Genomic DNA, 57,671 nt, shown 5'->3' with positions numbered 1-57,671 from the left:
TCTTAATATGGTTTGTATTGCTTCGGCAACTACAGCCCAGTTATTTTCTAGATCAGCGTGGATTGCTTCTTCATTCAATAGCAGCTTGTTCAGTCCTCTTAGTGTGGAAGCAATCGCAATTACGGTATGTGCCATAGGTACGCCAACGTTTCTAAGGACTGTAGAATCTGTTAAATCTCTTTGCAGACGAGAAATAGGAAGTTTAGCAGCAAAAAATTCAAACATGGCATTTGCTATTCCCGCATTACCCTCAGCATTTTCAAAATCAATTGGGTTTACTTTATGAGGCATCGCAGATGACCCTACTTCGCCTTCCTTGATTTTCTGCTTAAAGTAATTTTTAGAGATGTACGCCCAGATATCTCTGTCCAGATCTATGACGATATTGTTGATTCTTTTTAGTGCATCACATTGAGCAGCGAATTGATCATAGTGCTCGATTTGAGTAGTATATTGTGCACGGCTTAAGCCCAGTATTTCATTAACAAAGTTGTTAGAAAAATCTACCCAGTTGGTTTCAGGATAAGCAATATGATGTGCGTTAAAATTACCCGTTGCACCTCCAAATTTGGCGCTGTTAGGGATGTTTTTTAAATTGTTCAGTTGAATTTCCAGACGTTCCGCAAATACCATAAATTCTTTGCCCAATTTTGTGGGAGAGGCTGGCTGTCCGTGGGTATGGGCCAGTAGAGGTACTGTTGCCCATTCTGCGGCCAGCTCCTTTATTTTGGCCACCAATTCCGTAAGTCTAGGGTAATAAACTTCATTTAACGCCAATTTAAAAGTATATGGAATTGCTGTATTATTGATGTCTTGTGAGGTTAGTCCAAAATGAATAAATTCTTTATAGGCTTCCAGACCCAATAGATCAAATTGTTTCTTGATAAAATATTCTACCGCTTTTACATCATGATTTGTAACCTTTTCAGTATCTTTTATTTCTTGGGCATGGGTGTCATTAAACTGCTGATGGATTAAACGAAGCTTATCGTAATTTGCTTTGTCAAAATTCTCCAGACCGCGAAGGCCGTTTTCGCATAGCGCTATGAAATATTCTACCTCAACGTAAACGCGGTATTTGATCAATGCAGACTCCGAAAAATATTTAGAAAGGCTTTCAGTAGTATTTCTATAACGGCCATCTACAGGAGATATGGCTTGAAGAGGAGATAAATTCATGTATTAACTGTTTTTACAAAATGCGAAGTTAACATTTTTCAGTCAATGATTAACAATGGACTTAATATTGATGCCACTCAATTGCTAAAACAGGGATTTAAACAACTTGAATAGAATGGAATTTTTAACGATCTGATTTTAAAGTAAAACAAAAAAGGCTTCCTGATACAGGAAGCCTTTTTTATAAGTTCAACTTAGCTTAGTGAGCTGGAGCAGGAGCTGGAGTCTCAGTAGTTGTAGTTTTAACTGCAGTATCTTTTACAGTTGAATCAGTAACTGTAGTATCAACTTCAGTAACGATAGTAGATGAATCAGTTACAGTTGTATCTGCAGATTCGCCAGTTTTTTCAGCGTTGTTACAAGCTGCTACTGATAAAGAGATTGCTAAAGCTAAAAAGCCAAATTTAAATGCGTTTTTCATTTCTAATTCTGTTTTAAATAATTAATTAATTTTACACTTAATACGGTAAAGTTGAAAAGGTAACCCAAGTATTTTAAAAAAAATAAAAATAATTAATTTACTCCTTTTTACCGGCCGCAAATGTACTGTTTAACAGTAAATAATCAAGAGAAATAAAAAAAAATAAATAGGGTTACCCTATACAAATAAGCGGTATTAACCAAAGTGTAGTTAAAAACATTATTTTTTTTAGTTAACATTGGGTTACCATTCACGTATAAATGTATTAATTGGTGAGTAATAAGTTAAGCAGTTCAGTTCCAACAGATAGAGAGGTAGTTTTAGGGATCTTAAATAACTCAGAAGATGCGCTAAATAAATTGTATTCCGGATATTTTCCGATGGTCTTACAATTTATTTTGAATAATAACGGTGATGAAGATGATGCGAAAGATGTGTATCAGGAAGGGATCATCGTATTATACAACAAGATTAAGAGCGGAAAATTTGAGTTGAGTAGTAAGCTAAAAACCTATATATACTCAGTTTGCAGACGAATCTGGTTAAAGAAGCTTTCCCAGCAAAGCAGGAAGACCAGTAACATCGCAGATTTTGAAGATATCATAGCAGTGGAAGAGGAAGTAGAGCAGCATGAGGAAAAGGACAGGCAATTTGAAAAAATGCAATCCGCACTTGTTCATCTGGGAGAACCTTGCAAAACTATTATTCAGGATTTTTATATTAACAATTTGTCCATGCAGGACATCTGTGAGAAGTTTGGCTATACAAATACAGATAACGCCAAGACTCAAAAATATAAGTGCCTGCAAAGACTAAAGAAATTATTTTTTCAATCATAATTGAAATGAGAAACGAGATAGAGTTAGATGGTATAATTGAAGATTACTTAAATGGTAAGCTTACTGAAGCAGAAGCTCAGGCTTTTGAACAATTGCGCTTAAATGATGCTTCAGTGGACCATAAAGTTGTTAGCCATAAAGTTTTCATGGAGGCAATGGCAGATTATGCAGAGGTGATGAATTTGAAGGAGAAGATGGATGCTGCCCATGCACAAATTGATGTAGATGTCTTGAGCAGGCAGCTTGGTCCGCACCCTTCGTTTATAGTAAACATCTGGCGTAAAAATAAAGCCGCCATTGCTGTTGCTGCTTCATTCATATTCTTGTCAATGATTATGCTATATTCTATTCAACAGAATACCGAGCAAATCGGAAAGGTTGAGTTGATGAACAGAGACCTGGCGAAGATCAAAACATCTACAAATAACCTGATTCGCAAAATAAACTCAGGTAATGCAGGTGCTACTAAAAATTTAAAACCAGCTAATTATGGTGGAACGGGCTTTGCCCTGACATCTAATGGTTACATTTTGACCAATTTGCACGTGGTTAAAGATGCTGATTCTGTGTATGTGCAGGATAGTAAAGGAAACGAATATAAAGTAAGGGTTATTCCTATAGAGTCTCAGAAAGATCTGGCTATTCTTAAAATAGAAAGTGATTCTTTTACCCCACTTCCCAATCTACCTTATCGTTTGAAACAAAATGGTGTAGGGATGGGCGATGAGGTATACACCATTGGTTTTCCTAAAGATGGCGCTGTATATGGAAGAGGATATGTAAGTTCTAAAACCGGTTATAATGCTGATGATTCTACCCAATATCAGGTGGGTATTGATGTAAATCCAGGAAATAGCGGCGGCCCGCTTCTTGACCAGTACGGTAATGTAATTGGTGTGATTAGCGCAAAATTAAGTCAGGTAGACGGAGCTACATTTGCAATAAAAGCAAAATACATCCAGGAAGCACTAAATTCTATTTCCAAAGATTCTTTGGGTAAAAGCGCAACATTCAACAAAAGGAATTCATTGCAGCGCTTAAGTAGAAATCAACAATTTGAGAAGCTGAAAGATTATGTATTTATGGTAAAAGTATTTAAATAGCCTTTAGAGAAACAATAATCCTATCATTACTAAATAAGATTTTTTAAACCCCGAAACTTTAACTAAGTTTCGGGGTTCTTTATTTGGGGTGTATTATGAACAAAAGGGAAAAAACAGGGGAAATTATTATGGCAAGTTTCACGTATTCTCAACTCAAGCAACACAGATGACCAAAGAAATGGTATGTGTCATACACTGTAACCCTTCCTAAATATCGGATTGTATAAAGGCAAAAAATTGTAACTTTAAAACAGTAAAATGAAAAGTCGAAGGATATAAATCACAATAGATGTTATAAAATTTATAATTACATTCGGATAAATTAAACTCTTATGACGTTGATTATGAAGTCAGAAATTACATATACCTTAAAGGTTTGTCTTACAGCTTTGATCGCATCTCTACCTGCTACCTTGGTAATCGGATGGGCATATATCGGTATTGTTATGCTTGTCAAACCTGAAAATTATTATTTCAATTTTAATTTATCATTGTCCGACCTCTGCATCTTTATTTCGATTACAGCGGTGTTGGTATTTGCAAGTTTGTACTCTATAACCAGATCTGGTCACAGGAAATTTGTAAATGATAGACCAATTGTATATTCCATAGTGATCTTTGTAGTTTATTTATTATTGTCAAAAACACTTGCATCAATGAGTATAGGCGGACTCCTATTTAGCTATTGTCCGATGTTTTTCATAACCTACTTGTGTCATAAAATATTTTCAAAATACAAGAACAAGGCTGAGTTGGGTTTTTTTGAACATTGAACATGCCAATAACACACGGTGCAAATGCCATATTTATAAAATTTAAAGATTGGTATTTACTTAATCTTTCCAGAATCTATTCGTGATAATAATTAAATTTTAGAATCATTATAAGGGTCTGTCTTCTTTTTTAATTTCTTTGCTTTCGGGTGTTTCTTTAATTTTAATTTTTTCTATATAATTTTCCACTGAGTTGGAATCCTCTGGTTTAATTTTTTCTTTGAAAATTGTCTCCCAGAAGAGCGTCTTTTTTTTCTCTTTAACTACTTCGCCTTGTATTTCTTTTCTGATCATCATATCAAAATTAATAAATTAATACGCATATATAAGTTTATGAATTTTAACTGGTTAATTCTATAAATGTAATTATTAATTGGTTCTTTCTGGTTTTGTCCCTAGTTCTGTTGTATCAACAAATTACCTATGCAAAGTAAAATTTTCAGTGTATTTGATAATGAAATTACTACTTCACTTCAAAAACTAAACAGTGAGTATTGTGAAAAATTCATTGATAAAAATACTATCAACTATTGTAAAGCTTATTGAGGAAGATTTATCCGATTTTGTTTCAGTTAAACCGCTACGAGTACCAACATTATCAGTTTAAAATCAAAATTGAATACAAAGACGACTGGTATATTGTAAAAGATGTTGAAATTAAACCATCATAATCACGGTAAAACTTTAAGTAGCATATATAATTATAACATACAATAAAAACCTATTGCATAAAAAAAACCACCCTAAATAATTAGGGTGGTCTCTTATGCTCATTATTGATTAATTAATTATTTTGTTGTTTTTGTATGCTTTCAATATATGCCCTTTGCCATTTGCTGTAATCTGCGGAGGTATTAAATACATTCACATCTTTAGAAAATTTAAATAAATCGGCAGATGTAAGGCCATTAATTATAGAAACTAAACTTAATGATGATGCGTTTTTTTGACCATATGATTGCACAATAACATCTTTGATACCAGTTTCGTATGGCATTTTACAGAACGTTCCTTCTGGAATTTTTGTTACATAAGAATAACTTACCTCATTGGTGGTCTTGTTTGTAATTTTTACATTCTGACACCTAAATTTACCAATGATTTTATATTCATCTTTATATTCAAGAACGTAATTAGAAGTAGAATCTGAAACATATTCAGGTTTCAAATCCTTCTGTTTTACTGCAACTTTTCCATTCTCATGTTCCCACATCGCCCAGACTTCCCCTGTAGTCCTATTTATTAAGGTCGTAGTCGGGTATCTTGTAAAACTCATTTTTGGGAAAGTTTGCTTCGTATCTGATGTTTCTAGTAATGAATCTTGCTTTAGTATTGTGTTATTCTGCCCACTCTCGGAGGGAACAGAAGTCATATTTAAGAGTGCAAAATCTTTGCTAATAACACACTTTAAAACAAATCTAGCTTTAAGGTCAGGAGTAACAACAGAATAATTAAAAGTTGTTGTCTTTATTTTCTCCTGAGACTTACTATAGAATGAATTTACAAATAGAATACAGCATAAAATACCTTTCACAAAACTGCTCATGTTTATCTAAGGGGTGTTAACGTAATATTGAAAGTTGTTGTTCTACCACCAACTACAACTTGATAGCTATCTATCATCATCATTCCAACACCAGTAACATATGAGGAATAGTATCCTGTTGCACTACATGCTAGTGAGTTATCAGTTGATAAAGAAGCTACCCAAGTTTCATTTTGAGTAAACGAGCAGGAAACAGTTGACCCGAAAATACTAAAGCTACGAGAAATGTAGGCTTTTGTTTTTTTGTTGTATTCAACAGTCAACTTCAAATATACTCCTGGTTCTAATGGTTTTGACGCAGAAAATACCAATTTAATGGCAGTTGATTCATTAGGAGCTTCTTCACCTTCACCATCTCCAATATCAGAACGGGTATTAGGTGCAGCACCAATTTTATTGTCTAATTTACGTGACAGAGAACCATACATTTCAGTGATATTATATCCTGCTTTGCGAATACCGTCTTGATTTGCCTTTACTTTTGCTAGAAATGTTCTCGCTTCTGATTCAGTTTTGAAAGTCATCGGGGTAATACCAGATGGTGCATCGACTGCTAAACTTCGATGCCATACTCTTTTACTAATTTTTGGATGTCGAATTTCTCTTGTCGCTCTTTTTTGCATCCAGTAATTGTTAATAGTAGTACAGAGAGCATTAAGAGATTGTTTTCTTTTTTTAGACATTCTTTTAAATGAGCATGTTGCGAAAATATATAAAAGAAATTATAAAATATAGAATCGTAAAAAAATATAAAGTAATGATAATTTATAGGTGTCTTGTATTTCTAAGGCTTTACAAATTCCATAATAATTTTTATCTCAGCAAAGAATAAAAACGCTAGATTTATACTCCCAGAACAGAAGAGAAATAGGGCAAATTAGGGGAAAAATAATTTTACTAATTTTTTTAACCTCGTTTAAATAGGTTTAAAAACTGTTTTAGTTTTCGAAAACACTAAATTTAACCATTTTAAACTTTAACTAAGTTTCGGGGTTTTTAATGATATAACTTTTGATATGGATTTTGGAAAAGTACCCGCAGATAGTGTTAAAGATGTAGATTTTACATTACCTGAAGATGGCAAGCAGACTTTAAAAACTTTGGCACATTTGAAACCCGTAAAAAAGCCTGATTTTTATATTGGCTGTGCTAAATGGGGTAGAAAAGAATGGCTGAATATGATCTATCCAAAAAAGACTAAGGAGGCTGATTTTTTAGATCAATACGTAAAACATTTTAACTCCATTGAACTGAATGCCGTTTTTTACAGCATCCCAAAAGCCGAACTAATTAGGAAATGGAGGATAAAAGCAGAAGAAAATACAGCAAATGATTTTTTATTCTGTCCAAAATTCTCCAGAACAATCAGTCACATTAAGCGATTGAAGAATGCGGAAGAAGCAACGGATCAGTATTTAGCAAGTATTTCTGAATTTGGTAAATTCCTGGGTCCATGTTTTCTTCAGTTGGGAGATAATTTTGGCCCTAATAACTTTGAAGTCTTGGAAACCTATCTTGAAAAACTTCCTCAGGACCTGGAAGTATTTGTCGAATTAAGACATGAAGAATGGTTTGCTGATAAAGAGGTACGCAATAGGTTATTTGAAATGCTGTCGAAGCTAAAAAAGGGAGCTGCAATTACTGATGCCAGTGGAAGAAGGGACTGCGTTCATATGGAGCTCACCATTCCGGAGATCTTCATTCGTTTCGTCGGTAATGGAAAAGAATTTCAGGATTCGGATTTTGCCCGAATTGATGAATGGACGGTTAGAATCAAATTCTGGTTGGCTCAAGGTCTTAAAAAGGTGTATTTCTTCCTGCATCAGCACGACGAAAAGGATACGCCAATTTTAGCTAATTATACTATCGAACAGTTTAATAAACATCTTGGTTCTGATGTGCCTGAAATTAAGTTTATTGATCTCGGAGACGTTGAACCTCAGCATACCCTGTTTTAATACTTTATTACAAAACGAGGATAATTCTTTAATTTAGTATACTTAATTTGTAGACATTATTATTTACGCTTGTTAGCGTTATTATTTAGACAACTAAAAATATAAAATTATGAGTTTAAGGATAGGGGACACAGCTCCCAATTTTAAAGCACAGACATCCATTGGTGATATTGATTTTTATGAATTCCTTGGCGATAGCTGGGGAGTACTCTTTTCCCACCCGGCAGATTATACACCGGTATGTACAACAGAACTTGGACGTACCTCTGCTTTAAAAGGTGAATTTGAGAAAAGAAATGTTAAAGTTCTGGCTTTAAGTGTAGATTCTGCGGAATCTCATAAAGGCTGGATTAAAGACATCAATGAAACTCAAAATACAGAAGTAGACTTCCCTATCATTGCTGATGAGGATAAAAAGATTGCGGACTTATATGATATGATCCACCCCAATGCCTCAGAGACATTAACAGTGCGCTCATTATTCATCATTTCCCCAGATAAAAAAGTAAAGCTGATGTTAACTTATCCGGCATCAACCGGACGTAATTTTAATGAAGTTTTAAGGGTAATTGATTCTTTACAGCTTACCGCAAATTACAGCGTGGCAACTCCTGCTGATTGGAAAGATGGGGATGATGTAGTCGTAATGAATAGCATTAAAACCGAAGATATACCAGCTAAATTTCCTAAGGGACATAAAGTGATTAAACCTTATCTGAGAACAACACCTCAGCCAAATAAATAGGCTGAGTGCTTTATAAATAAACGAAGCCATCCTTTGAGGGATGGCTTTTCGTTTTGGTTACTATTTGTGTGAGCGTGTTAACTGATAAACTTACTTTCAAGTCGTTTATATTGTTCTCTGATTTGCTGATTGAGGGACGTTTGCCTCTTTTCAGCTGTGAGTTTTTCTAGTTCATTTAGAATAGACAAACTCAACTGTATTTCTCTTCCATGATGAAGATATTGTGCGGGATCTAAGGAAATGATATAGTTCATTTCCTGATCTATATAGTTGATTGTACTTGCTGTTAAAGTATTCGCATTTTTAATGTCATCTAACCGATATAAGTTCTGAATGGTGCGGAACCTGTTCACTGTATCATCAATCGAATAATTCGTCATTGGAATATCCTTCATGCTCTTAACGAGTAAACTGGTCGCTTTTGCATTTTTACCCTCGGTAATGAGATTATCAGTCAATGAGTTGGTTATTTCCCATGTTCCCCTTACTACACGCCTGCTTTCAGGATCCAGATATTTTGCGGTTTTAAATCCCCTGAGGTCAAATTTCTGCATCAAATTATTATACATCACATCAGAATTGGTTTTCTCCATCTTGTCGCGTTTATCATTTGGCGCTGTATTGAAGGGTAATAATCTAAATGCATATCCTTCAAGATACAAATACTTGTCAAGCCCGATATAGGTATCTTCCGATACATTGGTTTCAAAATATACAGGTCTTTCCCAATTGTTGTTGGCCAGAATATCGAGCAAGGCAAGGTCGGATTTAACTACCCCATTTTTATCATAGGTCCATTCCATTTGATCAGTAATTTTAGCCTTGTCTTTGACCGAAACAGTATTTGTTCTAACTACCTGATCGGCATCAACTGTCAGCTTGAATTTCCTGGTTGGCAGAAAGTTTTCAAAACTTCCATCATTAAGCTGTAATTTATCTTCTTTATTATCTGATGTAATTACTGCCATCAAATCTTTTAATTCCACACTGTCTGTAAATCCATAATCAAAATAATGGATAAAATCCCTGGTTCCATTTACATATTTTTGCTCTGGCATGGTAATGGGTAATGGTGCAGATTGATGAAGTGCCTTTTTCATTTGATTGATGTAGGCATCATCTGACAGATACTGAATGTTCACAACCCTGATGTCTGTGCGGAACCCTTCTACTTCTTGCGCATACCACAATGGGAAAGTATCATTGTCAGCAGTGACAAAAAGGATCGCATTTTTTGCACACGAATTAAGATAGTTTTTTGCCCAATCCAGCGCAGTTGTTTTCCCCGAACGGTCATGGTCCCTCCAGCCCTGAACTCCCATAATAGCAGGACCAGCCAATAAGCCTATCAAAGCAGCTGTAATGAGGCTTAATTTAGACGCATTAAGCCTGGATAGCCACTCTTTTATTGCAAATACACTGAAACCTATAAAAATGGCAAAGGCATAGAATGAACCTACGTAGGCATAATCTCTTTCCCTCACTTGTCTGGGGTCCTGATTTAAATATACTATAATAGCAAGCCCTGTAAACAAGAACAGCGTCGTGATAACCAGAGTGTCATTCCTGTTTCTTCTGTACAGAAATATAAGCCCGGCAATTCCTAATATCAATGGGAGACCATAGAATCTATTATAGCCTTCATTGTCAATAATACTTGCCGGAAGCTTGTCCTGATTTCCGAGTCTAACAGCATCCAGTGACTTAATCCCGGTTATCCAGTTTCCTTCAGTATGGCTTCCCTGTCCCTGATTGTCATTTTGCCTGCCTGAAAAGTTCCATAAAAAATAGCGCCAGTACATGAATCCCATCTGATAGGAACTGAAAAATTCCAGATTCTTAGCAAAAGTCGGACTTTCATTGTCGCCAAGATTTAACCATTGCTTATAAAAACTGATATGATCAGGTCTTGTGCTGTATGTACGTGGAAATAATATATTTTTATCATATTCAACTTTAAAAGCTTTGCCTGCTGTTTCGTATTTTTCTTTTCCCTTTCTATACCTCGTATAAGTATCTTTTGCATCGATCTGCTTAGCATCAAACGTCTGGCCATATAATAAAGGTGTTTCGCCATAGTTGGTGCGTCCCAGGTAAGCGTACAAGCCAAATGGATTATCTGGATTAGATAGGTTTAGACTTGTTTTTGCATCTGCTCTGATGATGATCAGAAAATAAGAACTAAATCCAAACAACACAAAAGCGAGACAGATCATACTTAGGTTGAGATGGTATTTTCTATGCTTAGCAGAGTAGTAAATGGCATAACTAATGGTGGCGACCAATAGCATAATAAATAAAAGAGCGCCATATCCGAATCCAAATCCAAGTGTATTGACGAAGAAGAGATCAAATTTAGCGGCAAACAAAACGGTATATTGAATAATCACAAATTGTACGGTAACCCAGATTAAACCAGCTATTCCTATCGCTTTTAAAATGCCAATTGGCGTTACTTTCGCCGTTTTTCTAAAATAATAGACCATTACAATGGCAGGTATAGCAAGGAGACTTAACAAATGCACACCTATAGACAAACCGACAATAAATGCAATAAATACCAGCCACCGGTCATCCATTTTATGTTCCCATTTAAAGACCGCCCAAAACACGATTGCCGTGAACAATATAGATAAAGAATAGACCTCTGATTCTACTGCAGAAAACCAGAATGTGTCTGAAAATGTAAACGCCAGTGCTCCAACAACACCTGTTGCAATCACAGTAAGCATATCAATTGTCGTTTTTTCTTGCTTGTAAAGTTTTGAAGCAATAAGAGTGATCGTCCAATAGAGGAACATAACAGTTGCCGCACTGAAAACCACCGAGCTGAAATTAATCCAATAAGCGACTTTGGCAGTATTTCCCATAGCAAGCAAAGAAAATAGCTTGCCAATCATCAGGAATAAAGGAGCTCCCGGCTGATGACCTACTTGTAATTTATCTGCTGCGGTTATAAATTCTCCGCAATCCCAAAAACTTACAGTGGGCTCCATCGTGAGCCAATAGGTAAATCCGGCGATCAGAAAAAGTATAAATCCAGTGAGGTTGTTGATCTTTTGATATCGGTTCATGGTTTTGATTTGGTAAATAGGTTAACCAAAATTAACTAAAACCTTGAATTTTAGATTTTTGTAAATGTTAAAGTAAGTTAAATAATGTTAAAATTAGTAATGCTGTACTATTTCAACATCCAATACAATTAAACCCTCTGCCTTACTTTGGGTAAAAATCAGGAATCTTGTATCATCGGGTTTGATTTTATATTTTTTTACCAGATTTTCTGGCTTATCAGGGTAATTTCTTACGATTACATTACCGGTCAGTTGTTTCTGTTTTTTCAGTTCACGGGTAGATATCATGCCGTGAATTTTGAAGATCCGTCCGGGAAACATTTCATTCTTTCTATCACTAACAAATAGCTGCGTCTGGGTATCCAGCTTTTGCAACCCGTAGGTTTTGCCAATCAGATTAAAAGCTCCGCTCTTCAGTAATGCCACATCAGGCTCATAAAGATAGCCCTCCGGATTGTGTTCAAGTATGTTTTCATCCGCGTTTTTTTCGTCGCCCATATCAAAAATAAAGCTTCTGTAATCCTCATTTAAGGTGACTGCGGAGATTTTTACCACACCAATATGCTCTTTATCTATCACCCAGATCAATTCCTTGCATTCATTTTTGACGCTGACGATGTGGATCTCGGATACATGCTGTAATTCCTTCAATCCTGCGGTAATGTCCAGTAGAGGTGCAGTCTTAATGATCAAACGCTTGCCTTTATTTAGCAACATTGGAAGGGCAGAAACAACATCAGGTGTACAATCTTTGAGCATGAATACTTTTTTACTATCACTGCGTCTGGCAGGATCAATGTATATGGTATCAAAGGTTTCTATTGTGTTCTCCAAGAATTCAATACCGTCCGTTGCCAGGAACCTGATGTTAGGTTGCTGTAATATCCCGGCATTGTAGGCGGCTATCGCAGAAAGCTCAGTATTGATTTCGCAATGAGTTACATGTTTGGCTGCCCTGGCAAAATAAAAGCTGTCTACTCCAAATCCACCTGTGACGTCAATCAGGCTTTCACCCTTGCACAGCTTAGATTTATAAATAGCCGTTCTTTCAGAGGAAGTCTGTTCAATTGATAGCACCGGTGGATAATAAATCTGTTCGGTATTGAACCAGGTGGGTAATTTTTTCGCGGATTTCTTTTTCGCACCAATCTGTTCGGCCAGTTCCCTTGAAGAAACGTCCTTAAACTGACTCTTACCCATAGCAATTTTGTGTACATCATCAGTCAAATGAGCATTGATGTATTGCTGAACTTTGGTATCTAAGATCTCCCGGTTCAAGGCCTAGTTAGCTGTTTTATCTCTCATCACGATTTGGCATGTATTTCTGCTCTTCACCTCCAATAGTATGTTTTTATTTACTGTTACCCTTTCTATTGTTTGTTGGTTATAATACCTGATGGTCACCAACTCCAGTCCGGTATTGTATTTTACCTTATAATGAATCGAAAGATCAGCGATTAACGCGTCCAGTTTTTTTGCATCGTGGTCAAAACTCACGGAGAAACTGATAGCAGAATTCAGCATCGTATTGATTTTAACTTTGTGCTTGTGAAACAGGCTGAATATATCACTTAGATTCTCTTCTATAATGAATGAGAAGTCTTTGGGAAATATAGAGATCAGAGCCTGATTTACTTTGAAGATAAACGAAGGAACCGGAAGATGGTTATTGGCACCAGTTATATCCGTACCCTCAGCATCCGGTTGCAGGAAAGACCTTACAAACAATGGAATATTCTTGTTTTGGATTGGCTTTATAGTTTTCGGATGTATGATTGTAGCGCCGTAATAAGCGAGTTCTATGGCATCATGGTAGGAGAGTTGAGGAATTCTTTCTGTCTCATCAAACCATTTTGGATCGGCATTTAATACCCCAGGCACGTCTTTCCAAATGGTAACAGAACTGGCATTTAGACAAGAAGCAAATATAGCTGCAGAATAATCTGAACCATCTCTGCCCAATGTAGTGGTGAAATTCTCGCTCGTACTGCCAATGAAACCTTGTGTTACCGCTATACAGTTTTCAAGCACTGGTACAAGGTTTTTTTGGATTTCCAGTTCTGTCTTCTCCCAGTTCACCTGGGCCTCACGATAAGTGTTGTCTGTATGAATGAAATTTCTTGCATCAACCCATTTTATGTTACATCCGGATTCCGCTAAAAATGCAGCTGCTATTTTTGTAGAAACGAGCTCTCCAATAGATACAATCTGATCATATATATAGTCAGCGGCATCATCTGGTTCTTCTTCCAACAGCCAGTCTATTTCTACAAATGAGTTTACAATGTCGTTATAAACAGGGTGCTGATTGTCGGGAAACAGATCATGGAGAATGTCAAAGTGAAAGGATTTAACTTCTTCAAAGATTTGCTGAACATCATCCTGGCCATTCAAATAGGCATTAGTCAGTTCTTCAAGCTTATTGGTCATTTTGCCCATTGCAGAGATGACGATCAACAAGTTGTTCTGTTTGCTATTGAGAATGATTTTTGCCAGATTTCTTACTCCACCCGCATCCTTAACTGATGCGCCTCCGAATTTATATACTTCCATTAATTATTTACTGATTAAAGAATTAGGTTTTGCAATCGCTTTTAGTTCACTGAAAGGAATTAATAACTCTGTTGTTCCATATACATAGGCCTTAATTTCGTAAGGATTATAAAGGAATTTGAGCCCTTCGTCTGTTATGGTAAAATTATTATTGAGTTTAAATTTATCATTTTCAAAGAAATAGCCGTCTTTCAGGCTCGCAGTTGCAGATAGTTTTTCATTTTTTCTGAAAATCTGCTCTGCAATGGATGTAAGCTTATCCATACTACCAGGTAATATCAGGGAATCCAGTAAGATTTCTTTAGCGGTCTTTGTATCGTAATTCAGGTAGGTGTATACACTATTTGGATGTGCACCTCCTGAATAATTTACATAAGTGATCTGCAAACCCAAATAATCCGCCGATTGCCTGATCACTTTTGTATTTATATCCAGAAACCAGGTTTGAGGGTAATCTTTTTCGCTTTTCCTGAAATCATCAAAACCCTTAATAAAGTCATCAGCATATGCTTTGTAAGAGCTATATTTTTTGCCCTCATCAGCAGTCCCTATTATTTTTTGCAACACGAAATTATTTACAGATTCATTCTCGAATACCGGATAAGAAATCACTGCTTTAGAGGTGTCCGTTACTTTTTTATCTGGAGATACCGGCGGAGCACTATAAACTTTAACAGAATCATATTTAAAAGCCCCTGAATTCGGGGGGGCAACCATTGATGAATCAGTTAAACCCGTATTTACAGTGTTTTTTTTCTCACTCTGACATGCAGTCTGAATGGAAATAAGCCCTAAGGCGATTGCAAATAATTGTAGTTGTTTCATAGTTTTAAGATCTGTTCTTTCGAAAAAGAAGCATTTAACCAATCTGCTTCATAAGTAGCAGCATATTTATCATAAAAGTTGATGGCCGGCTGGTTCCAATCCAGTACCTGCCAGTTCATACCGTTATAGTTCTTGTCTTTTGCTTCCTGTACTATGATGTCAAACAGCAATTTGCCTATTCCTTTACCTCTGTGGCTTTCAGTTACAATGAAATCCTCAAGGTATAGCCGACATCCTTTCCAGGTGGAATACCTCACATAATAAAGTGCAAAGCCAACTATTTTGTTTTCGTCTTCGGCAACAAAAGCTTTCCATACCGGGTTTTCACCAAAACCAGCATCCTCGAATTCTTCAAGCTTAACTGTTACTTCCTGCGGCGCTTTTTCATATAGTGCCAGTTCCTGAACCAACTCAAGTAAGCGGCCGCAATCTTTTCTTTCTGCAACTCTCAGGGTAATGCTCATTCTGCTTTGTAATGCTTGATTTTTCTTTTTCCAAAAATACTGCTGCCTATCCTTACCATCGTACTACCGGCTTCAATGGCTAGTCTATAATCTCCTGACATGCCCATAGAGACTTCTTTAAAAGAGGCTTCTTTGCGGAAGAAGCTCAATTTAATTCCATCAAAAAGCACCTTTAGTTCAGTGAATTCATCTGTAGTCTGCTTCTCTGTCGCATTGTTACTAGCTATGCCCATCAGGCCTACGATGCGTATATTTTTAAGCTCGGTAAACTCGTCCGAACGAAGCAATTCTATAGCCTCATCAAAACCGAGACCGAATTTAGTGTCCTCGTCGGCTATATAGATCTGCAGGAGACAATCAATTACCCGCTTGTGTTTTGCCGCTTGTTTATTGATTTCAATCAATAGCTTCAAGCTGTCTACAGACTGGATCAATTTGATGAAAGGTGCAATGTATTTTACTTTGTTCGTTTGAAGGTGACCAATCAGATGCCATTCTATATCTGCTGGTAGTTGCTGCTGTTTATCAGCCAGTTCCTGTACAATATTTTCTCCAAAAACACGCTGACCGGCATTGTATGCTTCTAAAATTGCATCGGTATCCTGGTATTTAGAAACAGCAATCAGTTCAACCTCTTCTTTATCTAATTCGCTTTTATATTTTAATAAGTTATCTGCTATACTCATTTATCAGTATTTTTGGTAAAATTAACAACCTTAGCGAATTTTGTCTAAGAAATAATGAGGTTTTACTAAGAATGAAGCAATTAATATATATAATCATCGCTTTTTTATTGATTACAGGGTGTAAGCCGGGGGTTCCAAAAGACCTCATCCAGCCGGATGAAATGGCTAAAGTCTTGCACGACATACACATCACAGATGCTTATGTAGGTATTCTGCCAAATCAGGATTCTGTTAAAATTATAGCGGCATCTTATTATAAAGGGATTTATAAAAAGTACAATATAGATTCCGCACTTTACAATAAAAGCATGGATTATTACTATAAGAATCCAAAAGTACTGGATGAGATCTATACCAAAGTAACGGCTGTGTTAGCGGCTGATAAAAACGCCATTGTGAAAGCCGACTCTATACAGGGAGCAAAAGAGGCCAATAAAATCAGGTTGAAGGTATTCAGAGATTCCGTAAATAGAGCAGATTCTATTTATTGGAAGACACTCATCTTAAAGGATACGACAAAACGAAAGATTGATGTCATCAAACCAAGATTAATTTTTAAAGATTTAAGAAAGTAAAAGTAATATGTTGTATCCGGAGAATTGTTTGGAGCGTTTGGGATTTAATGAGGTAAGACAACTTATTCATAAACACTGTCTAAGTCCTATGGGCCAACAGATGGTGGCAAAAATGCAGGTGATGACCAAGTTTGATCAGATCAATAAATTTCTGAGGCAAACCAGCGAGTTCAAAAGCATTCTGGAAAACCAGGAACCATTACAGATCAGTACATTTTTCGACATCAAGACACTTGCCGATAAGATCAGAGTAGAAGGTTCTTACCTTATGGAGGATGAACTTCATCAGATGTATGCATCGCTCCAGACTGTATTTTCAGTGCTTAGGTTCTTTGAAGAAAGAAAAGAAATATATCCTAATCTGGAAGCGCTATTTGAGCACCTTCCGGTTGAAAAGAACATTCTGAAGCGGATTGAAACTGTTCTTGATCCAAAAGGAAAAATCAAGCCCAATGCTTCTCCGACTTTACAAAACATCATCGGCGACATTGCAAAAACAGAACAGGATGTAAGAAAGAGGATGGATTCCATCTATAAGCAGGCCATCGGCAACAATTGGGTTGCGGATGGAAGTTTAACCATCAGGGATGGAAGAATGTGTATCCCAGTACTGGCCGAAAATAAACGTAAGTTAAAAGGATTTATACATGATGAATCTGCCAGCGGACAAACGGTTTACATTGAGCCAGAAGAGGTCTTCTCATTAAATAATAAACTGCGTGATCTTGAATTCGACAAACGCAGAGAGATCATTAAAATACTGATCGCTCTAACTAACGATTTAAGGCCTTATACGCCGCTTTTATTATCTTATCATGGTTTCCTAACTAAACTGGATTTTGTTAGGGCAAAAGCGTTATTTGCAATAGAAGTTGAGGCTGATATGCCGGTATTGATCAAAGAAGCCAAAACAAAACTGGTAAATGCACGTCATCCATTGCTGTTTCTTTCTTTCAAGGAAGATAAAAAAACAGTAGTGCCCTTAAATGTACACATTACTGACAATTTCAGGATCCTATTGGTGTCTGGTCCAAATGCAGGTGGTAAGTCTGTTTGTATGAAAACCGTAGGCTTATTGCAGATTATGGTACAGTCGGGTTTATTAATCCCTGTTCATGAATCAAGCGAAGTAGGAATCTTCGATCAGATTTTTGCAGATATTGGTGATGACCAGTCTATTGAGAGTGACCTGAGTACTTACAGTGCCCACCTGACCAAGATGAGGTACTTCGTAGCGCATGCTACACCAAAGTCCCTCGTTTTGATCGATGAATTTGGAACGGGAACAGATCCTCAGTTTGGCGGACCAATGGCGGAAGCTGTTCTGGAAGTATTGAACAACAAAAAGGTAAGGGGGGTAATCACTACCCATTATTCTAATTTAAAACTGTTTGCTGGTAATACGCCCGGACTGGAAAATGCATCTATGTTATTTGACAATGACAGGATGAAGCCAATGTATGTACTCGAAATTGGTAAACCGGGTAGTTCTTATGCCTTTGAAATTGCTCAGAACATAGGTTTGCAAAAAGAAGTACTCGAACTGGCAAGAGCCAAGACAGGTACCAACCAAAATAGGATAGATAGCCTGCTGGTAGACCTGGAGCGTGAGAAAAAACAGATCTATGATACCAAAGTACATCTTTCCAACCAGCAGAATAAAGTAAAGAACCTGGTAGCTGAAAATGAGAAACTAAAGTTATTTCTGGATGAGAATAAAAAAGTCCTGATTAAGGAGGCCAAGATGGAAGCCCAGGCCATTATAAAAAATGCCAATAAACTCGTAGAAAATACAATTGCGGAGATTAAGGAAAAACAAGCTGACAAGGTTGCAACCAAACAATTAAGGCAAAATCTGCATAAGGAACTGGTACAAAACCAGGTTAAAGAGGAGAAAAAAGCAGAAGTCGCAATGCCGCTAAATACGCCAATAGAGGTGGGCGATTGGGTGCAACTGAATAATAGTGAAACGACAGGACAGGTACTTGAGATCAATAGGGATAATCTCGTTATCGCATTAGGTGATCTGCGCTCCGTGGTTAAGAAAAATAGAGTATATAAGATCAGTAACAAGCAGGCAAAAAAAGCTGCACAACAAAATTCTTATACCGGTAATATCTCAGAAGCCATTTCAAGTTTTAATGCCGAACTGGATTTACGTGGCATGCGTGGAGAAAATGCACTGCATGAACTTGAAAAGTACCTGGATAAATCTATCATGCTAGGCTTTCCATTTATCAAGATCATACATGGAAAAGGTGATGGTATTTTGAGGAAACTGATCCGTGAATACCTGAGAAAATACAGTCAGGTAAATCGTATGGAAGATGAACATGCCGACCGAGGGGGAGATGGCATTACTTATGTTTATTTTAATTAGTAAACATATTTATTATTAAGGTGTTATAAGAGAAAATCATCTCTTATGAAAACTTTATTGGTTGCATCTGTCGCGCTCTTTCTATGTTTGTCGTCCTGTAAGAAAAAGCATTCAGACAATTCTGGTGAAGAATTGCCCGATGTGGAACTGAAAACCAGGGTGGTCACCTCGGCATTGTCACACATATGGGAAATGGTGTATGGTCCTGATCAGCAGCTATGGATTACAGAACGCGCCGGTAAAATCAGCAGGGTAAATCCCCAGTCCGGTACGATAACTCCAGTATATACCATTTCAGAAGTGGTCGCCAATGGAGAGGGTGGTCTGCTCGGTATGGCTTTACATCCGCAGTTCACCACTAATCCCTGGGTATATGTGGTGTATAATTATGGAAGTCCCTATAAAGAAAAGGTAGTTCGTTTCACTTATTCGAACGGGACTTTAACCTCTCCTTTGGTAATTCTTGATCAAATACCTGCTTCATCTATTCACAATGGTTCCAGACTCCTCATCACCAGTGATCAAAAGTTGCTCATTACCACGGGCGATGCCAGTGTAAGCAGTAATGCTCAGGATATGAGTTCTTTGTCTGGAAAAATACTGCGTGTAAATCTGGATGGTTCTATTCCGGCAGACAATCCTGTGGCAGGAAGCAGGGTTTGGAGTTTGGGACACAGAAATTCGCAGGGACTGGTAGAAGCCAATGGTAAACTCTATGCTTCAGAGCATGGACCCAATAATGATGATGAAGTAAATCTGATTGTCAAAAGACGAAATTATGGCTGGCCAAATGTGGAAGGCTATTGCAATACTTCCGGAGAACAAACATTTTGTACGGCGAATAATGTTGTAGAGCCTATGATGGCATGGACGCCAACAATTGCTACCAGCGGACTTACTTATTACGACTCTGATTTTATTCCTCAATGGAAAAACTCGCTGTTGCTGGTTTCTTTAAAAGGTTCCAGACTTACGCAGTTGAAACTGAATCAGGCAAGAGATCAGGTATCTGGAAGTAAAGATTTCTTTCTCAATGAATTCGGCAGACTGAGAGCTATTTGTCAATCTCCTGAAGGTAAAATATACCTGGGCAGTAGCAATGGCAATAGCGATAAAATCATAGAAATAACCAAATAAGTTGGTTCTAACGCTTCTTTTAGTATAATTTAGCATCAAATCTTTTAGTATGATAAATAAAGTTGTTTCGGGTGCTGAAGAAGCTATCAGAGATATTGAAAATGGTACTACTTTGATGCTGGGGGGCTTTGGCTTATGTGGAATCCCTGAAAACTGCATTACAGCATTGGTAAAAAAAGGTGTGAAGAACCTGACTTGCATATCTAATAATGCGGGTGTCGATGATTTTGGGATAGGTCTTATGCTTCAGCAGAGACAGGTGAAGAAAATGATATCTTCTTATGTCGGAGAAAATGCAGAGTTCGAGCGCCAGTTATTAAGTGGTGAACTTGAGGTTGAACTTATACCACAAGGTACGCTTGCGACCAGGTGTATGGCTGCGGGATACGGAATGCCTGCAATATTCACTCCTGCCGGTGTAGGTACAGAAGTTGCAGAAGGCAAGGAGGTAAGGAATTTCGATGGTAAGGATTATTTGATGGAATATGCTTTTGATGCGGATTTTGCAATTGTTAAGGCCTGGAAAGGGGATACTGCCGGAAACCTGATCTATAGGTCTACCAGCCGTAATTTTAATCCGGTAATGGCGATGGCTGGAAAAATTACCATTGCAGAGGTAGAGGAACTTGTAGAAGCAGGAGAGCTGGACCCGGATCAGATTCATACCCCAGGTGTATATGTCCACCGTATTTTTCAGGGTGCTGATTATGAAAAAAGAATAGAACAGCGCACCATCAGAACTAAGAATTAATCCTATAAATTTCAATATGCTGGATAAAAATGGAATTGCGAAGCGTATCGCAAAAGAGATCAAGGACGGTTACTATGTGAATCTGGGAATAGGTATTCCCACACTTGTAGCCAATTATATACCAGATGGTGTAAACGTCGTCTTGCAATCTGAAAATGGCCTGTTGGGAATGGGACCCTTTCCTTTTGAAGGGGAGGAAGATGCCGATCTGATTAATGCAGGTAAACAAACCATTACGACATTACCGGGTTCATCTATATTTGACTCCGCAATGAGCTTCGGAATGATCAGGAGTCAGAAGATAGATCTGACCATTTTGGGGGCGATGGAGGTATCCGAGAATGGAGATATTGCCAACTGGAAGATTCCCGGTAAGATGGTTAAAGGCATGGGTGGGGCGATGGATCTTGTAGCCTCTGCCAAGAACATTATCGTTGCCATGCAGCACGTAAACAAAGCGGGAGAAAGTAAATTGTTGCCTCAATGTACACTACCGCTTACAGGTGTAAAATGTATCAAGAAAATAGTTACCGAACTGGCTGTGCTGGATGTGCTTCCAGAAGGAGGTTTTAAACTGATTGAAAGAGCTCCCGGAGTTAGTGTTGATTACATCAGACAAGCCACATTAGGTAAGCTTTTTGCTGATGATGACGTGCCGGAAATGGTGTTTGATTAAATTACTCAGTATGACGCGGTTATAGCTTCGTCATCTCGAGGTACGAGAGATCTCTTGAATTTTGCCAGGACAAGAGATCTCTCGTACCTCGAGATGACGGCAACCTGTCGGGGTCGGTATTATTACTGACAAATTCTTGCCTTAAGCTCAGTCGAAATTTCTTCTGTAATTCTTATGATATGATCAGGAATATCAAGGTTGTTCACTACAATCTTATCACATTCGTTTCTATAAGGCAGTAAGTATTCCCGATAAGCAGGTACTACATGGTTGTGCCATTTATAGAGCACATCATCTTCAGGATACCCGCGCTCCATTCCGTCACGCTTAATGCGTCGCTGTAATGCAATCTCATCTTCCGCTTCCACAAAAATACGATGATCTAGCATGGCCGCAATCTCCTTGAAATGAAGTATAAATAATCCCTCGACTATAATTATGGGGGCAGGCTTTACTTCAAGAATTTTAACTACCGCCAGGGGGTTATTAAAGCTATATTCTTTCTTATATACTACATCTCCTTTTACCAGTTTTTTGATATCCAGCAAAAACTGCTCATTGTCAATGGTGGACGGCAGATCGAAGTTATACAGTTTATTTTCCTCCTGCGTCATGTCTCCTACAGGAAAATAATAATCATCCTGTGACACAAGTGTTACCTCATCGTGTTTAAAATGATGGAGGAAGCTATTCAGGAAAAATGTTTTCCCAGAACCGCTTCCGCCGGCAATACCTATAATAAAAGGCTTGTGATTATTGTTCATTTTCTTCTCCACCGTACATTAAATTGCAATAAAATCTCTTGTCCAAAGCACCCAGTGCATCGGCTACAGCTTTGGTCATTACAATTATAACATCTTTTGTGGATTCGTTCTCCGTAAATTTACCAACAACCTTAGCGAAGGTAGTGCGGTTGCTCATCGGGTTGGTGATTTTTATCACTTTGCCAATTGGCGCAGTACGATGTAGTACAAGCATTTTTGTAGGGTCCAGATCGGGATCAGCGATCCATACCGCAGTTCCTTTTTCTTCTATTTGATTCAGCCCATACCTGCTCGCTGCATACCTTAAAGAAGGATCTTTTAACGAGTTTACGCTATCCTGATCGGCAGTATTGGCTGCTATTGGCGGCGTATAAGGTTTCTTCACCGGATATTGGCCTTTGATCAGTAACTTTTGTCCTACACTAAGAGAGGCATCCTTCAAGTTGTTTTTAGCTTTTAGCTGATCCATTGTGATTTTATAGCGTGTAGCTATAGAATACATGGTTTCATTAGATGCAACCGTATGCTCTATAAATTCTTCCTCTACAGCTTTTGGCGGATTATTTAAAGGTTGCTTCTCAACGGGTTTCTCGATCGGTTTCGCAGGTTCTTTTTTATCTGCAAGGACTATCGGCTTAGGATCTGGACGATTAACTTTTTCTGAAACAACCTCTACAGGCTTTTCCTGTTCTACAACTTTACCTGGTATTTTTAAAACCTGACCGATTTGCAGATTGATGCTGTTCAGGTTATTAATCCTCTTAATTTCATTTACCGTTGTTCCATATCGCTCAGCAAGCATATTTAAGTTCTCTTTCTTCTGAACAATATGTTCTTCAATATTTTGATCTGCAACCTGAGCCGGTGTATTTGCTGGTTTGCCGCTAGAAGAACCTGCATTGTCCTTAAATGGGATATTTGTAGGTACTTTAATGATCACTCCGATCTGAAGAAATTTACTGTCGTTAAAGGTCATGATGTCTTTAGGAGTCACATTATACCTTCTTGCGATAGCGTAGTAAGTATCCTTCGCAGCTACCTGATGAACAATTAATTTTTTCCCGTTGTGATTTTCAACACCTATGGAATCCCTTGTAATTGCTTTTGCTGATGTGAAATTAAGCGCAATAGCTAATACTGGTACTATATAATATTTATACATTAATCTCTGATAAAAATAAGTTAGCAATTATACGAATAATATAAATAACCCCTCGAATTGTAAATATAAACGCTCTTTGTAAAGTACTATTGTATTCGACCAATTTTTTCGAAACCAAATTAATTTTTCGTTGTTATATTAGTCTTAAATTGACAAAATAAAAAAATAAATACCATGGACGCAAAAGAAATTAGCTTGAATGAAAAGGAAGTAAAACCTGTAGTAGATATGTTGAATGACTATCTCGCAAACTATCACATTCATTATCAGAAATTAAGAGGATGTCACTGGAATGTTAAAGGACAGAATTTTTTTACCCTGCACCTTAAATTTGAAGAGCTATATACCAATGCACAGCTTACCATCGACGAAATTGCTGAGCGTGTACTTACCCTTGGTAAGCCTCCTCACAGTCGTTTTGCTGATTATATTAAGGAATCAACTATAAAAGAAGTCAATACGATTGGGATGAAAGACCTGGACATGGTTGATGAAGTGCTGCAAGATATGGCAACACTGATTCAAATAGAGCGTGATCTGATGGAGGCAAGTGAGAAGGCAGGTGATGATGGAACGAATGATATGGTCAATAAATTTATGCAGTTCAAAGAAAAGACTACCTGGATGCTTAGGTCCTTTGCTGGTAAAAAGTAGTTTATATCTTTAAGCAATCCACGAAGGGAGTATCAATTGATACTCCCTTTGTTTTTACCGATATCTTTCAATACCCATTCCATTTCAAGATCTTTTTTCGCCAAATAATCTTCAATGGTATATTGTATCGGTACATCAGGCATAATGCCTCGTCCTTTGACCGTACTTTGATCAGGGATCTTATAAGGAACGATACCGAATCTTATGGTTACTTTGCTGTTTGGCAGCACCTCGTTGATATAAAACCCACCGGTGCAGCCGTTCCTGCCTCCACCCGTTTCTTCGCCCACAAACGTAGCTTTATCCATCGCCTGTAAATTGGCCGCCAGTAAACTTGTGGCTGAAAAGCTCCCGCCGTTTATCAATACATATAATTTACCCTTAAAGGTATTGCTGTCTGGCATTACCGGATACAATACACCATATGCCTTTAAAAAATCAAGTTGCTGTCTGCGCTGCTTATCCAATGAAGGTAGGATTGCTCCTTTAATCAGTTCAACTGGCCTTCTGATGAAAAGCGTAGGTTTATCAATAAATCCGGAGAATGTATTGACACAACGAAAATAATCACCACCCAGGTTATCCCTCAAATCCAGGATCAGTATATTCGATTTATTTTGCCTGATGCCCTCAAATACATATTTGTAATCACTGCGCTGACCAACATTATTGAACGTCCCGATCTTAAAGTAAGCTACTTTATAGTCAGGAGGGAAGACTTTAAAATCATCTATCACATCCGATACCACTGTTTTAGAGACCGTAGTATTTTCAGGTTTATAGGTTTTTAATACGACAGGTCGAACCGTATCTTTAAGCTTTACATCAAATTTTACGGAGTCCCTCCATCCATATATAGAGCGGTGGACCGCAGGAAATTGTCCGAAATTCAATAAAGCATATTTATAGGTTTCATTATACCCGTCTGACTGTATTGCTTTTTTAAGTTTTGTCAGGATATCTTTTACAGGCTCATCATCAATACTCAGCACCTCCGTACCTGGAATCAGGCTTTCGTCTTTCGAAAGGTTTTTTGTGATAAACAGCCGGTCATTCAATATGCGGTATTCGAACTGAAAAACGGGAGGTAGCTCAAATCTGTTGAACTTAATGTAATCTGCTTCAGTTAATGGACTGGTGTCCAGGAATGATACCAAGTGGCCATCTCCAACAGCGCTCAATACTGTCATTAGTTTTGCATTAAATTCCACACTTTTTAAAGGTGTTTTGATGCTCAGCTTCAGGCTATCGAATTTTTGATCCAGTTTATTCTCGTCGATGTACCAGTACAGATTGGGATGTTCTTTTTTCAGTTTTTTCCTGACCAGGTCAATGTCTTTTTTTAGTTCCTCGGGTTGATGTAATTTGCTGATTAACTCATCGGCATATTGAGCTTTAGTACCGTTAAATAATAGTAGAAAGCAGGAAAGCATTAACAATAATTTCATCAGGTAAAGGTTATATTGGTCCTCATAACAATGATACATAATAATTCTTTAATATCTTTGGGATGTATGGGATATAAAAGTTTAGCAGACTGTGTTGCCGATCTTGAAAAGCATGGGCATTTAATTCGTATCAGAGAAGAAGTTGATCCATATCTGGAGATGGCCGCAATACATTTAAAGGTTTATGAGCAGAAGGGCCCGGCATTATATTTTGAAAAAGTAAAAGGAAGCAAATTTCCCGCAGTTTCCAACCTCTTTGGTACGCTTGAACGCGCTAAATTTATGTTTCGTGACAGCTTGCCAAAGGTAGAGCAACTGGTAAACCTGCGTTCAGATCCTGTAAAAGCATTAAAAAATCCCTTTAAGCTTCCTGGTATTGCACTAACAGCTTTAACTGCATTGCCTTTAAAACAGAGTTTGTTTAAAGCTACCTTTAGTAAAACCACCATCAGCGAACTGCCACAGATCGTAAACTGGCCGATGGACGGAGGACCATTCATCACCATGCCGCAAGTTTATACGGAAGACATAGATAAGCCGGGTATCTTGAATGCAAACCTGGGTATGTACCGTATTCAATTGGCGGGAAACGATTACGAACTCAATAAAGAAATAGGTCTGCATTATCAGATCCACAGGGGGATAGGTGTTCATCAATCGAAGGCCAATGCAAAAGGACAGCCTTTGAAAGTAAGTATATTTGTTGGTGGCCCGCCGGCGCACCCGCTCGCTGCGGTTATGCCTTTACCTGAGGGCTTGTCGGAGATGACATTTGCCGGTGCTTTAGGCAATAGACGATTCAGATATTTTTATGATGAAGAGGGGTTTTGTATTTCTGCAGATGCAGATTTTGTAATTACCGGAACGGTATATCCCAATGATAATAAACCTGAAGGCCCTTTTGGTGACCATCTCGGTTATTATAGTCTCACGCATCCGTTTCCTTTAATGAAAGTTCATAACGTTTATCATCGTAATGACGCCATATGGTCGTTTACTGTCGTAGGAAGGCCTCCTCAGGAAGATACCAGTTTCGGAGCATTGATCCATGAAATTGCAGGCTCAGCCTTACCCAAAGAAATTCATGGATTAAAAGAAGTGAATGCAGTTGATGCAGCAGGGGTACATCCTTTATTGTTTGCCATCGGAAGCGAACGATATACCCCTTATTTAAAAGAACGCAGGCCGCAGGAGATCTTAACGATTGCCAACCATATTTTAGGGAAAAATCAGCTCAGTCTGGCTAAATATCTTTTCATAGCTGCCAGGGAAGACAATGAGCAGCTTGATACGCATGATCTATCTGCTTTTATGCAGCATCTGTTGGAACGCATGGATTTCACCAGGGATCTCCATTTTCATACCCAAACCACTATAGATACTTTAGATTATAGCGGGGATGGATTGAATAGCGGTTCTAAGGTAGTTTTTGCCGCCGCAGGAGAACCTAGGAGAAAGCTATCTTCATCTTTACCGGCTGAATTCGATTTGCCGGAGTCGTTTACCGCGTACGCAATAGCAATACCAGGTGTTCTAGTGATCCAGGCCAGGAAATATTTAAACGAACAGCAGACAGGGAATGAAATTGAGTTATTAAATAAACACCTGAATGCGGAACAACTTAAAGAGATTGGGCTCATTGTGCTGTGTGATGATTCAGAATTTGCAGCAAAAGACATCAATAATCTGGTATGGGTCACATTTACAAGAAGTAACCCAGCTGCAGATATCTACGGCATCGAAAGCTTTACTATAAATAAACATTGGGGCTGCAGGGGTCCGGTGATCATTGATGCAAGAAAGAAACCTCATCATGCACCTGAACTCATAAAAGATGAAGCTGTAGAGAAGAATATAGACCTTTTTTTTGTTAAAGGAGCTCCTTTATACAAGGAACGATAATAAATAACCATAAAAAAAGCCTGATCATAATTTTTTTATGATCAGGCTTTTTTTATAGTAGTTATGTTCGCTTAAAACCTCAGACCGAAAGTTAAAAATACATTGTTGTTGGCATTTTTTACGATCGCCCGTGGCTCTCCGCCATTAGCCAATACATAAGAACTCAATCTGTTTTCTGATGAAACCCTTTGATAAGCCAGATCAAAATAATATTCTTTAATCCTGTAGCCTAAACCACCACTGATGTATTTTCTGGCATAAATTTTATCCGGATCAATTTCTTCTTTCATTGGACTGCCGGTTACTCCATAACCTGCTCTTAAACTTAACTGGTTGACTTTATATTCACCACCGATTCTGTAGTTGATGGCAGAACTATAAAGGTCTTTGATATCATTGTTGTTGCTTTTGATAACAGGTCCGTCAATACCCTGATCAGCAGAAAAACGTGTTGTTGCATAATCAATGAAATCTACGTCGGCAGATATGATCGCTTGTCCGGCGATTACATAACTTGCACCCAAAGATCCTTTCATAGGGGTTTTCAAACGATAAGAAAAGTCGTCACTATTTGCCTGATTATTGGTGCTGTAAGGAGTTTTTCCACTCAAAGTATTGTTTAATACCTCAGAATATGAATCGTCTACATACAACCATGTTGGTGTTTGTAAAGTTGCTCCAATTCTGAAATTTTCAACAGGTCTGAAGATCACACCCAAACGACCATTAAAACCAGAACCTTTTGTTTCCTGACTTTGTCTGAACGACAGACTGTAGTTTTCTATTCCAGTATAACCATCTGTTGGATCGTAAGGATTTACAACTCCTTTTTCAATGTATTCTGCATCAGATAGATACCGCAAGTTGACGATTCCGATACTGGCACCTATATAAAACTGATTGGAAATATTGAATGCTCCTGAAAAGTTAACTTCTGAAGTAGAACCTACAGTGGTCTCTGTTTTAGTTTGCCTGTTGGGTATATTGGCTCCGCTTTCATCCACACTATATAAATTTGCATTTCCAGGTGAATTAAAGTTGATCAGGTATCCTGAAAACGCCATGTCTTCCAGAGATTTAGCAGGGATTACACCAGATGGGTCTTTTGATGAGTTCGCAAGTTCAGCAAAATAATCCCGCATAGAGTTAGAATTATTCGTGCCATCATACGTATACCGTTGATTGTAATCGTTATTCCTGTTGTAACCGATCCCAAACACCGTACTTACCAAACCTCTTTTTGTATCCTCACCTCTGACTTTCAGAGAAGGGCTATACCAAACAATCCCCGCATGGTTAATGTTCATTTTATCCTGAGAAGACTTTGTGTTTTGTCCCAGGAAATCTGATTTTGAAGTTATATTATTAAATTCAGGAGTGAAACTGAACTCAGATCTCGTGAATAGGCCTAATCCAGCCGGATTAGCACCGAGAGAACTCATGTCTCCGCCAACACCGATCTGAGCTCCGCCCATCCCTTTAAATCTTGACGTACTACCATAGTTCGTATTGCCAAAGCGTATCGCATCCCCTGCGTATTGCGCATATGTGGTACTTGTAGTAGCTACTATAGCCACTACAAGTAGTTGTATCATTTTTTTCATGTATGTGATTGCGTTAAATTATCTTCCTCCTCTTGTTGGTCTGCCGCCACCGGTAGAGCCACCGCCACCGCTTGAGCTTGATCCGCTGCTTGAGCCCGAACCACTACTACTCGAACCTGATGAACTACCGCTACTGCTTCTTGTTGGAGGAGGAGTATATGATGGTGGAGGAGTATAAGATTCTCTGCTAGGTCTTGCTACTTCAGTTCTTGTAGGCGTATTTTGCGAAGTACCTGTTGACGTTCTTGATGGTCTGCCAGTACTGCTGGTACGGCTTCCTGTACCTGAAACATTCTCTCTCGCTGCTCTTGCTGCACTGCTTCTCGGAGACAAGTAGGCATCACTGCTTCCCACTGCCATTCTGCCAGTTCCGTCATATCCGTCCCTGCTTCCCCTTGCCGGTCTTGCGCTATTAGGTACATTGGTTGTTCTGCCGGTATAGTAACCACCGCCATAATAGCCGCCGCCACCGAACCCGCCGCCAAATCCGCCACCGTAATAACCACCGCCATAATAGTTGTTCCAACCCAAGTTATTCCAGCCCATGTTCCAACCCCAATTATTATAACTCCAGAAAGGCGAATTTAAATATCCCCATCCGCCATATGGCGAATTCCAGTAATTTCCATAGTATGAGCCAAAGCCCATTCCTATGCCCATATTCCATCCGTCATAAAAATACGGATCATAATATGTTCTCCAGGGACTTGAATAATAAAACCTGTTGATACGAGAAGAATAATCCATATCGTAATAAGGATCACTAGTACCGTAATAATCATCTTCGTTGTACTGATTGCTGTTTTGAGGCTGCTGTACATTCACGGGTGCAGGCACGTACTCTTTTGCCTGGGCCACACTGTTGTAAACATCATCGTCATTTGCATTTTGCTGCGCTAATCTGGGCGCAGAGCAGGACGTAACAACTATCGTTGCTATGGCGAGCATGCTGGTGAATAAATGGTTAGGTTTCATAACTATATGTGTTGTTTGTGTGTTGCAATTTTTTTGTAGGTATAAATTTATAAATTTGTAGCCTACGATACAAGTTATTTAACACAAAAAACGTTCCAATCAGTTATGAGCAAAGGTATTACAAGTAAAAACGAAGATTATTCCCAGTGGTATAACGACATTGTTATAAAAGCTGACCTGGCAGAGCACTCATCCGTAAAAGGGTGTATGGTGATAAAACCCTATGGATACTCCATTTGGGAGAAAATACAGGCGGTTTTGGACCAAAAATTTAAAGATACAGGTCATAGCAATGCTTACTTTCCTTTATTCATCCCCAAGTCATATTTTTCGAAAGAAGCGTCGCATGTCGACGGTTTTGCCACAGAGTGTGCAGTTGTGACACATTATCGTCTTAAAAATGACGGAAATGGCAACATTATAGTGGATGAAACTGCCAAATTGGAAGAAGAACTGATCGTAAGACCTACCTCTGAGACCATCATCTGGAATACTTACAAAGGATGGATCCAATCCTACCGTGATCTGCCTTTATTGATCAATCAATGGGCAAATGTGGTACGTTGGGAAATGCGTACGCGTCTTTTCCTGAGAACCACGGAATTCTTATGGCAAGAGGGGCATACCGCACACGCCACCGCAGATGAAGCAATCGAGGAAACAAGAAAAATGCTTGATGTTTATGCTGATTTTGCGGAGAACTGGATGGCAGTTCCTGTTGTAAAAGGAGTTAAAACGCCAAATGAACGTTTTGCCGGTGCATTGGATACCTATTGCATTGAAGCATTAATGCAGGATGGAAAAGCATTGCAGGCGGGAACATCTCACTTCCTGGGACAAAATTTCGCAAAAGCGTTTGATGTGAAATTTACCAGTAAAGAAGGTAAACAGGAGCACGTATGGGCCACTTCATGGGGGGTGTCTACGCGTTTAATGGGTGCTTTAATCATGGCACATAGTGACGATGCCGGATTGGTACTGCCTCCTAAATTGGCTCCGATACAGGTAGTGATCGTGCCCATCTATAAGACTGACGAGGAACTTAAAAACATCACTTCATTCGTTGATGAATTAGTGGCTAAATTGAAACGTCTTGGCATCTCTGTCAAATATGACGACCGTGATTCACAAAGACCTGGTTTCAAATTCGCAGAATATGAATTGAAAGGTGTTCCTGTGCGTTTGGCGATCGGTGCGCGTGATATGGAAAATGGTACGGTTGAACTGGCCAGAAGGGATACACGTGAAAAACAAACAGTTACGCAGGACGGCTTGGAAATTTTCATCCCTCAGTTATTAGAAGATATTCAGCAGAACATCTTTAATAAAGCCTTAAATTTCAGACAAGACCACATCACAGAAGCCAATTCTTACGATGAGTTTAAAGAGCTGCTGGACGGTAAAGCCGGCTTTATTTCCGCGCATTGGGATGGCACGCCTGAAACTGAACAAAAGATCAAAGAAGAGACTAAAGCAACCATCAGGTGCGTTCCTTTAGATAACAAACTGGAGGAAGGCGTATGTATTTATTCTGGTAAGCCTTCAACACAGCGTGTATTATTTGCAAGAGCGTATTAAGAAACATTAATTGATGGATACTGAAAATTATCAGAAAATACTTGCTGAACTTGAAAATAAAGCTTCGCTTAAGCAGGCCATTTACAGAAACACAACTGAAGTTTTTGGCTTGCTGAAAAAGCAACTTTATAAAATAGCGGTGAAGCTCCAAAACGATTACGGACAGAAGGATGCTTCGGTGGAAATTCATTTCAAGGAAAACAATAAGTTTGAAGGAGAACTGAAGTTTTCCGGAGATATGTTAATGGTATCCATGCACAGCAATATTTTTGCATTTGATCCATCACATTCCATTCACCAGACCAGCTATATCAAGAATGATGAATCATTGAGCTATTGCGGTACCATCTACATTCACAATTTTTTGGCTGATTCTATTAAATACAATAGACTGGCCGATGAGGGTTCTTTAATTGCGCGGATCCTGGTCAACAAGGAAATGCACTTTATGGTTGAAGGGGATGGTGTTCTGGATTTTCTATATCAGAGTATGGCCGAGAATAAAGTTACTGAGGACAAGCTCATGGACATCATTGAAAGGTCTATTTTATTCTGTATCAATTCAGACCTTGTTTTGCCTCCTTTCGCCGATATAAAAGACGTAACTTTAAATCAGAAACAATCTATGCTGGCTGCCAGCGGTTATCCAACAAGCAAAAACCTGGGTTACCAGTTCAAGTCGGAAATAGATAAAAACAATAACTTATGAAATTCGCAACTAAAGCAATACATGCGGGGCAGGAGCCTGATCCTACAACAGGAGCAGTAATGACCCCTATATATCAAACCTCCACTTACTGGCAAAAATCGCCCGGAGATCATAAAGGGTTCGAATATTCAAGAGGAACTAATCCTACACGCAAAGCGCTTGAGGATTGTTTGGCTGCATTGGAAAATGCAAAACATGGGCTTGCTTTCTCTAGCGGAATGGGAGCTACAGATACTGTTTTGAGATTGCTGAAACCAGGTGATGAAGTGATTACAGGTAATGATCTGTACGGTGGCTCTTATCGTATTTTTACAAAGGTGTATGAGAAATACGGCATAAAATTTCATTTTCTGGACTTGTCTAAGCCTGAAAATATATTGCCCTATATCAATGATAAAACCAAACTGGTCTGGATAGAAACGCCAACAAACCCTACCATGCAGGTCATCGATATTGAAGGCGTAGCTAAAATCACTAAACAGCATAACCTGATCCTTACAGTTGACAATACCTTTGCGTCTCCATACCTTCAGAATCCTATTGACCTGGGTGCCGATATTGTAATGCATTCGGTAACTAAATACATTGGAGGACATTCTGATGTAGTGATGGGAGCATTGCTGGTAAACGATGATCAGCTGTATAAAGACCTCTGGTTCATCTATAACGCATGTGGAGCTACACCAGGTCCGCAAGATGCATTTCTTGTACTGCGCGGCATTAAAACCCTGCATTTGCGGATGAAAGCGCATTGTGAAAACGGAGAAAAAGTAGCACATTTTCTTAAAAACCACCCAAAAATAGATAAAATCTACTGGCCAGGTTTTGAAGATCATCCTAATCACGATATTGCTAAAAAGCAAATGCGTGGCTTCGGAGGCATGGTGTCTGTAACCCTGAAAGGTGCAGATCTGCAGGAAACATTCCGGATCGCTTCTTCTTTCAAGGTATTTACATTAGCTGAATCCCTAGGTGGCGTAGAATCTCTAATTAATCATCCAGTATCTATGACACACGGATCAATTCCTAAAGAAGAACGCGAGAAAGTAGGAGTAACGGATAATTTGCTTCGCTTTAGTGTAGGAGTGGAGGATATAGATGACCTGCTGGAAGATCTGGAACAGGCCTTGAAGTAGTACCCTAAAAGTACAGATGCTTATAGTTCGAGATGACGTGAATATTTAATACTTGTAAATACCTAATTTAAATATAGACCAACACTACATTGGAATTTCTAGAACTCAAAGAATTTTTGGATGTTAAAGTAGCCCAATATAACAGGCCCAATTTTATTCAGAATGATCCAATTTGCATTCCTCACCAGTTTTCTAAAAAACAGGATATCGAAATAGCCGCATTCTTTGCGGCTATTTTGGCTTGGGGACAGCGCAAAACCATCATCAACAAGTGTAATGAGCTGTTTGCTAGGATGGATAATGATCCTTACAATTTTATGTTGCACCATAGCGATGAAGACCTGAAAAGATTGCTGGGCTTTAAACACAGAACTTTTAATGATACCGATCTGTTGTATTTTGTTGCTTTCTTCAAGGAACATTATAGCAATTTTGACAGTCTTGAAGCGGCATTTTTGTCGCCTGCAGATATATTTCAGTCCGATTACCTGAGTGCTGAACTGCAAAAAGGCTATACAAAATATGCATCCTCTGCTTGCATGCTTACTGAAATGGCAGATCAGCAACCCTTGATTGAAAGATCACTGAATTACTTCCGGTCTTATTTCTTTTCCCTGCCTGATTTTCCGCGCCGCACCATCAAGCACGTATCTTCCCCGCTACAAAAATCCACCTGCAAGCGCTTAAATATGTTCCTGAGGTGGATGGTTCGTAAAGATACGAGTGGTGTAGATTTCGGTATCTGGAATACCCTCAAGCCAAAAGACCTGATCTGTCCGTGCGATGTGCATGTCGATCGTGTAGCACGTAAACTCGGCCTGATTGAAAGAAAGCAGACCGACTGGAAAACTGCGGTCGAGTTAACCAGCGAATTGCTGAAATTTGACCCTTTGGATCCTGTGAAGTATGATTTTGCCTTGTTCGGACTAGGGGTTGAAGAGAAGTTTTAGAACATCCCACTCGTCATCTCCTTTTTTCGTGATCTCTGTTCTTTCGTCATCTCGACGATAGGAGAGATCTAAACTATGCGAATCAAAAGATCTCTCCCTATCGTCGAGATGACGGTGTAATGCTCCGCTTAAGCGCACATATCCAAATTCTTATTATCTTTAAACCAGTATGATCACATTCAAAGCAGAAATAGAAAAGTTTGGTGAACTCGGTGAAAAAACTGGCTGGAGCTATATTTTTATCCCGCAGGCACTCGCCAATCAAATCAAAGCAGACTGCAGAAAAAGTTTTCGTGTAAAAGGTAGGTTAGATCAGTTAGAAATAACCGGTGTTGCCACTGTACCTATGGGGGAGGGAGACTTTATCATCGCTTTAAAAGCCAGCCTCCGCAAACAACTTAGAAAAGAAGCCGGTGCTGTTGTAGAAGTAGTGTTGGAAGAAGATAAAGACTTTAAAATTGAGATCCCTGAAGACCTTGAATTGTGCCTGTCAGACGAGCCTGAACTACTAGAGAATTTCATGAAGCTGCCAATGTCTCACAGAAACTGGTACATCAACTGGCTGAACTCAGCCAAGACAGAACCCACAAGAACGAAGAGACTGGTCAAAATCGTATCGGCTATGGATAGAGGATTAACATTTGGTGAAATGATGCGCGAAGACAAAAAGCCGCGTGATTAAATATTAAACAATGAAGCAATTAGTCTACAATACATTCAAAAAAATACTTGTTAAGATGAGGACATAGGGAATTGCGCCCTCCTTCAGGGTGCAAGATCCAGTCCGAAGCTAACAAGTATTTTTAAAATAAACACCCTGCTAAGAACAAAACACCCTGCTTAAACAAAACCTTTGCTGAAAACAAACACCCTGCTAAGAACGAAAAACCCTGCTTAAACAAAACCTTTGCTGAAAACAAACACCTGCTAAAAACAGACATTCTGCTAATGCAAAAGATCCCTTATAACGCAGAACCTGATGAATAACTAATTGTATTTTCTGAACCAGCTCCAGATCTTCATTTGGATCACTCCGATGAAGGCCTCACGGAATATTCTGGTACTCATTTTCGAAGTACCTTCTGTACGGTCAGTAAAAATAATCGGAACCTCTACTACTTTAAAACCATACTTTATCGCAGTAAATTTCATTTCAATCTGAAATGCATAACCAACAAATTTAATCTTATCCATAGGGATGGTCGCCAGTACCTTTTTCCTGTAGCATTTAAAACCTGCCGTGGCATCCTGAATATTTATTCCCGTAATGATCCTTACATACATAGAAGCAAAATAAGACATCAATACCCTGCTCATTGGCCAGTTTACCACATTCACCCCATTTACATAACGTGAACCTATTGCTACATCAGCTCCGTCTACACAAGCCTGGCGCAATCTGATCAGGTCATCCGGATTGTGAGAAAAATCAGCATCCATCTCAAAAATGTACTGGTATTGAGGTCTTTCCAAAGCCCATTTAAATCCATGGATGTATGCCGTACCCAGTCCCAGTTTGCCTTTTCGTTCTTCCAGATGAAGCGCAGGATATTCCTGCTGAAGTTTTTTTACAATATCAGCAGTCCCATCCGGAGATCCATCATCAATAATCAAGAGTTCAAAAAAGTGATTTAAAGAAAATACCTTTCTGATGATCTTCTCAATATTCTCTTTTTCATTATAAGTGGGGATAATAACTAAGCTGTCTGACACGTAAAATGATTTATATGCGCGAAATTATGGAATCTAAATGAAAAACCCTCGGTATAAGTATATACCAAGGGTTAAATTTTGTTAAATGACCTGATTATTTTACTTCCTGCATCAGCTTTCTTACAATCGGTGAGATGGCAATCAGGACAATACCCGCTATCAATGAATAGATCGCCAGTTGTTTATAGCCTTCAGTGTAAGATATTAGTTTCTGGACAGGCGTATCATGTTCTCCTGCTTCAGCCATGCCTGCACCAAGTAGTCCGGCCACATACTGTCCGTAAGCACTGGCCAAAAACCACATTCCCATCATTACACCCTGCAATTTCACAGGAGAAAGTTTTGTCATAATAGACAATCCGATAGGAGATAAGCAAAGCTCACCAAAAGTCATCACCAGGTACGCAATGGCAAATACATCCAATGAAGCAATACCTTCGGCATTCGCGAAAAATCTGGTGCTGTAGAAAACGAAGAATGCACCAGAAAGGAATAAGAAAGCAAGTCCAAATTTGATCACCGTATTGGGTTCAATTTTTTTCTTTGCCATGGCAATCCAGATGATACTGAATATAAAAGCAAAGATGATCACAAACAGCGAGTTTGCAGAGTTGTTAACTCCATTTGGGTCAAGCGTAAGGAGTCCGCCCAAAGCCTGGTTATCGAGGTTCCTGGCAGCAAATAAAGCAAGTGAACCACCGCTTTGTTCATAAATACCCCAGAACACAATGGAAAACAAAATGAATACCAGTGCAGCCAGTAATTTCTTCCGTTCCGCCCATCCGTATTTAGACATCTCGTAAATCAGGTACAGCAAAGTAATCGGGCCTATTACCGACATAAACCAGTCGGTATATTGAGTTTTTGCCACCATGATCATGATCACAGGAATAATTGCCAGTGAACCCGCGTAAACCGCATAATCATACCATTTTTTGTTTGCTGATTTTACAGTAATAACAGCAGGTTCGGTTTGTACCTTATCATCAATTCCACTTACAGCAATGTCTTTTACATCTTCATTTTGCCCAGGAGGCAGACCAATTGGGCCCATGCTTTTCTGAGTGAAAAGGAAGGTGATCAAACTGATGGTCATTACAATTGCAGCCAGTCCAAACGCCAGGTGCCATGAATATTGTTTTCCGATAGATATACAAGCATATCCTCCAAGCAAAGCACCGATATTTATACCTGCGTAGAATACAGAGAAACCTGCATCACGTCTGGCATCATCACTTTTGTAGAGTTTACCTACCATCGTAGAAATGTTCGGTTTAAAGAAACCCGTTCCAACAACAGTAAAACTGATACCTAAAAAGAAAAACTGGTGTGGGTCATAAGCCAGAATCGCACTGCCGACAATCATCAGAATGCCGCCCCAGAACAGGGATTTTCTGAATCCCAGGATTTTATCGGCGAATAAACCGCCAATAAACGTAAATGCATAAACAAAAGCTTGTGTAGCCCCATATTGCAAATTGGCATCTACATCCTTCATAAATAACTGCGTTACCATGAAATAGGTAAGCATTCCCCGCATTCCGTAAAAACAGAAACGTTCCCACATTTCAGAGAAGAAAAGGTACCAAAGCTGTTTTGGGTATTTACCTTTAAAATTCTGAATTTCTTCCAGACTAAGGTTCTCAGGCATATTGAATTGTATTTTCTTGTGATAAAAAAAGCCTCCCGGTTTATGGGGAGGCTTGATCGTATATTTTTATTTTACTCCGTGCATCAATTTTTTCATAACCGGTGTAAGCAGGATAATGATTACCCCAAGGCCTACAGGTATGAAAGTAAAGATCAGGAAGAAAGTACTCATAGAGTATTTAGAGGTGATTTCATCAATCATTCCACCCATTGTACCGGCAACTTTATTACCAATGGCAATTGCAAGGTACCAAATACCGAACATGATGGCAATCATTCGTCCCGGTACCAGTTTACTTACATAAGATAAACCAACAGGAGAGATGAATAACTCACCTAAAGTATGGAATAAATAAGCCAATACCAGCCATACCATGCTCACCTGTGCTACAGCAGCACCCTGAGGGATGGTACTTGCACCATAAGCAAGGGCCGCAAAACCGATACCAAGCAGGATCATTCCCAGTCCGTTTTTAACAGTCGCGACAGGATTGTATTTGCTTTCCCAGATTTTTGAAACCAGTGGCGCCAGACTAATGATGAACAAAGAGTTCAGGATACCAAACCAGGTGGCCGGTACTTCTGATTTTACCTCACTGTATTGGTTAGACAACATATAGATTACAATTCCCCAGATGATCACAAAACCAGAAGCAAGGATCACATTACCCAATGCATACTTTGCAAAAGTTTTAGAGAATAACCTGAAAAGAACGTAAGAAATGATCATCAACGGAATCACAGTGATCAGAGTATTTACAACATTGAAGATCACTTTTGAATCGCCAGTCAGTACCCTTTGGGTATAATCTTTGGCAAAAATAGTCATCGAACCACCTGCTTGCTCAAACGAAGCCCAGAAGAAAATGGTTATGAACGCCAATACAATGATGGCAATCATTTTATCACGTAATACCGGTGTATATTGAGAAATACGCTTTACCAGCACAAATAAGAACATCGCAAGGGCAACCATGATCATGAAATTACTTCCGTCTATACCTGCTACTTTAAAGTTAAACAGGTTCAAGCTCGTAATTTTAGATACCGGATCGTTGATGATCCAGGATAGTCCTATTACAGAGATCAGACCGATTAATACCAAATCCAGTTTAGAGAAAGGGTTTCTTGTGGACTCTTCAAGGTTAGTAGATTCCTCGTCAATTTTATCAATTGCAGGCTTAAGACCTATGTCACCAAAAATACCTTGCGTAAAGTAGAATTGAAGCATACCAATAAACATAAAGATACCAGCCAGTCCAAATCCATAGCTCCAGCCCCAATTAGGGTTTTCGCCGATGTAACCGCAAAGCAACATTCCTAAAAACGCACCGGCATTTACACCCATGTAGAAAATGGTATAAGCACCATCTTTTTTCTCAGGATGCTCTTTGTACATCTGTGCTACAATAGAAGTCATGTTTGGTTTGAAAAAGCCGTTACCGATTACCAAAAGACATAATCCCAGGTACATAAAAGTGTGGTCGATTTCAATGGCCATGGAAAGGTGTCCCAGTGTCATCAATAAAGCACCTACAATAACAGCCCAGCGGTAACCAATGATCCTGTCGGCGATGTAACCACCTAAAATAGGGGTAAGGTAAGCCAGACCGGTATAAGAACCATAAATAGCCATTGCATGTTCGCGCGGCCATCCCCATCCGGGATTCATGTCTGTGATTGAAGAGGTAAGGAATAATACCAGCAGGGCACGCATACCATAGTAAGAAAATCTTTCCCACATCTCGGTAAAGAATAAAACAAACAGCCCGGCAGGATGTCCAAGAACCTTACTCTCAAAGAAGTTATTTGGAGTATCCAAATTTTTTGTATTCATGTTGTTTTTTGTGTGTAATATTTATCGAATGGTTTAGTTAGTTCAGCGCGCAAGATAGGTACATGTATGCAAACTCCCAAATTTTTAATTTGTATCAAAAGTGTATTTAATACACTTAAAGCTTCTTTACGGGCTTGATATTTTTGTCTTTGGGATCTGCATAAAAATCGTCCATTACATTAGGCTCATTCTTCAGCTCGACATTTTCTACCAGTTTCAGCCTGCCATTTATGATCTTATACGCATCAAAGCTCAGATCGGATGCATAGTACTCGAAATTGCCAACCATATCAGGTGAAAAAGGTGCCAGATGGTCAAAGACGATCATATTTGTGCCCTTATCCATAGTGAGTGTCATGGAGTTCAGTTTGTTGTACTCAAAAACAATCCTGTTCAAGGCACCACTTCCCTTAAACCCTTCAAATACAGCTTTCCCAAATACAGGTATTTCCTTTTCGAAAGACAGCACATCAATTACCTTTTTAGAGGTTTTGGCATTATTTCCTTTCCATCCCATGAGGACATAATAGGGCTGCCGGCCGCTTACCACTACCGGTACAATTTCATAATACCTCGCACCATACCAGTTTTTGTTCGTGGTCAATGCATTCGGATCTTTAATGTTTTCAGTATCATCAATCAAAGGAAACAGTTTCAGTTTGCCATCTTTAGTGGCGATCTGCACGGAACCAAAAAAGCGATAGGTACCATCATCTACAGGTACTGCCCATGAAAATATGCGGAAGGAATTGTCGGGCGATTTTATAATTGTAATTTTTTTGAGGGAATCAAAAGGATAGCTGAACGAGGTATGTGTTTTTAGAGAATTGACCAGGGTTTTGATGAATACCGCATTCTTTGCAAAACGGTCGGCATTACTCTCCGCACTAAATACCGCTTCGCTAAGGTTGATCAGAGAATCCTGGTAACGGCTCATAATGGGCCCATTATTGAAGCTAAAACTATGCTGTCCCCATGATTTGCTCAGGGTACAGCATAGCATCAATATTAGGAAAGGAATAAACCTTTTGTGCATTTAATTTACAGTTTCTAAAACAATCGCACTGGCACCACCACCTCCGTTGCAGATTCCGGCAACACCAGTTTTTCCATTATTCTGTTTCAATACGGAAAGTAAAGTAACCACAATTCTGGTTCCTGATGCACCCAGTGGATGACCCAAAGAGACAGCACCACCGTTTACATTGACTTTTTCTTCCGACAATCCCAGCGCTTTGTTATTTGCCAGTGAAACTACAGAAAAAGCTTCATTTATTTCGAAATAATCTATTTCGCTCAGACTTTTTCCTGCTCTTTTTAAGGCAAGTGGAATGGCTTTAGCAGGTGCAGTGGTGAACCATTCAGGAGCCTGCTGTGCGTCTGCATAGCCGATTATTCTGGCTATTGGTTTTAAATTCAATTCTTTTGCCTTGTCGGCACTCATCAATACCAGTGCAGCAGCACCATCATTTAATGTAGATGCATTTGCTGCTGTTACGGTGCCATCTTTTTTAAATACGGGTTTTAAACCCGGTATTTTATCAAATTTAACAGCGAAAGGCTCGTCATCTTTGGTAATCAAAGTCACCTCACCCTTACGGTCTTTTATTTCAACTGGAGCAATTTCCTCGTCAAACTTACCTGTTGTTTGTGCAGTTTGCGCCCTTTTGTAAGAGGTTATCGCAAAATTGTCCTGATCTTCTCTGCTGATACCGCATTCTGAAGCGCACAATTCAGCAGCTGAGCCCATGTGATAATCATTGTATACATCCCAAAGCCCATCTTTTAATAGGCCGTCAGTAATCTGTCCATGACCCAAACGATAACCGGTACGCGCTTTATCAAGATAATAAGGTACGTTGCTCATGCTTTCCATACCACCTGCAACGATAATATCAGACTGACCTAATGCAATGCTTTGTGCCGCCAGCATAATGGCTTTGGTTCCTGATGCACATACTTTGTTGATGGTGGTAGCAGGTACATCCGGCAACCCGGCAAATTTAGCAGCCTGCGTAGCCGGGGCTTGTCCAACATTGGCAGACAATACATTCCCCATGTAAACTTCCTGTACATCAGCAGGTGATATGCCTGCTTTCTCAATTGCAGCTTTAATTGCAATGGCGCCGAGTTGCGTAGCGGAGAAACTAGATAATGAACCCCCAAAGCTTCCTATTGGTGTTCTTGCAGCAGATACAATTACTACTTCTTTCATGTATGTTTTTATTAAGTTAGTTGAAAGCAAAGTTATATATTTACTGCAAGAGGTGGTTGTTTTCCCTTAGTTTTAACATTTTTCAGACACCTCATTTCTCAATTTATTCTAAATCTGCAGTAAACGTACTGATTTAAGTTAGGCAATTCTTTTACATGCGCTCGAATGTTCCTTTGTATTTAACCTGCTGAATTATTGCCTGTATTTGGCTTTTTTATTGGTTGAGCAAGACAATAGCAAGAGAGGAGCAAGAGAAAAGCAAGACAAAAGCAAGACAAAAGCAAGAGAAAAATAGAGCGCAATCAAACTTAAGAAATACCTATTTTAGGATTAGAACGTAGTTAACGACCATAAAAATTAAAATTTTCTCTAAGTTTGAATAAAATCAATACATACTGCTTTGGCTAAGATCAAAAAGAATTCCCACAGGGTGCTTTACAGAAAGTATTCGTCTAACATCAAATACATTATGATGGTGTTGTCTGTACTGATCATTACTGTTTTCTTACCTAAACAACCACGCTTCAGGTATGAATTTGAAAAAGGGGAGATATGGAAAAACAAAGACCTCATATCTCCATTCAGTTTTGCCATTTTAAAGACCAGTCCACAGGTAACTACGGATAAGAAAGATGCCTTAAACAATGTGTTACCTATCTACACGGTTAACAACTTTTTAATTAATGATGTTGAAGATGCTTATTTAAGTGAGTTTGATGTAAAATGGAAAAGCAATGCCTTTCCTGAAAACGATAAAGCGATAAATAAACAAGCCTCATTTAAATTGCTCAAATCCATTTATGAAAAAGGAATTATAGCCACTGATTTAAAACACAATAAGGGAAATAAGTATTACGATTTCTCTATGCTGAACAACAACATCACCAAAACCGTAAGTACCCAGGATGTTTTTACTGTTCAAACAGCGCTGGAATATTTTAAGGACCATTTTGACAACATCAATTTAAAAGTGAAGGAAATGGTACTGAGTCTTGTTGAAGATCACTTACAGCCGAACATCATCTTCAATGAAAAACTAACGGGCATTGTTCAGGAAAGTACATTGAACAGCATTTCGACTACCCGTGGTATGGTTCAGAAGGATGAATTGATTGTTGCGAAAAATGGGGTGATCGATGATGAGGTCTACCAGAAACTCCAGTCCTTTAAAGAAACCTATGAAGCGCAGACCAAAACAATAGGGGACAGTAAGCTCGTCTATTTTGGTCAGATCCTGCTGGTGGGTTTTGTGGTGAGTTTGCTGATGTTTTTCCTTAAACTGTTCAGAAAGGATATTTTTGCTGATAACCGCCAGCTTTCCCTGATTCTATTGGTAAATACAACGATGTTGCTTGCACTCACCTGGGCGATTAAACTGAATTTGCCGAGTTTATATTATATCCCGTTTTGCATCGTCCCTATCATCATCAGGATTCTTTTTGATACCAGGCTCGCGCTTTACCTGCATTTATTAGTGATCCTGATTGCAGGATTCTTTGTGCCTAACAGCTTTGAATTTGTCTTTTATCAGATCACTTCGGGTATGGTTGCAATTTATAGCATAAGAAACCTGATTAAGAGAGAGCAACTGCTGCTGTCAGCTTTGTTCATCCTGTCGGCTTACTTTATATCGTTCGTCGGAATTGCTTTGTTGAGGGAGGGATCTTTAAGTCAAATAGAATGGCTGAATTTTGTGCCTTTTATCATAAGTGTACTGTTGTCTCTCCTGGCTTATCCTTTGATCTATGCGTTTGAGCGACTGTTTGGCATCACTTCAGATATTGCATTGATAGAGCTGACCAATACCAATAATAAGCTGCTTAGAGAGCTTGCTTTTAAAGCACCCGGGACTTTTCAGCATTCTTTGCAGGTTGCTAATCTGGCTGAGGCAGCGATATTTAAAATCGGAGGTAATTCGTTACTGGTAAGGGCGGGGGCATTGTACCATGACATTGGGAAAATAGAAAACCCGCAATATTTTATAGAAAACCAAAATACAGGTTTGAGTCCGCATGATAAGCTTCCTTATGAGCAGAGTGCGCAGATCATCATCAAACATGTGCACAAAGGAATTGAAATCACTAGAAAACACCAGTTGCCGGAAAGCGTGATCGATTTTATCAGGACTCACCATGGAAATACGCGGGTGGATTATTTTTACCAGTCTTTTTTAAAGAACTCTCCTGAAAAATTTGTTGATGAGAATATCTTCAGGTATCCCGGACCAATTCCTTTTTCTAAAGAAACCGGCGTTTTAATGCTGGCAGATTCGGTGGAAGCAGCCTCAAGAAGTCTTAAAAATCCGGATGCCCAAGGCATAAGTGACCTGGTTGAACGCATCATTAACTACAAACTGGAGCAAAATCAATTAGATAATTGCGATTTGACATTAAAAGATTTAGAGACTATAAAGTTGATTTTCAAGACGATGCTAATGAGCATTTATCATGTGCGAATAGATTATCAGCAAAGTCTGTAATTTTTTTTTGCAAACATGAATGAATTACTATATTTGCACTCCCTCAGCGAGGATAGCTAAGGAAAAAAGGAGAGGTGCCTGAGTGGCCGAAAGGAACAGTTTGCTAAACTGTCGTACTGGCAACGGTACCGCGGGTTCGAATCCCGCCCTCTCCGCTGACATAATAAAATTGCCAAAGTTAGGCTTTATGAATTTAAAGTTGTTACTTTGCAATCCCTTCGAAAAAGGGTTAAAAGAAGATACCAGTTCGGGGTGTAGCGTAGCCCGGTATCGCGCCTGCTTTGGGAGCAGGAGGTCGTAGGTTCGAATCCTGCCACCCCGACAATTATTCTAACTAAAAATTAGCTGAATCCCTTTAATTTTATAATTAAAGGGATTTTTTGTTTTCTAATTTTCTTCCGTAGCCAATTCAGTGCTGTCAGAATAACTCTCTGATGTTTTTTCTTCCGGGTAAAAAAGCCTTAAAAAAAGAGATTCAAATCTATTGGATTTTCAAAAAACTAGTTTATATTCGTAATATGTTCGAACATATTAAAGATATACAATTACTAGATCATGGTAGTAAAATACCATTGAATAAACAGGTGGAGGATATATTGAGGATGTTGATCCGACGTCCTGATTTTAGCAATGGCGCGCTGTTTCCAAAAGAAACTGATCTGGCGCAGTATTGGAGCATTTCCAGAAACACCTTACGACAAGCGATTAACAATCTGGCTAAAGAAGGTTTGCTGGAAAGAAAGAAAAGATCAGGAACGCGGGTTACGAGACAAAAAATATCAACCAACCTTAATAACTGGATGAGTTTTACACACGAGATGGAGAGTATGGGGCTCTCTTTTAAAAATCTCTTGTTAATGGTCGAAAATAAGCCAGCCAATGAAGAGGTGAGTCAAAATCTGCAAATCCAGCCGGAAACTGAAGTGACCTGCTTAAAACGGGTTCGTAGTATTGACGAAAATCCAATGGTTTATTTCGAATCCTATTTTCATCCACGGATAGGTATTTCTGCAGATGAGACCTTTGAAAAGCCGCTATATGAGCTGTTGGATGAAAAATACAACATCATACCGGTATATTCTCAGGAAGAAATTAAGGCTAATGCAGCAACAAAGGCTTTGGCCGAAGTATTAAAAATAAAAGAGGGGGAGCCTGTCTTAGAGAGAAAGAGACGCGTACTTGATGCAGATAAAAAGTTGATAGAATACAATATCTGCTATTATAGGAGCGATTGGTTCACTTACAGTATAGAGATTAAACGTGACGCTTAAAAATCAATCATCAATGGAATCTATGGAATCTGTGCGAAGCACAACACAAACGTTATTACCACTTACTAATTCTGATGTTGGCGGTCAACGGTACAATATAGTTCCGACATTTAAGTCAGGATACGAGGTTCAAATGGGCCACGGGGCTTTGGTTCAATCCATCCTGGATAAGCTAACCTCAAGCAAAACAGTAATGATTGATGGGTTTGGCGGAGTGTTATGGGAGGCATTTCGTGCCAGTATGGAGGAACATTTCGTCAAATTAGGTAAAAAAGTACAATGGCTTGCCATAGATTCCTGCTTAAAAAGTCCTGAAAAAATAGACAAGAAAATTGTCGAGAGTCTGAACGGAGATGACCGGGTTTTTGGGAAAAAATATAGAGGAAATTTGGCTGATTTTTTCGACTACAGGAAACTGGAGCTGTTGCTGCCCGATGATAGTGCCGATTTGTGCATTGTTTACGGAACAGGTGCAGTCCTGGTCAACTGGAAAGCTCCGCTTGTGTACCTGGATGTTCCTAAAAATGAAATCCAATACCGGATGCGTGCAAAAAGTATTAAGAATCTTGGATCGGAAGAAGAACTTGAAAATTATCAGCTGTATAAGCGGTTTTATTTTGTGGACTGGCCCGTATTAAACAGACACAAAGAAATGTTGCTGCCTAAGATAGACTATATCGTAGATGAGCAGCGCATCAATGAAATTACCTGGATGAAGGGTGATGATTTCAGGAATACACTGGATGCCATGTACCAACAGCCATTCAGGGCGAGACCCTGGTTTGAAGCAGGTATATGGGGCGGTAACTGGATGAAGCAAAAATTAGAAGGCTTACCTCCGGAAGAAATAAACTATGCCTGGTCATTCGAATTAATTACGCCTGAAAATGGGGTGGTATTGGAAGGAAACCATAATTTGTTGGAGGTCTCATTCGATTTCCTGTTGTTTCATAACAATTCTAAGCTATTGGGTAAGGCGGCCGGTAGGTTTGGCCATGAATTTCCAATTCGCTTCGATTTTCTGGATACCTATGATGGAGGCAATCTTTCTATCCAATGTCATCCAAGACCTCAATATATTCAGGAACATTTCGGAGAAACGTTTACACAGGATGAGACATATTACATTTTAGATTGCGAACCGGATGCCGATGTATACTTAGGTTTTCAGGAAGACATTAATCCGGATGAGTTTAAGCAGGCTTTGCTTGACGCACAAGATGAAGGGGTAGAAATGCCGGCGGAAAAATATGTGCAGAAGTTTAAAGCACATAAACACGATTTATTCCTTATTCCTAATGGCACTGTTCACGCTTCCGGAAAAAATAACATGGTACTGGAAATCAGCAGTACGCCATACATTTTTACCTTTAAAATGTACGATTGGCTTCGTCTGGATCTCAACGGAAACCCGCGTCCGATCAATATAGATCATGCTTTTAATAATCTTTATTTCGACCGCAAGGGCGACTATGTTACGGAAAAACTGATTTCGAAACAGGAAGTTGCGGATGAATGGGCTGGTGGAAGAAAAATATCACTTTCTACACATGAGGAACATTTTTATGCCGTTGACCGCTATGAGTTTGATGAAGAAGTAATTGTTTCCACGAAAGGACAGTGTCATATCTGTATGCTGGTTGAGGGACAGTCTGTTGAAGTAACGGCAGGAAACATTTCCAGTGTATTTAATTATGCTGAAACATTTGTGATCCCCGCTGCGGTAAAACAATATACCGTTCGCAATAAGGGTAAGGGAAAAGCCTTTTTGGTAGTTGCTTATGTAAAAGAAGAGCACTGCTGAAATTGACCAAAACCACACTTAAAATCTAACCAAAAAAAGAACCAAATCTAAAACTAAAACTATGACGGAAAGAAAAGGAACCACCTATTTTATTTTTCTCATCACGCTAATTGCGGCGTTGGGGGGCTTTTTGTTTGGTTTTGATATGGCCGTAGTGAGCGGCATTATCGAACCTCTAAAATTGCAATATGGATTATCATCTGCGCAGGAAGGGTTGTTTGTATCCTGTGCTTTGTTGGGCTGTATTGTTGGTGTTGCCTTTTCGGGTTACCTCAGCGATAAAATCGGCCGGAGAAAAGTATTGTTTATTGCTGCAGTTTTGTTTTTGATCAGTGCTGTTGGCTTTTCGGTTTCATTAGCCTATCCGATGTTGATCTTCTTCCGCGTTCTTGCTGGAGTCGCTGTGGGTGTTGCTTCTAATGTTTCTCCGCTTTATATTTCTGAGGTAGCGCCCTCTCAAAAGCGGGGCCAGCTGGTAGTGTTCTATCAGCTGGCGATTACGGTAGGTATCTTGGCCGCTTACATCAGTAATTTGTTTTTGCAGCGCTACGCTACTGCAAATGCAGGGGCTGGCGATGGTCTATTACATTGGCTGCTCGTGGAAAATGTTTGGCGGGGCATGTTTATCGTGGGAGTTATACCAGCTGCTGCATTTTGTTTGTTGCTGCTCATCGTACCCGAAAGTCCGCGCTGGCTGGTACAATATGGAAGGAATGAGGAAGCTTTAGGTATCCTGACTAAGATAAACGGAACAGAAACAGGACGATCAGAACTGAATGCTATTCAGGAAATGGCCAGTCAAAAATCAGGAGGCTATAAAGAATTGATGCGTTTGCCACTGAGTAAACTGTTGACATTGGCTATGGTGCTCACAGCATTATCTCAATTCAGCGGGATTAACGGCGTGATTTTTTACGGGCCTACCATTTTAAAATCGGCAGGTATAGTGACCAGTGATGCCCTATTTTATCAGGTAATACTGGGGTCGGCCAATGTACTTTTTACATTCATTGCCATTTCAAAAGTAGATACCTGGGGGCGCAGGCCATTGTATATTTACGGTTCAATATGTGCTGCTTTTGCTTTGGCACTGACAGGTTTTTGTTTCTTGATGGGTATAACCGGCTGGTTTATGCTGGCCAGTATCATATTGTTTCTTTTATTCTTTGCATTTTCTCTGGGCCCATTGAAGTTCGTGATTTCAACAGAAATATTTCCTACGCACATTAGAGGAACAGCTTTGTCTATGTGTATCATGACCATGTGGGTTTCCGATTGGGTAGTGAACCTGTTATTCCCCATGATGAGGGATGGTCTTGGTATCGCAACCACATTCTTCATATTCGCCTTCTTCTGTGTGCTGTCGTTCATTTACGCAAAAAAGAAATTGTTTGAGACGAAGGGGAAAAGCCTGGAGGAAATTGAAAAGGCCTGGAATTCAGTAGAAAAATAGATCATGGATATACAATTCTATTATCCCAGATGGGGTTCTGAAAACAGCAGCTGGGGCGACTTTTGTTACCAGGTGAAACGGGCCGGGTATCACGGTGTTGAGGCCCCTGTTCCTGAAGATCCAGAAGAACAGCAAGTGATTTTCGAAGCACTTAAAAGTAATGGCTTGCGACTGATAGGCCAATATTATCAATCTTTTGAAAAAGATTTTGAAGCACACAAGGCTAATTATACCAAACAGTTATATGTGCTTGCTATGGCACAACCCGTAAAGATTAATGCGCAAACCGGGAAAGATTATTTCAGTTTTGAACAGAATGCAGAATTGTTTGCCATTGCTGATATCATCAGCGAGGAATGCGGTATTACCATTTCTCATGAAACGCATCGCAACAAAGCATTGTTTGCAGCACATGTAACGCATGACTTTTTAAAGAAGTTGCCCGGTTTAAAGCTAACCGCTGATTTTTCCCATTGGTGCAACGTAGCCGAAAGTTTACTCGAAGACCAGGAGGAAGCCCTTGTGCATGCCTGCAAAAAAGTGGAGCATATTCACTCAAGAGTAGGACATACACAAAGTGCACAGGTAATAGATCCACGTTTACCCGTATTTAAGAATGAATTGGACGCACACTTGAAGTGGTGGGATGCAATAGTGAAAGCGCATAAGGATCAAAAAAAGGAAGTATTGACAATTACCACTGAGTTTGGTCCGGCACCTTACATGGTTCATTTGCCTGTTACCGATATGCCTGTTGCCAGTCAATGGGATATCAATTTGCACATGATGCATTTGTTGAAAGAGAGATATTGCAAGTAAAGGGCTTGTGATAAAAAATAATAGTTTTTATAGACCTTAAAATAATTGTGATGGGAAATTTAAGTTTTTCTAAGGATTTATCAGATTATGGACAACCAATCAGTGCCTTATTTGATCAGCCAAAAACTGCAAAGGAATGGGAACCCTACATGCTGACTGAAGAACAGGTAGCATCTTTTGAAAAAGAGGGATTTGTGAAAGGGATCAGGATTCTGACTGAAGAACAGGTGGATCTGCTAAACGGAGAACTTGTGAAGCTTCAGGCCTTGAACGAAGCGGATAAGCAACTATTTTATCATTATGAAAGCAATGAGTCAGAAGATCCGGATAAAGTGCTTTTTCATGCGATTGGAGCATGGAGGCTGACACCCGGGTTTCATGATTTATTATGGGCACCGGCATTTCGGATGGCTGCCTATCAATTGCTTGGGCAATCTTTTAGAATTTTCCACGATCAGCTGTTTTGCAAGCCAGCCAGACATGGAGGGGTAGTAGCCTGGCATCAGGATTTTTCTTATTGGACATTTACCAAACCGATGCACCATCTTACCTGCTGGATTGGCCTTGATGATGCCAATAAAGAAAATGGTTGTTTATATTTTGTTCCCGGAAGCCATAAATGGGGCTTACTTCCCATTACAGGATTAACAGGCGATATGGATGCGGTGAGAGGAGTATTGGATGAAGCGCAGCTGGCTGCATTTGAAAAACGGGTTCCTAATGAATTACCGAAAGGATACGGCAGTTTTCACCACCCGCTTACGATGCATGGTTCTTATGCCAATACATCGGATCGCCCTAGAAGAGCTACAGTAATTAATACCATGAGCTATGATACTTTGGGGAATACGGCAGGATATCATAGGCAGGACGCATTAAAAACATTTCCACCGATGCCCCAGGATCAATTGCTCAATAGTAAATTCTTTCCGCTTTTATTTGATGGAGATAAAGAACTGGAAGCATTAGGGAGAGAAATTCCTAAAGTTGATTATAGGAAATTGTATGATTCCACTATAAAATAATTGGCACCGCAAACGCTTTAAGATGAAACTTTTAATCTAGAATTCAAAAAATGAAACATTCTATTTTTGGCCTACTGATATTGCTTTTAAGTGGTCGTGTGGTTGCCCAGACAAACACGAATAACGTAAAGGAGGTGATTGTTGTATTCAAGACCCATTTTGATATTGGCTATACCGATTGGTCGGACAACGTTAGGTATAATTATGCCAATTCAATGATTGCGAGTGCCTTGAGTACTGTTGATAAATCAAAGCATTTGCCAAAAGACCAGCAATTCAAATGGACGATTTCGGGATGGCCAATGAAAGAAATCCTTTCAAAAGCGAAACCTGATGTTAAGTCAAGAGTGGAGCAGGCAATTAAAGAAGGAAACTTTTTAGTCCACGCCTTGCCTTTTTCTTTGGAAACAGAAGCCAGTGACTTGGAACCATTGGTACAGTCGCTGGGCTATGCTTCGAAAATAAGCAGGGACGCAGGTTTACCACTCGCAATAGACGCAAAAATGTCAGATGTGCCGAGCCATTCCTGGATCATGCCCACCTTATTGCATAATGCAGGAGCTAAATTTCTTCACATCGGTTGTAACCCTGCATCGAGATCACCGGAAGTACCGTTGTTGTTTTGGTGGGAAGGTCCGGATAAATCAAAGCTGATGACTTTCTATTACGGAGAATATTATGGAACAAGTCCGGCACCTCCAAAAGACTGGCCACACAAAACATGGCTGGCTATCATCCAGACCAATGACAACCAGGGAGCTCCTACGTATGAAGAATATAGAGCGAGCATTAAAGAAATTGAAAAATTGAATCCGGGTGCAAAAGTTCGTGTGGGCAGTATGGCTGATTTTTACAATACCATCATCAAAGAAAATCCAAAGCTGACTACAGTAAAAGGAGATATGCCGGATACCTGGATCCATGGATATATGTCGATGCCACGCGAAATGAAATCGAGCAGGGTATTGAGCAAATCGACTTTAAATCTGGAAGCTTTCAGTACACTTTCTTCCATATGGGGAAGGAAGCCCGAAGAACCAATTCATACCATTGTCGATCAATCTGTAGAAAATATCAATCTGTTTGATGAACATACCTGGGGTCTTGCAATGAGTCACGGACATTCCGGTTATTGGGCCTATGGTAAGGAATTTGAAAAACTGCGGGCTAAGGGATATTACGATGATATTGAATATTCCTGGAAAGAGAAAGGTAATTACATTACAGCTTCAGAAAAATTAATTCTTCCGACTTTCAGCAGGGAGCTGAAACGGTTGGCCGCATCGGTGAATGTAGCCGGCAATCGCATCGTAGTTTATAATCCGCTGCCATGGGAACGTAGCGATATGGTAACTGTTCAAACCGGAACTTCTTTCAAAAGATCATTGAAAAATATGGCTACAGGAGAGGTAGTCCCTATTGTTAAAAATAAAAATATTCTTCAGTTCCAGGCCAATCACATTCCGGCGATGGGCTATGCCACCTTCGTTTCAACAGATGAAGAGGCAAGTCCTTTAAAATCGAATCTTTCGTTTGACGCTGAAAAGGCAATGATAGAGAATGAGTTCTTTAGGATCACTTTCGACAAAGAAAGCGGTACCATTAAATCGCTGATCGATAAAAAATCGAATAAAGAAATGGTGAATTCGAATTCCGATTACAAATTCGGACAATATGTAAACGAACGTTTTGCTAAAACACAGACCGATAAATACGCTAAAGATTATATTAAAGCGGGCTGGGACTGGGCATATTCAGAATTGGGCCGAATCAACCTGGATGATACACCTTATAAGAAATCATCTGGTAAAGATGCAATAATTGAGTTTTCGAAAGATGCTTTGTCGGTTTCGGCTACGATGACTTTCAAGGCTGGGACGGATTTGAATCACAATTATTCAATGGTTTTTACTTTATATCAAAATAAGCCAGCTGTAGAGGTGATCTGGAGCATCAATGGAAAACCTGCCGAAGCCTGGCCTGAAGGTGGGTGGATTAGTTTTCCTTTTAACATTGAAAATCCACAGTTCAGATTGGGACGTTTGGGAGCCGTGCTTGATCCTGCTAAAGATTTTGTGAAGGGTACGAATTTAGATTACGGCTTTATGACCACAGGAGTTGGTGTTCTTGATAAAGGCAACCGGGGATTTGGATTAACTTCTCCTGACGTACCGGGCGTAAGTCTGGACCGTCCCGGACTCTGGAAATATTCAACTGATTTTGTGCCGCAAAAAGCGAATGTATTCTTCAACTTATACAATAATCAGTGGAGTACCAATTTTACAGAATGGGTAGAAGGTTCATGGAATGCAAAATTCTATATCTGGAGCATTGACCGTTATACTGATGGAAGCTCGATCGTAATTCCTTCAGAGGAGATCAGAAATCCCTTGATGACGGGATATACAGGAGGCGCCGCAGGAAATCAGGTAGTGAGTTCGAAGGGAGTTTCTGTATCTGAAAAGGGTGTTTTAGTCACTTTCTTTGGGAAAAATAGAGATGGTGAAGGCGATGTAATCCGTTTGTGGGAACAAAATGGAAAGTCAGGCCCTTGTAAGGTTACTTTGCCAGCTGGAAATAAATATAAATCGGCACAACCTTGTAATTTGAGGGGAGAAAAAACAGGATCTGCGATTTCTATTAAAAATAATGTGTTCGAAGTTAAGGTGAATGCAAATCAGCCCGTGTCGTTTATTTTGATTTAAAAAGCCGGGATCAGAAATAAAACTAACGATAGTTTCACCACAAATGAAAAACCAAACTATATAAACAGATGAAAAATAAAATTGTAATTCTTTGCCTTATTTTTTTTCAATTCCTAACTGCTGCTGCACAACAAATCAGTCTGAAGAGTGATGGGTTAAATCTCAATATATCAGCAAAAGGACAACTAACGGCATTGTCGAATTCCGTTTCGGGAAAAAACTATCTGGCTGCGGGAGAAAAAGCCCCTTTATTAAAAATCAGGGTTGATGCGGATTGGTATGAACCTACTGAAGCTATATTTAAATCGGGGATGATTACGCTTGTTTATCAACCGGCAAAAATCAGGGTTCAAGTGAAAGTGAACCAGAAGAAAACACATGTAACTTTTGAATTGATTAAAATCGATGTGAAAGACAAAGTGAATGCTGTTATTTGGGGCCCTTACCCAACAGTCATCAGCAAGACTATCGGAGAAGTGGTGGGCGTAGTGCGTGATGGGGAATATGCCATTGGCATTCAGGCGTTAAATCCAAAAACACTAGGTGGCGTTTTGAGTAATTCAGAAGGATCTGTTGAGGCTGCAGGATCTCGTGGTTCCACAGCTATTGCTCAATCCTATGGCAGCAGCTTGCAGGCTTTCAGTTTAGACCGTTCGAAAGACAGGAAATTAACAGTCTGGGGACGTCCAGAAATGCCGGTAAAGGCGATTGCAAATGAAACAACACTGGGTTCAAAAATTGCTCTTTTCGGTTGTGCTGAGCCTCAGGTTTTATCCCGCATCGGGGCAATTGAAGTGGCAGAAGGTCTCCCTCACGCCCTCATTAATGGTGTTTGGTTTAAACAATCGCCCGAAACAGGAAGAGCCTATTTGATTTCGGATTTTGATGAAAGCACGGTCGATGCTATGTTAGATTATACCCAGCAAGCAGGATTGGCTTCACTTTATCACGAAGGTCCTTTCCAATCCTGGGGACATTTTATTTTAGATCCAAAGTCATTTCCGAATGGAATTGCCGGTATGAAAGCCTGCGTGGATAAGGCGACGAAAAAGGGCCTCCGGATCGGTGTACATACTTTGAGCACATTCATTAATACCAATGACCCTTATGTAACGCCAATTCCCGATAAACGTCTTTCGGTGACAGGTTCATCCGAGTTGACCGAAAACGTGAGCGCAACTGCTAATGAAATACCGGTTGCTTCAGATCAATATTTTAAGAATATTAAATCCAGCACCCTGCATGCTGTAAGAATTGGGGACGAAATCATTCGTTTCAGAGAAGTTTCGTCACAGGCACCTTATAAATTACTGGATTGCCAGCGCGGGATGTATGGTACCAAAGCATCGGGCCATTCAAAAGGGGAGATGGCGGGAATGCTGTTCGATTATCCCTATAATACCCTTTTCCCTGATTTTGAACTGCAGCAGGAAATTGCAGGAAACCTGGGGCGTTTCTTTAACGAAACCGGAGTTTCCCATATGGATTTTGATGGACATGAGGGCTGTTTGTCATCCGGAGAGGGCGATTATGGCATTCAGATTTTCGCCGATAAAGTTATCAAAGACACGAAACATACTTTAGTTAACGGGACCAGCCGGTCCAGCCATTATTACTGGCACCTTTGTCATTATTGGAACTGGGGAGAACCATGGTATGGTGGGTTTCGTGAATCTCAGGGAGATTATCGTTTAGAAAATCAACCCTTTCTGGAACGGAATTATATGCCGAATATGCTGGGATGGTTTTTACTTTCATCTACTACAACAGTTGAAGATATTGAATGGATGATGGCAAGGGCCGCTGGTTATAATGCAGGTTTCGCATTGGTAGCACGGTATAAGAATCTTCAAAAAAATCCGAATACGAGTCAGCTGCTGGCTTTGGTTAAACTTTGGCAGGAAGCCTACAGATCGAAAATTTTCTCAGCCGGGCAAATTGCAAGGTTGAAAAATCCGCAAAATGATTTTCATCTCGAAAAATCAGGTCAGAGCTGGAAACTATATCCGTTTCAGAAATACGAATTTGCGCATGAGAAGAAAAACCTCCAACCCGGGGAACCTACATTTTCGCAATGGGAGTTTGTCAATAAGGAAGTTGAGCAGCCACTTAATTTCACGTTGACGTTCATGGGCAAGGAAGGGAATATCACGAATCCATGGATTGAAATTGATGGTTATTTCAAATTGGAATTGCCAGGGGAATACGAAGCCGGAAATTCAGTTGTTTGTGATGGAACCAGTATTAAAATGTACAACAAAAAAGGAGGCTTCGTAAAAGATATTGTTTTGAAACAAACGATCCCAAGCCTTAAAAGCGGAAAGCACATTGTAAAATTTGACTGTAAGTTTCCGGAAGAAAAGGAATTGACAAACCGATTGATTATTAAAACAATAAGTAGTCCTGAAATCATAAATAGGTAATGAATATACAAATGAAAAAATATTACACATCGCTGCTAGCAATATCATTTGCTGTTGCAAGTACAGCACAAGTGAAAAATGGAGATGATAACATTCAGGCAGCAAAAGCAAAAAGTGAGGCTTATTTTCCTTTTGTGAAAAGCAAGGCTTTGCAGGTGATGAAAACAGGGGTCAATGCAGGAGATGGCTATCGTGAAGTATGGATACGTGATTACAATACTTTTATTGAATTGGCGGCACAAGTCATGAAAAAAGAAGATATCAAGGAGAATCTGCTGGTGTTTTTCAGAATGCAGGGCGATGACGGAAATATTATTGACGGTTATACGCCCAGAAAGGCTATCGGTGCAAATGAAACAGATTTTTCTTATTCAAAATTAGAACCGAGGTATGCTGCTCATAAAAATACAGTTGAGACTGACCAGGAAACTTCATTGGTACAAGCGGTTTACAAGTATATAAAACTGACAGGAGACCAATCGATTTTGACAGAAAATGTAGGAGATAAAACGGTAGCAAAAAGATTGGAATGGGCTATGGACTTCCTGATGCAACATCGGTATACCGAAAAATATGGTTTGATTACCGGTGCTACGACTGCCGATTGGGGTGATGTACAGCCAGAGGCAGGTTATGGAGTCGACATTGACGGGAACACACATGTTGCCTGCGATATTTACGACAACGCGATGTTTATTGTGGCTTTGGACAATATGGTAGAAATGGTGCCGGCAACCAAAACAAAATGGGAGAAAATCAAAAAAGACGTAGCTAAAAACTGTCGTAAATATCTCTGGGATGCCAAAAAGCAAAAATTCATTCCGCATTTGTATTTGAATGGATCTCCTTTTCCGGCTGATTTTGACGAAAACAACATCTTCTATTTTGGCGGGACGACCGTGGCGATGGAAGCAGGATTGCTGAGCAAGAAAGAGGTGAAAGCCTCACTGGACGAAATGGTCAAGAGAGTAAAGGAGGCAGGCGCACCCTCTATAGGATTGACACTTTATCCTCCTTATCCTGAAGGATATTTTGTGAACAAAATTATGAACCCGATCTACAGCTACCAAAATGGAGGAGACTGGACCTGGTTTGGTGGAAGAACGATTCAGCAATTGATCAAATATGGATTTGTTAAGGAAGCTTACGAACAGGTTCTCCCTATGGTGAAACGGGTGAAAGACAATAATGGTTTTTACGAGTGGTATTCGGTAGATAACAAACCAAAAGGATCGGGTACTTTTAGAGGAGAGGCCGGAGTGTTATATACAGCCATTACCATGTTTGAAAAAGTAAAATGATCATTTAGCAATGGAGGTTAGACCTATGAAATTGAATTTTTTTATCATGATAAGAAGGCTAATAATTGCGCTGATAACATTCCCATGTTTCTTATTTGCGCAATCAACAAATTCATTATTGCAATATGTTGACCCCAATATCGGTACAGCACATTGCCGTTGGTTTCATTATGCCCCTGGCGCTTTTCCTTTTGGGATGGCTAAGCCCGGCCCTTCAACCAATGGGAGTTTGGGCAATGCCAGTGGTTGGGAAGCTACCGGTTATGATTATCGGGATGAATCGATAGAAGGTTTTCCTAATTTTCATGAATTTCAGGTAGGAGGTATCGTGTTTGCACCCATTACAGGGCAATTGCAAACCGTTCCAGGTAAAGCCGAAAGCCCTGATGAAGGTTATCGCTCCAGGTTT

46 protein-coding genes, 2 tRNA genes and 1 pseudogene (2 of these 49 running past the window's edge) are annotated in these 57,671 nt (G+C 39.4%); 28 read left to right on the top strand and 21 right to left on the bottom strand.

Going from position 1 to position 57,671, the window contains the following annotated elements; all coding sequences use genetic code 11:
- Together purB and R2Q78_RS05045 are read right to left on the bottom strand one after the other, a co-directional pair.
- Positions 1 to 1,179, bottom strand: the 5' portion of a protein-coding gene (gene purB / locus R2Q78_RS05050) for an adenylosuccinate lyase (RefSeq protein ID WP_316789481.1). The gene continues 168 nt to the left of window position 1, outside the view; 1,179 of the gene's 1,347 nt are visible here — the first part of the coding sequence; the start codon lies at positions 1,177 to 1,179; its stop codon lies beyond the left edge, outside the window.
- 199 nt (positions 1,180 to 1,378) lie between these two features.
- Positions 1,379 to 1,600, bottom strand: coding sequence for a hypothetical protein (locus R2Q78_RS05045; protein ID WP_316789479.1), 222 nt, complete (start codon positions 1,598 to 1,600; stop codon positions 1,379 to 1,381).
- Positions 1,601 to 1,872: 272 nt separating this feature from the next.
- Here R2Q78_RS05045 and R2Q78_RS05040 point away from each other — a divergent pair, with 272 nt between their 5' ends.
- Positions 1,873 to 2,439 (top strand): sigma-70 family RNA polymerase sigma factor, encoded by a 567-nt coding sequence (locus R2Q78_RS05040; RefSeq protein ID WP_316789476.1) that lies wholly within the window; start codon positions 1,873 to 1,875, stop codon positions 2,437 to 2,439.
- Positions 2,440 to 2,444: 5 nt separating this feature from the next.
- Positions 2,445 to 3,542: a serine protease gene (locus R2Q78_RS05035; protein WP_316789473.1), complete on the top strand. Its 1,098-nt coding sequence runs from the start codon at positions 2,445 to 2,447 to the stop codon at positions 3,540 to 3,542.
- Between the two features lie 881 nt (positions 3,543 to 4,423).
- Here the strand turns inward: R2Q78_RS05035 and R2Q78_RS05030 are convergent.
- From R2Q78_RS05030 to R2Q78_RS05020, 3 genes are all read right to left on the bottom strand, one after another.
- Positions 4,424 to 4,612, bottom strand: a complete 189-nt coding sequence (locus R2Q78_RS05030; protein WP_316789470.1) for a hypothetical protein — start codon at positions 4,610 to 4,612, stop codon at positions 4,424 to 4,426.
- Positions 4,613 to 5,099: 487 nt separating this feature from the next.
- A complete protein-coding gene (locus tag R2Q78_RS05025; protein WP_316789468.1) occupies positions 5,100 to 5,861 on the bottom strand; it encodes a hypothetical protein in 762 nt (253 codons plus the stop codon).
- A gap of 2 nt (positions 5,862 to 5,863) precedes the next feature.
- Complete coding sequence (locus tag R2Q78_RS05020; RefSeq protein ID WP_316789466.1) at positions 5,864 to 6,544, bottom strand: hypothetical protein; 681 nt, start codon at positions 6,542 to 6,544, stop codon at positions 5,864 to 5,866.
- Between the two features lie 333 nt (positions 6,545 to 6,877).
- Here R2Q78_RS05020 and R2Q78_RS05015 point away from each other — a divergent pair, with 333 nt between their 5' ends.
- Together R2Q78_RS05015 and R2Q78_RS05010 are read left to right on the top strand one after the other, a co-directional pair.
- A complete protein-coding gene (locus R2Q78_RS05015) occupies positions 6,878 to 7,819 on the top strand; it encodes a DUF72 domain-containing protein (protein WP_316789464.1) in 942 nt (313 codons plus the stop codon).
- 109 nt (positions 7,820 to 7,928) lie between these two features.
- Positions 7,929 to 8,564: a peroxiredoxin gene (locus R2Q78_RS05010; protein ID WP_316789462.1), complete on the top strand. Its 636-nt coding sequence runs from the start codon at positions 7,929 to 7,931 to the stop codon at positions 8,562 to 8,564.
- A gap of 77 nt (positions 8,565 to 8,641) precedes the next feature.
- Here the strand turns inward: R2Q78_RS05010 and R2Q78_RS05005 are convergent, their stop codons facing one another.
- From R2Q78_RS05005 to R2Q78_RS04980, 6 genes are all read right to left on the bottom strand, one after another.
- Positions 8,642 to 11,638, bottom strand: a complete 2,997-nt coding sequence (locus R2Q78_RS05005; protein ID WP_316789460.1) for a DUF2723 domain-containing protein — start codon at positions 11,636 to 11,638, stop codon at positions 8,642 to 8,644.
- A gap of 93 nt (positions 11,639 to 11,731) precedes the next feature.
- Positions 11,732 to 12,916 (bottom strand): THUMP-like domain-containing protein, encoded by a 1,185-nt coding sequence (locus R2Q78_RS05000; RefSeq protein WP_316789458.1) that lies wholly within the window; start codon positions 12,914 to 12,916, stop codon positions 11,732 to 11,734.
- A 3-nt stretch (positions 12,917 to 12,919) separates the two neighbouring features.
- Positions 12,920 to 14,191: an aspartate kinase gene (locus R2Q78_RS04995; RefSeq protein ID WP_316789456.1), complete on the bottom strand. Its 1,272-nt coding sequence runs from the start codon at positions 14,189 to 14,191 to the stop codon at positions 12,920 to 12,922.
- A 3-nt stretch (positions 14,192 to 14,194) separates the two neighbouring features.
- Positions 14,195 to 15,016 carry a DUF3298 and DUF4163 domain-containing protein gene (locus R2Q78_RS04990; protein ID WP_316789454.1) on the bottom strand — a complete coding sequence of 274 codons (822 nt, stop codon included), beginning with the start codon at positions 15,014 to 15,016 and terminating at the stop codon, positions 14,195 to 14,197.
- On the bottom strand, positions 15,013 to 15,480 hold the full coding sequence (locus R2Q78_RS04985; RefSeq protein WP_316789452.1) for a GNAT family N-acetyltransferase: 468 nt from the start codon (positions 15,478 to 15,480) through the stop codon (positions 15,013 to 15,015). The genes R2Q78_RS04990 and R2Q78_RS04985 overlap by 4 nt, the downstream gene beginning before the upstream one ends.
- A complete protein-coding gene (locus R2Q78_RS04980) occupies positions 15,477 to 16,166 on the bottom strand; it encodes a YggS family pyridoxal phosphate-dependent enzyme (protein WP_316789449.1) in 690 nt (229 codons plus the stop codon). Before R2Q78_RS04980 ends, R2Q78_RS04985 begins: the two co-directional genes overlap by 4 nt.
- Positions 16,167 to 16,237: 71 nt before the next feature.
- Here R2Q78_RS04980 and R2Q78_RS04975 point away from each other — a divergent pair, with 71 nt between their 5' ends.
- The 5 genes from R2Q78_RS04975 to R2Q78_RS04955 are packed head-to-tail and all read left to right on the top strand — an operon-like array spanning position 16,238 to position 21,685.
- The gene (locus tag R2Q78_RS04975) at positions 16,238 to 16,741 is read left to right on the top strand and encodes a DUF4296 domain-containing protein (protein ID WP_316789447.1); all 504 of its coding nucleotides are present in this window, start codon (positions 16,238 to 16,240) and stop codon (positions 16,739 to 16,741) included.
- 7 nt (positions 16,742 to 16,748) lie between these two features.
- Positions 16,749 to 19,121 (top strand): endonuclease MutS2, encoded by a 2,373-nt coding sequence (locus R2Q78_RS04970; protein ID WP_316789445.1) that lies wholly within the window; start codon positions 16,749 to 16,751, stop codon positions 19,119 to 19,121.
- A 45-nt stretch (positions 19,122 to 19,166) separates the two neighbouring features.
- The gene (locus tag R2Q78_RS04965; RefSeq protein WP_316789443.1) at positions 19,167 to 20,258 is read left to right on the top strand and encodes a PQQ-dependent sugar dehydrogenase; all 1,092 of its coding nucleotides are present in this window, start codon (positions 19,167 to 19,169) and stop codon (positions 20,256 to 20,258) included.
- A gap of 49 nt (positions 20,259 to 20,307) precedes the next feature.
- On the top strand, positions 20,308 to 21,009 hold the full coding sequence (locus R2Q78_RS04960; RefSeq protein ID WP_316789441.1) for a CoA transferase subunit A: 702 nt from the start codon (positions 20,308 to 20,310) through the stop codon (positions 21,007 to 21,009).
- 16 nt (positions 21,010 to 21,025) lie between these two features.
- The gene (locus R2Q78_RS04955) at positions 21,026 to 21,685 is read left to right on the top strand and encodes a CoA transferase subunit B (protein WP_316789439.1); all 660 of its coding nucleotides are present in this window, start codon (positions 21,026 to 21,028) and stop codon (positions 21,683 to 21,685) included.
- A gap of 122 nt (positions 21,686 to 21,807) precedes the next feature.
- Here R2Q78_RS04955 and R2Q78_RS04950 read toward each other — a convergent pair whose 3' ends face one another.
- Positions 21,808 to 22,449 carry a uridine kinase gene (locus tag R2Q78_RS04950; RefSeq protein ID WP_316789437.1) on the bottom strand — a complete coding sequence of 214 codons (642 nt, stop codon included), beginning with the start codon at positions 22,447 to 22,449 and terminating at the stop codon, positions 21,808 to 21,810.
- The gene (locus tag R2Q78_RS04945) at positions 22,439 to 23,611 is read right to left on the bottom strand and encodes a LysM peptidoglycan-binding domain-containing protein (RefSeq protein WP_316789434.1); all 1,173 of its coding nucleotides are present in this window, start codon (positions 23,609 to 23,611) and stop codon (positions 22,439 to 22,441) included. Before R2Q78_RS04945 ends, R2Q78_RS04950 begins: the two co-directional genes overlap by 11 nt.
- A 174-nt stretch (positions 23,612 to 23,785) precedes the next feature.
- Here R2Q78_RS04945 and R2Q78_RS04940 point away from each other — a divergent pair, with 174 nt between their 5' ends.
- Entirely contained in the window at positions 23,786 to 24,265 is a 480-nt protein-coding gene (locus R2Q78_RS04940) for a DNA starvation/stationary phase protection protein (RefSeq protein WP_316789432.1), read from the top strand.
- Between the two features lie 32 nt (positions 24,266 to 24,297).
- Here the strand turns inward: R2Q78_RS04940 and R2Q78_RS04935 are convergent, their stop codons facing one another.
- Positions 24,298 to 25,713 (bottom strand): S41 family peptidase, encoded by a 1,416-nt coding sequence (locus R2Q78_RS04935; RefSeq protein WP_316789430.1) that lies wholly within the window; start codon positions 25,711 to 25,713, stop codon positions 24,298 to 24,300.
- A gap of 66 nt (positions 25,714 to 25,779) precedes the next feature.
- Between R2Q78_RS04935 and R2Q78_RS04930 the strand changes: the two genes are divergently transcribed.
- Positions 25,780 to 27,615 carry a UbiD family decarboxylase gene (locus R2Q78_RS04930; protein WP_316789428.1) on the top strand — a complete coding sequence of 612 codons (1,836 nt, stop codon included), beginning with the start codon at positions 25,780 to 25,782 and terminating at the stop codon, positions 27,613 to 27,615.
- 71 nt (positions 27,616 to 27,686) lie between these two features.
- Here the strand turns inward: R2Q78_RS04930 and R2Q78_RS04925 are convergent, their stop codons facing one another.
- Both R2Q78_RS04925 and R2Q78_RS04920 read right to left on the bottom strand, forming a co-directional pair.
- Positions 27,687 to 29,210 (bottom strand): hypothetical protein, encoded by a 1,524-nt coding sequence (locus R2Q78_RS04925; RefSeq protein ID WP_316789426.1) that lies wholly within the window; start codon positions 29,208 to 29,210, stop codon positions 27,687 to 27,689.
- A gap of 27 nt (positions 29,211 to 29,237) precedes the next feature.
- Positions 29,238 to 30,194, bottom strand: a complete 957-nt coding sequence (locus R2Q78_RS04920) for a hypothetical protein (RefSeq protein WP_316789424.1) — start codon at positions 30,192 to 30,194, stop codon at positions 29,238 to 29,240.
- 105 nt (positions 30,195 to 30,299) lie between these two features.
- Between R2Q78_RS04920 and proS the strand changes: the two genes are divergently transcribed.
- The 5 genes from proS (at position 30,300) to R2Q78_RS04895 (ending at position 35,249) form a co-directional block, all read left to right on the top strand.
- A complete protein-coding gene (proS, locus tag R2Q78_RS04915) occupies positions 30,300 to 31,772 on the top strand; it encodes a proline--tRNA ligase (protein ID WP_316789421.1) in 1,473 nt (490 codons plus the stop codon).
- Between the two features lie 13 nt (positions 31,773 to 31,785).
- Positions 31,786 to 32,481 (top strand): hypothetical protein, encoded by a 696-nt coding sequence (locus R2Q78_RS04910; RefSeq protein ID WP_316789419.1) that lies wholly within the window; start codon positions 31,786 to 31,788, stop codon positions 32,479 to 32,481.
- Positions 32,478 to 33,617 (top strand): cystathionine gamma-synthase, encoded by a 1,140-nt coding sequence (locus R2Q78_RS04905; RefSeq protein WP_316789417.1) that lies wholly within the window; start codon positions 32,478 to 32,480, stop codon positions 33,615 to 33,617. The genes R2Q78_RS04910 and R2Q78_RS04905 overlap by 4 nt, the downstream gene beginning before the upstream one ends.
- An 89-nt stretch (positions 33,618 to 33,706) precedes the next feature.
- Positions 33,707 to 34,567, top strand: a complete 861-nt coding sequence (locus tag R2Q78_RS04900; protein WP_316789415.1) for a TIGR02757 family protein — start codon at positions 33,707 to 33,709, stop codon at positions 34,565 to 34,567.
- Between the two features lie 169 nt (positions 34,568 to 34,736).
- On the top strand, positions 34,737 to 35,249 hold the full coding sequence (locus tag R2Q78_RS04895; RefSeq protein ID WP_316789413.1) for a YdeI/OmpD-associated family protein: 513 nt from the start codon (positions 34,737 to 34,739) through the stop codon (positions 35,247 to 35,249).
- Between the two features lie 305 nt (positions 35,250 to 35,554).
- Here R2Q78_RS04895 and R2Q78_RS04890 read toward each other — a convergent pair whose 3' ends face one another.
- From R2Q78_RS04890 to R2Q78_RS04870, 5 genes are all read right to left on the bottom strand, one after another.
- Positions 35,555 to 36,280 carry a polyprenol monophosphomannose synthase gene (locus R2Q78_RS04890; protein ID WP_316789411.1) on the bottom strand — a complete coding sequence of 242 codons (726 nt, stop codon included), beginning with the start codon at positions 36,278 to 36,280 and terminating at the stop codon, positions 35,555 to 35,557.
- Between the two features lie 94 nt (positions 36,281 to 36,374).
- Complete coding sequence (locus tag R2Q78_RS04885; RefSeq protein WP_316789408.1) at positions 36,375 to 37,931, bottom strand: peptide MFS transporter; 1,557 nt, start codon at positions 37,929 to 37,931, stop codon at positions 36,375 to 36,377.
- 66 nt (positions 37,932 to 37,997) lie between these two features.
- Positions 37,998 to 39,767, bottom strand: a complete 1,770-nt coding sequence (locus R2Q78_RS04880; protein ID WP_316789406.1) for a peptide MFS transporter — start codon at positions 39,765 to 39,767, stop codon at positions 37,998 to 38,000.
- A 115-nt stretch (positions 39,768 to 39,882) separates the two neighbouring features.
- Entirely contained in the window at positions 39,883 to 40,704 is an 822-nt protein-coding gene (locus R2Q78_RS04875) for a hypothetical protein (RefSeq protein WP_316789404.1), read from the bottom strand.
- Positions 40,705 to 40,803: 99 nt separating this feature from the next.
- Positions 40,804 to 41,982, bottom strand: coding sequence for an acetyl-CoA C-acyltransferase (locus tag R2Q78_RS04870; protein ID WP_316789403.1), 1,179 nt, complete (start codon positions 41,980 to 41,982; stop codon positions 40,804 to 40,806).
- A 400-nt stretch (positions 41,983 to 42,382) separates the two neighbouring features.
- Between R2Q78_RS04870 and R2Q78_RS04865 the strand changes: the two genes are divergently transcribed.
- The 12 genes and pseudogenes from R2Q78_RS04865 to R2Q78_RS04810 all read left to right on the top strand — a co-directional run.
- On the top strand, positions 42,383 to 44,461 hold the full coding sequence (locus tag R2Q78_RS04865; RefSeq protein WP_410478469.1) for an HD family phosphohydrolase: 2,079 nt from the start codon (positions 42,383 to 42,385) through the stop codon (positions 44,459 to 44,461).
- A 68-nt stretch (positions 44,462 to 44,529) separates the two neighbouring features.
- Positions 44,530 to 44,616 (top strand) — tRNA-Ser (locus tag R2Q78_RS04860).
- Positions 44,617 to 44,709: 93 nt separating this feature from the next.
- A tRNA-Pro gene (locus R2Q78_RS04855) sits at positions 44,710 to 44,783 on the top strand.
- 196 nt (positions 44,784 to 44,979) lie between these two features.
- Positions 44,980 to 45,732, top strand: coding sequence for a GntR family transcriptional regulator (locus tag R2Q78_RS04850; RefSeq protein ID WP_316789401.1), 753 nt, complete (start codon positions 44,980 to 44,982; stop codon positions 45,730 to 45,732).
- Positions 45,733 to 45,745: 13 nt separating this feature from the next.
- Positions 45,746 to 47,536, top strand: coding sequence for a class I mannose-6-phosphate isomerase (locus R2Q78_RS04845; RefSeq protein WP_316789399.1), 1,791 nt, complete (start codon positions 45,746 to 45,748; stop codon positions 47,534 to 47,536).
- 58 nt (positions 47,537 to 47,594) lie between these two features.
- A pseudogene (locus tag R2Q78_RS04840) lies at positions 47,595 to 48,989 on the top strand (sugar porter family MFS transporter); the annotation flags it as partial.
- A gap of 3 nt (positions 48,990 to 48,992) precedes the next feature.
- Positions 48,993 to 49,808 (top strand): sugar phosphate isomerase/epimerase, encoded by an 816-nt coding sequence (locus R2Q78_RS04835; RefSeq protein WP_316789397.1) that lies wholly within the window; start codon positions 48,993 to 48,995, stop codon positions 49,806 to 49,808.
- A gap of 50 nt (positions 49,809 to 49,858) precedes the next feature.
- On the top strand, positions 49,859 to 50,833 hold the full coding sequence (locus tag R2Q78_RS04830) for a phytanoyl-CoA dioxygenase family protein (protein ID WP_316789395.1): 975 nt from the start codon (positions 49,859 to 49,861) through the stop codon (positions 50,831 to 50,833).
- 50 nt (positions 50,834 to 50,883) lie between these two features.
- Positions 50,884 to 53,538 (top strand): glycoside hydrolase family 38 C-terminal domain-containing protein, encoded by a 2,655-nt coding sequence (locus R2Q78_RS04825; RefSeq protein ID WP_316789393.1) that lies wholly within the window; start codon positions 50,884 to 50,886, stop codon positions 53,536 to 53,538.
- Positions 53,539 to 53,606: 68 nt separating this feature from the next.
- Positions 53,607 to 55,961, top strand: a complete 2,355-nt coding sequence (locus R2Q78_RS04820) for a hypothetical protein (RefSeq protein ID WP_316789391.1) — start codon at positions 53,607 to 53,609, stop codon at positions 55,959 to 55,961.
- Positions 55,962 to 55,972: 11 nt separating this feature from the next.
- A complete protein-coding gene (locus tag R2Q78_RS04815; RefSeq protein WP_316789389.1) occupies positions 55,973 to 57,262 on the top strand; it encodes a GH36-type glycosyl hydrolase domain-containing protein in 1,290 nt (429 codons plus the stop codon).
- A gap of 46 nt (positions 57,263 to 57,308) precedes the next feature.
- Positions 57,309 to 57,671, top strand: partial view of a GH92 family glycosyl hydrolase gene (locus R2Q78_RS04810; protein WP_316789387.1) — the beginning only. It continues 1,968 nt past the right edge of the window; only the first 363 of its 2,331 coding nucleotides appear in the window; the start codon lies at positions 57,309 to 57,311; the stop codon falls past the right edge of the window.

Source organism: Pedobacter frigoris, from assembly GCF_032678645.1.
GTDB classification, from domain to species: Bacteria; Bacteroidota; Bacteroidia; order Sphingobacteriales; family Sphingobacteriaceae; genus Pedobacter; species Pedobacter frigoris_A.
Note: the sequence above shows the minus strand (reverse complement) of the source record. Positions and strands in the feature narration are given on the sequence as shown.

Excerpts from the sequence above, each read along its gene's own strand:
- R2Q78_RS05045 (WP_316789479.1), bottom strand. The coding sequence starts at position 1,600 with ATGAAAAACGCATTTAAATTTGGCTTTTTAGCTTTAGCAATCTCTTTA.
- R2Q78_RS05035 (WP_316789473.1), top strand. The coding sequence starts at position 2,445 with ATGAGAAACGAGATAGAGTTAGATGGTATAATTGAAGATTACTTAAAT.
- R2Q78_RS05030 (WP_316789470.1), bottom strand. The coding sequence starts at position 4,612 with ATGATGATCAGAAAAGAAATACAAGGCGAAGTAGTTAAAGAGAAAAAA.
- R2Q78_RS05025 (WP_316789468.1), bottom strand. The coding sequence starts at position 5,861 with ATGAGCAGTTTTGTGAAAGGTATTTTATGCTGTATTCTATTTGTAAAT.
- R2Q78_RS05020 (WP_316789466.1), bottom strand. The coding sequence starts at position 6,544 with ATGTCTAAAAAAAGAAAACAATCTCTTAATGCTCTCTGTACTACTATT.
- R2Q78_RS05015 (WP_316789464.1), top strand. The coding sequence starts at position 6,878 with ATGGATTTTGGAAAAGTACCCGCAGATAGTGTTAAAGATGTAGATTTT.
- R2Q78_RS05010 (WP_316789462.1), top strand. The coding sequence starts at position 7,929 with ATGAGTTTAAGGATAGGGGACACAGCTCCCAATTTTAAAGCACAGACA.
- R2Q78_RS05005 (WP_316789460.1), bottom strand. The coding sequence starts at position 11,638 with ATGAACCGATATCAAAAGATCAACAACCTCACTGGATTTATACTTTTT.
- R2Q78_RS04995 (WP_316789456.1), bottom strand. The coding sequence starts at position 14,191 with ATGGAAGTATATAAATTCGGAGGCGCATCAGTTAAGGATGCGGGTGGA.
- R2Q78_RS04990 (WP_316789454.1), bottom strand. The coding sequence starts at position 15,016 with ATGAAACAACTACAATTATTTGCAATCGCCTTAGGGCTTATTTCCATT.
- R2Q78_RS04985 (WP_316789452.1), bottom strand. The coding sequence starts at position 15,480 with ATGAGCATTACCCTGAGAGTTGCAGAAAGAAAAGATTGCGGCCGCTTA.
- R2Q78_RS04980 (WP_316789449.1), bottom strand. The coding sequence starts at position 16,166 with ATGAGTATAGCAGATAACTTATTAAAATATAAAAGCGAATTAGATAAA.
- R2Q78_RS04975 (WP_316789447.1), top strand. The coding sequence starts at position 16,238 with ATGAAGCAATTAATATATATAATCATCGCTTTTTTATTGATTACAGGG.
- R2Q78_RS04970 (WP_316789445.1), top strand. The coding sequence starts at position 16,749 with ATGTTGTATCCGGAGAATTGTTTGGAGCGTTTGGGATTTAATGAGGTA.
- R2Q78_RS04965 (WP_316789443.1), top strand. The coding sequence starts at position 19,167 with ATGAAAACTTTATTGGTTGCATCTGTCGCGCTCTTTCTATGTTTGTCG.
- R2Q78_RS04960 (WP_316789441.1), top strand. The coding sequence starts at position 20,308 with ATGATAAATAAAGTTGTTTCGGGTGCTGAAGAAGCTATCAGAGATATT.
- R2Q78_RS04955 (WP_316789439.1), top strand. The coding sequence starts at position 21,026 with ATGCTGGATAAAAATGGAATTGCGAAGCGTATCGCAAAAGAGATCAAG.
- R2Q78_RS04950 (WP_316789437.1), bottom strand. The coding sequence starts at position 22,449 with ATGAACAATAATCACAAGCCTTTTATTATAGGTATTGCCGGCGGAAGC.
- R2Q78_RS04945 (WP_316789434.1), bottom strand. The coding sequence starts at position 23,611 with ATGTATAAATATTATATAGTACCAGTATTAGCTATTGCGCTTAATTTC.
- R2Q78_RS04940 (WP_316789432.1), top strand. The coding sequence starts at position 23,786 with ATGGACGCAAAAGAAATTAGCTTGAATGAAAAGGAAGTAAAACCTGTA.
- R2Q78_RS04935 (WP_316789430.1), bottom strand. The coding sequence starts at position 25,713 with ATGAAATTATTGTTAATGCTTTCCTGCTTTCTACTATTATTTAACGGT.
- R2Q78_RS04930 (WP_316789428.1), top strand. The coding sequence starts at position 25,780 with ATGGGATATAAAAGTTTAGCAGACTGTGTTGCCGATCTTGAAAAGCAT.
- R2Q78_RS04925 (WP_316789426.1), bottom strand. The coding sequence starts at position 29,210 with ATGATACAACTACTTGTAGTGGCTATAGTAGCTACTACAAGTACCACA.
- R2Q78_RS04920 (WP_316789424.1), bottom strand. The coding sequence starts at position 30,194 with ATGAAACCTAACCATTTATTCACCAGCATGCTCGCCATAGCAACGATA.
- proS (WP_316789421.1), top strand. The coding sequence starts at position 30,300 with ATGAGCAAAGGTATTACAAGTAAAAACGAAGATTATTCCCAGTGGTAT.
- R2Q78_RS04910 (WP_316789419.1), top strand. The coding sequence starts at position 31,786 with ATGGATACTGAAAATTATCAGAAAATACTTGCTGAACTTGAAAATAAA.
- R2Q78_RS04905 (WP_316789417.1), top strand. The coding sequence starts at position 32,478 with ATGAAATTCGCAACTAAAGCAATACATGCGGGGCAGGAGCCTGATCCT.
- R2Q78_RS04895 (WP_316789413.1), top strand. The coding sequence starts at position 34,737 with ATGATCACATTCAAAGCAGAAATAGAAAAGTTTGGTGAACTCGGTGAA.
- R2Q78_RS04885 (WP_316789408.1), bottom strand. The coding sequence starts at position 37,931 with ATGCCTGAGAACCTTAGTCTGGAAGAAATTCAGAATTTTAAAGGTAAA.
- R2Q78_RS04880 (WP_316789406.1), bottom strand. The coding sequence starts at position 39,767 with ATGAATACAAAAAATTTGGATACTCCAAATAACTTCTTTGAGAGTAAG.
- R2Q78_RS04875 (WP_316789404.1), bottom strand. The coding sequence starts at position 40,704 with ATGAGCCGTTACCAGGATTCTCTGATCAACCTTAGCGAAGCGGTATTT.
- R2Q78_RS04870 (WP_316789403.1), bottom strand. The coding sequence starts at position 41,982 with ATGAAAGAAGTAGTAATTGTATCTGCTGCAAGAACACCAATAGGAAGC.
- R2Q78_RS04850 (WP_316789401.1), top strand. The coding sequence starts at position 44,980 with ATGTTCGAACATATTAAAGATATACAATTACTAGATCATGGTAGTAAA.
- R2Q78_RS04845 (WP_316789399.1), top strand. The coding sequence starts at position 45,746 with ATGGAATCTATGGAATCTGTGCGAAGCACAACACAAACGTTATTACCA.
- R2Q78_RS04835 (WP_316789397.1), top strand. The coding sequence starts at position 48,993 with ATGGATATACAATTCTATTATCCCAGATGGGGTTCTGAAAACAGCAGC.
- R2Q78_RS04830 (WP_316789395.1), top strand. The coding sequence starts at position 49,859 with ATGGGAAATTTAAGTTTTTCTAAGGATTTATCAGATTATGGACAACCA.
- R2Q78_RS04825 (WP_316789393.1), top strand. The coding sequence starts at position 50,884 with ATGAAACATTCTATTTTTGGCCTACTGATATTGCTTTTAAGTGGTCGT.
- R2Q78_RS04820 (WP_316789391.1), top strand. The coding sequence starts at position 53,607 with ATGAAAAATAAAATTGTAATTCTTTGCCTTATTTTTTTTCAATTCCTA.
- R2Q78_RS04815 (WP_316789389.1), top strand. The coding sequence starts at position 55,973 with ATGAAAAAATATTACACATCGCTGCTAGCAATATCATTTGCTGTTGCA.